The organism is Thermosynechococcus sp. (assembly GCF_025999095.1).
Classification (GTDB): Bacteria; Cyanobacteriota; Cyanobacteriia; order Thermosynechococcales; family Thermosynechococcaceae; genus Thermosynechococcus.
Map to the genome: position 1 here is coordinate 1,935,119 of NZ_AP024678.1, position 54,515 is coordinate 1,989,633.

Here is a 54,515-nt window from a genome sequence, read left to right on the forward strand (position 1 = left end):
GGGGAATTGCAACAACTGGTTGAGGTGGCTTTAGCTTCATAATTTTTTCTCCCATTCACTGACGCTCAAAAAAAATCCCCCAGCAATGGGGGATCCTCATCATTTGTTCAAGAACCTTGACTGTTCGGCCTAAAAGTGGCGGATTAGGCAAGGCTCACTTTGACGACGCGGTTTTTCTCTTCTTCCGCTTTCGGCAGGGTCAGGTGCAGGATGCCATCTTTGTATTCGGCTTTGACATCGGTGTTTTGAATCCGAACTGGCAGAGGAATGACCCGTTGGAATTTGCCATAGCGGAATTCTGTGCGTTTCATGCCCTCTGTTTCAGTTTTGGTTTCAGATTTGCGTTCGCCACTAATGGAAACCGCTTCAGCTGTAACTTGAACGTCAATGTCTTTGGGATCCATCCCCGGAAGCTCTACTTTCAAGAGAAGGGCTTCAGGGGTTTCTTCCAGTTCTGCGGCCGGCAGAAAACTAAGATCACTGCGCCGCTCCGTCAAGGGAATCAATTCATCGAATAAACGGTTCATTTGGCGTTGAATTGCATCGATTTCGCGGAACGGTTCCCAACGAACGAGTGCCATACGCTTATCCTCCTGTACTCCTTAAGGTTTTAGATTGCCCACGGGATGGTTTACAGAGAGAACAACACCAACAACTAAATTTGGTTGTACTGCTTTTGCTGGTGACTTGGGCTGATTCCCTCTGTCTACCTTCACTATAGAGGATAGAACTCTTGATACAAGTGGGGTTTAACGATCTCGCCAAGTTCCTATTTCCGAACCCGTGGTGCTGAAAATTACTCTGGAGGGGAAATTAAGAAAACATTAAAATTTGTTAGAGAGAAGGTTATCAACTGAGAGTCCTTGCAGGACGGCTTGGGCGTTGGCGATCGCCACCCTCCCCCGTAGAAAGCCAATATTTGCCCCCGGACACAGATAACTCAAGGACTTCTGCCGACAGAAGGCTTTTAGTGTCTCCACGCTGCGCAGTTGCCGAGGCCAGTGGAAGGTGGTCGCTGTTTTAATCGGTGCGAGTTCTCCCGTCGGCGTAGGGAGTAGGTGACGACCTGTAAAGAGAACGCCCCCTTGGCCAGACCAATACACACAGGCGCTGCCGGGGGAGTGACCGGGGGTCCAGAGAATTTCGAGGGTTTCACCGATGGCTAGATGATGGTTAAAGGGGGTTACCGTCACTTGGGGCAGCAGATACGCCTCCTGATGCTGGACAATCACTTGGCAGTTAAAGGTGTGCTGAATCTCCCTGATGCGGGCGATCGCCCCCCGGTGGGTAAGGATGAGGCGCTGAACGCCCCCCTGTGCCCTGAGCCAATCCTGAGTTGTGTCTGTCCAAAAGGGCACATCAATAAGGGTATTGCCATCATTTTCTACAATGAGATAAGCAGTACCTCCCATTGTCTCGCGGTTGGGTGGAAACCCATAGACCCTCGGTAATACAAGGCGGGGCGGTTTCTGTTGTTGAGCCACAGGTAGCGAATCGAAATTATGACATGGATTTCCCTTATTGTATTGGGTTTAATCTTGGTCTTTATCGTCCGCCAGAGTGCTGCCCGTGTCAGTCAAACCCCTTGGTGGCTCCTGTGGCTAGTGCTGATGTTGCCGGCCTTTTTTATTGCCGGTTGGCTGCTGCTGTGGGGGAATACACCTGTACCTTCCGGATGGCTGATCTTAATCTTTGTCACCAGTTCGGTGCTCTACCTTGTGCTCTTGCGCCGAGGCCAGCCCTCCTTACCGGCTGTGCCACCCACACCCCCGCCACCCACACTGACGGAGAATGGCAAGCTCCTCAATCAGGAGGAAGAAACGCAATTGCAGAGCTGTTTCCCTTGGGGAATGTACTATCTGCAGCAAATTGAGTATCGTCCACAGGCGGTGATCTGCCGCGGGCAAATGCGCGGTGATGCCAGCCAAGTCTACCAAACAGTGGAGCGCAATATTGCCCAACGCTTTGGCGATCGCTTTCTGGTCATGTTTCAAATGGGGTTGAGTAATAAGCCTTTTTTTGCCCTGATTCCCCGCGATCGCCTGCCCCAGCCCCAACAGCTTTTTCGTCCCGGTCTTAGCCTTGGCCTTCTGGCCTTAACCTTTCTCACCACCACCGTTGCTGGCTTGGCAGTTGTGGCGCCTGATCTGACAGCGGCGGAGCTGCGGCTCAATCCCAGTTTGCTCTGGCAGGGGTTGCCCTACAGCCTCAGTCTGCTGTTAATTTTGGGCATCCATGAACTGGGACACTTTGCCACTGCATGGTATTACGGTGTGAAGGCGACGCTGCCCTACTTTATTCCCCTGCCCTTTGCCATGGGCACACTGGGGGCCTTTATCCAGATGAGATCACCCGTTCCCCATCGCCGTGCCCTCTTTGACATTAGTATTGCGGGTCCTATTGCTGGGTTGATCGTGACGCTACCAATTCTAGTTTGGGGGTTACAGCAGTCCGAGGTGGTGCAACTGCCTGCCAACGCCTCGGAGCAGCCCCTGAATCCCCAAGTGTTTAGTCCACGTATTTCAATTCTCTTTACCCTGATTGCTAAAGCCATTTTTGGCGCCGCCCTCAAGAGTAACAGTGCGCTACACCTCCATCCGATGGCAGTGGCAGGGGTGCTGGGCTTAGTAGTGACGGCTTTGAACCTGATGCCTGTGGGTCAACTGGATGGTGGTCACATTGTTCATGCAATGTACGGCCATCGGATGGGGGCAGTGATTGGCCAAGTGAGCCGCTTATTGGTGCTGATTCTGTCGTTTATTCAACCGTGGCTCTTTGTTTGGGCACTGATCCTGTTCTTGATGCCCGCTTTTGATGAACCTGCCCTCAATGATGTCAGTGAATTGGATAACTGGCGTGATGCCCTTGGCCTAATGGCACTGGTGTTGCTATTGCTAATTATTTTCCCAGTGCCAGCGCCCCTTGCAGCGCTGCTACTGCCGACACACCCAATGCCATAGGGGATGACGTTGCCCCTGCTGACGAATGCGCAGGACTTGTCTTTCTAGACGTTGCTGCCACCGCGGCGATCTGCCCCAGACAATGTTGCGGGTCTGCCAGTACAAAACGCTCAGGGTCATGGCAATACACAACGCCAAACCGATCGCCGGCAGCCGATTGAAAAGAATGCCATAGCGCAGGGCTGCCCACGTAAAATGCTCACGCATGAGGCTAATTTCATAACGGAAGCTCCAAAGGCTCCATGTGCCGACAGTCAGCCAAAGCAAGAGCACCACACCCCAGCGCATGACAACGGTAAAGCGATGCAGGCGATCCACCTGCTGCCGAAATTCTGACTCAAGGCCTTGGGGCATTCGCGATCGCTCCCTGTGGGGCATCTATTCTCCTTATCGTATTTTTTGGCTATTTTTTCATTTTCGCCTGTGGATTGAGGTGGGTCAGGGGGGTGGCTACAGGATGTCTCTCTATGATGCTTTGTGGCACACTGTGGGGAAAGACTGCCAAGCCATGAGGAACCTCTAATGCCAAGTGTGAGCCTACTGCGAGCAACCTCCTATGATCTTGACCATCTCAGTGCCTCCCTTGAGGCACTCCTAGCACCCCTGGGGGGAATAGCGGCAATTGTTAAACCGGGCGATCGCGTGCTCCTCAAGCCCAATTTACTCACAGGGGCGCGGCCAAAGCAGGAATGTGTTACCCGTCCTGAACTGGTCTATTGCGTCGCCAAAATGGTGCAAGCCGCCGGTGGCAAGCCTTTTCTAGGGGATGGACCCGCCTTTGGCTCCGCATTGGGGGTCGCCCGCAGCAATGGCTACCTGCCCTATATTCAGGAGTTAAATTTGCCCGTTGTTGAATTCCATGGCGATCGCTACGCCACCGACAATCCCGAATTTGCCCACCTGCGCCTGAGTAAAGAAGCGATGGCCGCCGATGTCGTCATTAACCTCCCCAAGGTCAAATCCCACGTGCAACTGACCCTCACCCTCGGGGTGAAGAATCTCTTTGGCTGTGTCCCCGGCAAAATGAAGGCATGGTGGCACATGGAAGCGGGTAAGGATGCCGATCGCTTTGGCCGTATGCTCGTGGAAACGGCGCGGGCGATCGCCCCCGACCTCACAATTATGGATGGCATTATTGGCCATGAAGGCAATGGCCCCAGTGGTGGAACGCCACGACCGCTGCATGTTTTGGGCGCCAGTCGCGATGTTTTTGCCCTCGATCGCGCCTTTGTGGCTATCCTGAATGTTGACCCTGCATACATTCCCACCCAACGCGCTGCCACTGCCCTCGGCTACAACTATGAGCTTAGTGAGATTGAGTTTCCCTTGGCACAGCCCCATGAATTAACAATTCGCGACTGGCAACTGCCGCAGCAAATGATGCCCATTGACTTTGGCGCTCCCCGCGTCCTCAAATCCACATTCAAACATCTCTATATTCGCTGGATCAAAGAACCCCTAACTGCCTATAGTCAAAAGGCCTAAGTTCTCAGGAGGGACGCCCTTTGATAAGCTAAGGGAATGCAGTTGGGGAGAAGCGTCCTTGAGCTTTGACTACGATCTCGTCATTATTGGTGCTGGTGTCGGGGGGCATGGGGCTGCTCTCCATGCCGTCAGTGTTGGCCTAAAAACAGCGATAGTGGAAGCGGCAGACATGGGGGGCACCTGCGTCAATCGCGGCTGCATTCCCTCAAAGGCACTCCTGGCGGCAGCTGGACGGGTACGGGAACTACGCCAAGCCAGCCACTGGCAAGCCTTGGGGATTCAACTGGGGCAGGTGAATGTGGATCGCGCCGGCATCGCTGCCCATGCCGCCAACTTAGTTCAAAAGATCCGCAGTGATCTCACCAACAGTCTCAAGCGTCTCGGTGTGGATACGCTCATTGGCCGCGGGAAAGTAGCGGGTTCCCAAAAAGTGAGCATCACCACCCCCACAGGGGAAAAAATCGTAACCGCCAAGGACATTATCATTGCTACGGGGTCAGTGCCTTGGGTGCCCCCTGGTGTTGAAGTAGATAGCAAGACGGTTTATACCAGTGATGAGGCCATTAAGCTGGATTGGTTGCCGCCGTGGGTGGCCATTATTGGCAGCGGCTATATTGGTCTAGAATTTGCCGATATTTACACGGCCCTCGGCAGCGAAGTGACAATGATTGAGGCCCTGGATCAACTGATGCCCACCTTTGATCCCGATATTGCCAAACAGGCACAGCGGATTTTGATTGCTGCGCGCGATATTGAAACCTACAGCGGCACCCTAGCCAAGCGCGTCATCCCCGGTAGCCCGGTGGTCATTGAACTGGCAGATGCGAAAACCCAAGAAGTCGTTGATGTCCTCGAAGTGGATGCCTGCCTTGTGGCCACCGGTCGCATTCCCGCCACCCAAGACATTGGCCTAGAGAGTGTGGGTGTGAGCACCGATAAGCGTGGCTTTATCCCCGTCAATGAGTATTTAGCAGTCACGAAAAAAGGAAAACCCGTTCCCCATTTGTGGGCGATCGGTGATGCCACGGGGAAAATGATGCTTGCCCACGCCGCGGCGGCACAGGGGATTGCCGTTGTTGAAACCATTGTCGGACGGCCTCGCCAAGTGGACTATCGCAGTATTCCGGCGGCGGCCTTTACCCACCCAGAAATGAGCTTTGTCGGCTTGACGGAACCCCAGGCCCGTGAGCTAGGGGAAAAAGAAGGTTTTGAGGTGCAGGTGGCGCGCACCTACTTCAAGGGCAACTCCAAGGCACTGGCGGAAACCGAAACCGATGGCCTAGCCAAGGTGATCTTCCGCGCTGATACCGGCGAGCTACTGGGGGCGCATATCTTTGGTCTCCATGCCTCGGACTTAATTCAAGAGGCGGCTAATGCCATTCGCGATCGCCAGACGGTGAGCCACTTGGCCTTCAATGTCCACACGCATCCCACCCTCTCGGAGGTACTTGACGAAGCCTTTAAGCGGGCCCACGAGATGGTGACCCACCGCTGAACTTGCTACGATAAAGTTTGGAGTCTTTTAGGAGTGGGTGATGACACAGGCGACACAACCCGCCAAGGGAATCATGATGACCGAAGCTGCCCTCAAGCATGTACTCGAGCTCCGCGATAAGCACGGTAAAGACCTGTGTTTGCGGGTGGGCGTCAAGGGGGGTGGCTGCTCAGGGATGTCCTACACGATGGACTTTGAAGACCCCGCCAATATTCGTCCCGATGATGAAGTCTTTGACTATGATGGCTTTAAGGTGGTCTCCGATCCCAAGAGTATGCTCTACATCTATGGCTTGGTTTTGGACTACAGCAACGCCCTTATTGGTGGTGGCTTTAAGTTTATGAATCCCAATGCCACCCAAACCTGTGGCTGTGGTACCTCATTTTCTGCCTAAGGAGTCCTGCCCTTGCCCCCATCTCAGTCTGTGAGTGACGTTGAACGTCAATTTGAGGCGGCGATCGCCCGCTACAAAGAAGGAGCGCCTGCCTCAGAGTTAATTCCTACTTTCAAAGAGATTTGCCAGCGTGCTCAAAAAAGTAGCGCCGCTTGGACGTGCTTGGCGTGGCTCTACCTTCTGGATGAGAAGCCCCAATCTGCCCTAAAGGCTGCCCAAAAAGCAGTCAAGCTCAACCCCGAAGACCCCCAAGCGCGCATTAACCTTGCGGTGGCAATGCTAGAAACCGGACAAAAGGGCGTTCGTCCCCACATTGAATTGGCGCAAACCGTTATTGCTGCGGTGGCTGAGCTGCGCCAAGAGGTCCTCGATAACTTTGCCGACGGCCTGAGGCGTAAACCCGATTGGGAGAGCCTTGCCCGCGTCAAACAATGGGTACTGGGGGGGTAATCATGGCACGGCTGCGGGAAGTGATCAATTGGCTCTTGGTAGCAGATAGCTTTTTTGTCCTTGCCAGTTTTGGCTGGTTTGTGGTTGCCCTTGTTGGGCGCTCCTTGGCTGTACCCCTTGGCTTTGATCTCTGGATCCGGCTCTGGGAACCCCTCTTTATGCCTGCTATTGGTCTTTTGATGGCGGCCACACTGATTAGCGGTGTCCTCAGCTATGTGCAAAACCGCTGGCTGCTGCGCTCTGTCGGCAGTGATTTGCGATCGCGGGATTAATCCTTAAACTTGTTCTGCTTCCACATCTACGGTCGTGGTGATGTGGGGCGATCGCCGGCTTTTAATGCGCTCCACCAGCAATTGCGTTAACTCACTGGCAAGGATGACCACAACTGTGACATCATCGAGCTGGCCAACAATCGGCACCAGATCTGGGGAAATATCCAAAGGACTGAGCAAATAGATCAAGCTGGCAGCAATAATTAGCCAGCGATACTTAGGATGCCGCAACAAGTTCCGATACCAGTTGTAGAAGCCGCTCATAGAGTGCCAACCTTCAATCCTGCCCCTATTCTGGCAGAGGAACTCAATTGCCCGAGGTGGGGAAAACCGTCCTCGGCTAATCAAAGTAAAAGAGCGTAACTACCTTGTGCTGCTCTTCCGCAAGTTCACAGGCTTCCAGAAGGGTGTGGCTATCGTGGAAAGCAAAGCAAATCAGTTGCTGGCAGCGGGAAATAATCTCCTGATTGCAGAGGGAGCTGGCTTCTGCAAGGGGGAGGTGATCATTTTCAGGTTTCTCCACCAAGTGCATCACCTTATCCAGCTGTTGGCGAGACTCCCGCGGCTGGCGTTCTAGACTCTGGGGCAAGATCACCGTCAACAAATTGGGGTCTGCCCGCATTGCCCCCCGAATCGCCGCCGCATTGGTTCCAACCGCACCTGAGGTCATCAGGCGGTTCCCAGCCAGCACAAGGGCATAGCTCATCATTTCAATAAGGTGCTGATGGGTAATGGGGACATGACGCGAGCCAAGGAGCGCAATCCGTTTAGGGCCAGAGTCTTGGATTGTCGCTAATTCCTGCAAAAACTCATCAATTTGGGGGGAATCAATGCCCGGAAGATTTGTCGCCTGCGTCAAGAGTGTCTCTCACGTGTTACGGAACGACGTTATTTTAGCATTTTGGCCTTCAATTCTAATAGAGATCAATCAGTTTACCAGCTGCCCGAGGCACCGCCGCCACAGGAGTCCCCTCTATCATCGCTACTACTAGAGAAACTATCACTATTGCTTAGAGTAGAGAAACTGTCACTATCGCTGGTGTAAGTGTGGTAGCGATCATCATCACTACTAGAGGAGGAGCCCGAGCGATACCCTGATTGCGGACGGTTTGAAAGGCGTTGGGACCAAAAACGCACGGAGAAGGCAATGCTTGCACAAATCCAACAAATGAAGAGGAGAGGAATCAAAAGAAACTTACCAACACTCAAGAATTCCGACAGGGCCTCCCGAAAACTCGTCTTGTTCGTCGAGGGGACAGCACCAGCTTGGCTTGTTAACTGATCAGTTTTCAGTGTATTGAGTAAGGCGCGTATACCGTTGATGATGCCCTGCCCCAATTGGCCACGACGAAAATCTGGCAGCATGTGGTTATCAATCACAGCTTGCATAGCGGGACTCCAACCGCTGCCATAAGCGCTGCCCAATTGAATGCGCACCTTGCGATCGCCTGGGGCCACCAGCATCATCACACCATCGTTGCGCCAACGGCTACCCACCCCTCGATGATTAAACAAATCCATCGCAAAGGCCTCAAAATTAGTGTGCTCGTTGCTGTACTCCCGATAGGAGCCAATCGTTACTAGAAGTACCTGTTGAAAAGAAGGGGCTTTTGCCGGTGTAGAGTTCTCATCTTTTTGAGAGGAATGCTTCTTGGCTAAGAGTGTAACTTTTCTCCTCAAGAAATATTCACAGAAATTGCCAAAATGAGTATATTGATAAGTAAATTAATAATTAACTTTAGTTTAAGAATAAGTTAATTGTTTTTGTATAGATACCTAAGGCAGGCACTTGTCCTAAAACATTAGAGAAATTGACAGGGTTTACGAATGGCCTGGGCCAATAACTGGCGATACTCAGGATCGCTGACAACATAGGCCCCAAAGCGTTGCAGATGGGGATTTTGCAGTTGGGCATCAAACAGTAAAAAGCCCCGCCGCCGCAGGTGCTCCACCAACTGGACCATTGCCACTTTCGAACCGTTGGGGATGCGATAGAACATGGACTCGCCAATGAAGGCCCCGCCAATCACAATGCCGAGAATACCCCCTGCGAGTTCATCCCCCTGCCACGTTTCAAAACTCACCGCCCAACCCGTGGCGTAAAGCAGATGGTACACGTCCTTGAGACGGGGCGTAATCCATGTATTGGGTCGATTGGCGCACCCTTCAACAACAGCAGCAAAATCGCGGTTAATCGCCACTTGAAAGCGATGTTGATTGAGCACCCGCTGCAAAGATTTCGGGTAGTGAAACCGCTCATCCAGGGGAATCAGGGCTCGCTGACGGCTGGTGTACCACCCTAGGCAATCGCCTTCGCCCATGAGGAAGTATCCTTGGGCGTAGCCCCCCGCAATAATCGTTTCGCGGACCCACGCTGCCTCAGGGATCGGCATACTGCTACTCTGGACAATAGAAGCTTGATGTGTCATTTAATGTTGCCTATGCTACTCCCATTTTCCACTGTGACGACAATGATGAGCCGTTACTGGCGCTGGTGTGTAGCACTGCTATTGGCCATCCTGTGGATGTTGCTCACACCAACAGGGGCGATCGCCGAGGATTATACTAAAGAGGCACTCATCAATATGGACTTTTCTGGGCGAGATCTGCGGGGGTCCGAATTTACCAAGGCCAATCTTTTCCACAGTAACCTGAGCCACAGCAATCTTCAGGGGGTGAGCTTCTTTGGCGCCAATATGGAAACGGCCAACCTCGAAGGTGCGGATCTGCGCTACGCCACACTGGACACTGCGCGGCTGACCAAGGCCAACCTCACCAATGCCATTCTTGAGGGCGCCTTTGCCTTTAATACCAACTTTGACGACGCCATTATCACCGGTGCTGACTTTACCGATGTGGAACTGCGGGAAGACGCCCAACGCAAACTCTGCCAGGTTGCCAGTGGCACCAATCCCGTAACAGGGCGCAAAACATGGGAAACGCTCCACTGTGAAGACTTTGCCCCTTAATCCCTCTTCATTTGCTTAAGGGAGAATGATCCCCAAGGGCGATCGCCTCTGTCGGGAATTCTGATAAAGTATTACAAAAGTTAAGATTTATGACTAGAGTTTTTCATGAACGTTTTTATTGTTGGCGGTACCGGTACCCTAGGGCGGCAAATTGTGCGCCGTGCCTTAGATGAAGGACATCACGTCTACTGTTTTGTTCGCAGTCCAGCCAAAGCAACGTTTCTGCGGGAGTGGGGCGCCACGATTCTTCAGGGAAACCTCTGTGCTGCCGACAGTATTCTCGAGGCACTGAAGTATGCCAAAGCCTCGGTGGTTATTGATGCCTCGGCTACGCGTCCCACCGATACGCTAACTATCGCAGCAGTGGACTGGCAAGGCAAAGTCAACCTGATTCAGGCTGCCCAAGCCGCTGATATTGAACACTTGATCTTTTTCTCAATTATGAGGGCGCAGGATTATCCCCAGGTGCCGCTGATGCAAATCAAACACTGTACCGAAGACTTCTTGCGCGAATCGGGGCTAAACTACACGATTCTGCGTCCCTGCGGCTTCTTTCAGGGCTTAATTGGCCAATATGCGATCCCGATTCTGGAAAATCAATCCATTTGGGTTTTGGGAGAGTCCACCGCCATTGCCTACATGGATACTCAGGACGTGGCCAAATTTGCCGTGCGGGCCATTGATCGACCAGCCACCTACGGCAAAGTCTTTGACTTGGCGGGCACCCGCCCTTGGACAGCGGATGAAATTATTAAGCTGTGTGAAAACCTCTCAGGACAGCAGGCAAAAATTACCCGCTTGCCCATTGGCGTCTTACGGACAGCACGGCAGGTCACCCAGTGGTTTCAGTGGACCTGGAACATTAGCGATCGCCTAGCCTTTACAGAAGTGATTGCCAGTGGTCAAATTTTCAATGCCCCGATGGAGGACGTCTATCGCACCTTTGACCTCGATCCCAACGAAACCCTGACCCTTGAGGCCTATTTGCAGGACTATTTCACCCGAATCCTGCGTAAACTCAAAGAATTGGATTACGAAAAAGCCAAACAGAAAAAATCGGGACGCAAAAAACGCAGTCCCTTTAAGTCCACCCCCTAGGAGTTGCTGTGAAGGCGGGGATCATCTACAACGAAGGCAAACCCCTTGCAGTCGAGTTAGCTGCCCATGTCCGCCGAATTTTAGAACTTCAGGGCTGGGAAGTACACATGGCCACGGGAATTGGTGGCATTCTTGGCTATTCCCGTCCCGATAGTCCCGTCTGCCATACCCCTATTGATCAACTGGTGCCCCCTGGCTTTGATGCTTCCATGGCCTTTGCGGTTGTTCTTGGCGGCGACGGCACTGTGCTTTCTGCCTTTCGGCAGTTGGCTCCCTGCGAGATTCCCCTGCTCACCATCAACACTGGACACTTGGGCTTTCTCACCGAGGGCTACGTGGCGGATCTAGAACCTGCCCTTGATCAAGTGCTGCGGGGAGATTACACGATTGAAGATCGCACGATGCTCACGGTTCAAGTCCTGCGGGATCAAACCGTCATTTGGGAAGCTCTCTCCCTCAATGAAATGGTGATCCACAAAGAACCCCTGACGGGAATGTGCCACTTTGAAGTGGATGTGGGTGCCCATGCCCGTGTTGATATTGCTGCCGATGGTCTGATCCTCTCTACCCCCACCGGTTCTACGGCCTATGCCCTCTCGGCAGGGGGTCCCGTGATTACCCCCGGCGTGGCAGCTTTGCAATTAGTGCCCATTTGTCCGCACTCTTTAGCCTCCCGTGCCCTTGTCTTTTCCAACAGGGAACCGGTGTGGATCTATCCAGCGAACCCCTTCAAGCATCTGATTCTTGTGGTGGATGGCAATGCAGGTTGCTACATTCAGCCAGAGGATCAGGTTTTTGTGCAACGTGCCCCCTACCGTGCCCGCTTTATTCGCCTGCGGGCACCAGAATTCTTCCATGTGCTGCAACAAAAACTGGGCTGGGGACTGCCCCATGTGGCCAAGCCACGCGCCAGGAATAGTACAGATTCATAGGGCAAATGGTCTTGAAGGAACCCCCAGCTGAACGGATTCAACAACTGCGGCGCCTGCTTCAGCGTGCGAGCTACGCCTACTACGCCCTCGATCAGCCAATCATGGAAGATGAGGTCTATGACCAACTCTATCGGGAGCTTCAGGAACTAGAGGCCGCTCATCCCGAGTACATCACTCCCGACAGTCCTACCCAACGGATCGGTGAAGCGCCTGTCAGTCAATTCGAGAGTGTCAGCCATCGCATTCCCCTCTATAGCCTTGAAAATGCCTTTACCTTTGCCGATATGGTGGCGTGGCAGGAACGCTGGCAGCGCTATTGGCGCACTCTACGGCAAGAGGAACCACTCCCCCCAGCCGAATATGTCTGCGAACTCAAAATGGATGGTGTGGCTCTTGCCTTAAGCTATGAAAACGGTTTACTTGTGCGGGGAGCAACGCGGGGCGATGGCCAACGCGGTGAGGATATTACCAGCAATGTGCGCACAATTCGCACCATTCCCCTGCGATTAGCCCTTGAAAATCCACCCCCTGTCGTTGAAGTTCGTGGGGAAGCCTTTTTGCCTTTGGAGCGATTCCATCAACTCAACCAAGAACGCCAAGCCCAGGGGGAGCCCCCCTTTGCCAATCCCCGCAATGCCGCAGCCGGTACCCTGCGTCAGCTGGATCCCCGCATTGTTGCCCAACGCCAATTAGACTTCTTTGCCTATGCTCTGCATTTGCCTGAAGGGGGTAGCGTTCCCTTAGGGGAGAACCAAGCAGGGGAACCCCAATCGCAGCGGCAAGTGCTCCATGCGCTGCAACACCTTGGCTTTCGGGTCAATCCCCACAATGCCGACTGCCCTGACCTAGAGGCCGTGAAAGCCTACTATGATTACTGGCAAACCGCACGCCATCAACTGCCCTATCTGACCGATGGCATTGTGGTCAAGCTCAATGACTTAAAGCTGCAACAGACCCTTGGGTTTACGCAAAAGTTTCCCCGAGGTTCTATTGCTTGGAAGTACGAACCGGAGCAGGCCATTACGGATGTGCTGGGAATTACGGTTCAGGTGGGACGCACAGGGGCCCTTACTCCTGTGGCTGAACTGGTGCCGGTGCAATTAGCAGGCACCACTGTATCACGGGCAACGTTGCACAATGCAGACTACATTACTAAATTGGATTTGCACATTGGCGATAAGGTCGTGATCCACAAAGCAGGGGAAATCATTCCAGAGATTGTGCGGGTGTTTCCTGAATTGCGACCGCCAACGGCTCAACCCTTTACAATGCCCACTGCTTGTCCGGAATGCCACCAGCCAGTTGTGCGTCCTGCCAATGAGGCGGTGAGTCGCTGTGTCAATCCTCGGTGTCCAGCGATCGTGCGGGGCCAGATCCTGCACTGGGCAAGTCGGGATGCCCTGGATATTCCAGGCTTAGGGGAAAAGCTGGTACAGCAATTGGTGACGAAGGAATTGGTGCGCACCCCTGCGGATCTCTATCGTCTGACGGCAGCACAACTGTTGAGCCTCGAGCGCATGGGTCAAAAGTCCGCTGATAAATTGTTGCAGGCGATCGCCGACTCGAAACAACAACCGTGGCCACGGGTGCTCTACGGCTTAGGCATTCGCCATGTGGGGAGTGTCAATGCCCAAATGCTGGCCGATCAATTCAAGTCTGTTGAGGAACTAGCGACGGCCACTGTCGCTGATCTGTCTGGGGTCTATGGCATTGGTGAGGAAATTGCCCAAGCGATTCAGGAGTGGTTCCAAGACCCTGATCACCAGGCTCTAATTGCTGATCTGAAGGCGTTGGGACTGCAACTGTCTGAAGCGCTGCTGCCTGCGCCAACTACCCCGACTACAAAGACATCCCTCGATGGCAAACGCTTTGTGATTACCGGCACCCTAGCCACCCTCACCCGTGAGCAAGCAAAAGCCCTGATCCAAAAGCACGGCGGCCAAGTGAGTGAGAGTGTGAGTCGGCAAACGGATTATCTGGTGGTGGGCGAAAAAGCAGGGAGTAAATTGCGACGTGCTCAAGAATTGGGCATCCCCTGCATCAATGAAACAGAACTTATAGAAATGTGTCGTTAGACAAAAAATCAGTGGGAGTACGGAGTCACGATTCTGAAAAATCTTTTAGCCTAAAAATGTGGCTGCTTAGTACCTAACGTTGAAGGACAATAGGGGGCAATTCGCTGATCTATGGTTTCTGTCACGCCGTCTCGAGCTGCTGGAAGTGCCAATGCTATGATGACTGGTCAGGGCTATCAGCATCAGTTACACCAAATCCATCCAAGCCGCACCAATCACTATAGTCTGCGGGACTATCTCCAATTTGATAGCCAACGGGGCAGCATTACCGACTGGTATGATCAGCGGATTACCTTAGTGACAGAAGACTTCGTTATTGGTCTAGTGGAAGGTCTCGAAGAGGAAGTTGGACCTGCCTCTACCCTCGTCATGTACAGAATTGGCGAAGAATGGGGTAAGCGCGATGCAGCTGTTTTTAAGCAACACTTTGAGCAGGAGTACCAGCGGGAACTACGGAAGTCTAGTTTAACATTTATTCTAGAGGCTTGGTGGTGGCCCTTTACAACCCTAGGCTGGGGGAACTGGGAAGTGGATCTCACGGAGCAAAAGAATGGTTTTATGTTCATCAATATCTTTGACTCCGTGGTAGCACGCACCCTGGGGGATGTGGGCAAACCGGTCTGCTATATCTATGCTGGTCTATTTGCCGGCTTCTTTTCGGGATTGATTCAAAAGCCCCTGGGTTGCATTGAGTTGCAGTGCTACGCCATGGGGGAAACCTACTGTAAGTTCCTTGTCGGTAAACAGGATCGCATTGATGCTGCTGCCTTCTGGCAAAACGAAGGAGCTACGGCACGGGATATTGAAAAACGCCTGCGCCAAGGGGAGCTGGTGAAACGATAAGCGATAGGAGAGTGTGTTCATTTATTTTCTAGCGATATTTTCTAGCGAGGGTTGCCCTATGTTCCGTCAATTGAATCACCTAACCATTGCTGCCGATGGTCGCTATGCCCGTCCTGAGGAGTTAAACTTTCTGCGGGATTATCTGGCCTCGGTGGAGACTCGCATCAGTGCCTACGAAAAAATCCGTGCTGAGGCGGAGATGATGGCGGATAAAATTCAATCTATGCAAAAGGCAGAAAATCCCCGCTGTTTCCATTTCGTCAATGGCGATCGCTCAGAAATCTGCCGTCGTGACTTGGTGGATACAATTCGCCTGTGCGCTGTGGCAATGCTCTTTTCCGAGTTGGATTTGCTACGGGATAACTTCCTGCTCTGGTACCGCACCATTGTCAAATCCTTTAACTACGAACAGAGCGCCTCCTCCACCTACGGCAAGTACTTGCCAAATTTGATGAAACAACTACTCACGCCGCAAGAACAACAGGTCATGGAGCCTGTCCTTGCTCTCAGCAGTTCGATTTTGGCAGAATAATTAGCAATATTAAATTTAGAACTGGGTGCCCAAACATGCTGCGTCAACTGGAAAGGCTTAGCCTTGAGACGGATGGTCGCTATGCCAGTGCCCAGGAGCTGGAGTTTCTGAAAAATTATCTAGCGACAGCAGAGCAGCGCATTAGTGCCTATGAAAAAATCCGGGATGCTGAGGAGAAAATCCTTGATGAAGTGGAGCGGCAACTGCGAGCTAGAAATCCCTACATTTTCCGTAAGGGCAATCAAGACTATTCAGCCGTGTGTCGGCGCGATCGCCGGCATGTACTTCGCCTAGGGGCAGCCGCGATGTTATTTGCGGATTTGAATGCCCTGCGGGAGGGTTTTTTGCTGTGGTACCGCACGATTATTAAAGCCTTCAGGGATGAGAAGGCAGCGCAGCTAACGTACCAAGTCCTGCCTGAGGTGGTCAATCAAGCTCTCTCTAGTGAGGAAGCACCTTTAATGCAACCGGTGATGAGCCTGACCCAGTCTATTCTTGGGGAATAGGCTAGCTCAACTGAGCCGTGGGGCAAAAATGCGCTAGCCTAGAAGCACCGATTGTACTGGGGAACTTATTACTCCTGCAATCGCCTTTGGCGTACCATTGGTATTCACCGCTATAGTATTACTAAGATTCATTGGGATACACAAAGGCATGACCATATCGGCGCAGTTGCTGCAACGGGCAGATTTGATCGGTACACAGGTAATTACCCGTGATACTGGTCGGAAGTTAGGCGTCATTAATCAAGTTTGGGTCGATATTGACCAGCGGCAAGTGGTGGCCTTGGGGGTACGCAATACCCTCTTTACCGGGGAGCAACGCTACATCCTTCTCGACAGTATTCGCCAAATCGGTGATGTCATTCTCGTTGAGCACGATGATGATGTCACGGAGGCTCTTAATACCTACAACTACAGCACACTGATTGATAGTGAGATTGTGACGGAAACCGGCGAAGTGCTGGGTAAGGTACGGGGCTTTAAGTTTGATCCAGAAACGGGTGACATTACGGATTTGATTTTGGCTTCCATTGGCTTCCCTTGGATTCCGGCCCAACTGATCAGCACCTACGAGTTGCCCATTGAGGAAATTGTCAGCACTGGGCCTGATCGCATTATTGTCTTTGAAGGGGCAGAAACCCGCCTGCGGCAATTGACCGTGGGACTCTTAGAACGGGTTGGCTTGGGGGCACCCCCTTGGGAAAGCGACGAGGACGAGTACTATCAACCTGTGACGCCGAGCAGTAATCAATTGCCTTCAGGGGCGCGATCGCCCGTCTATCCCCCCCAACGCAGCCGCAGCGATTACGACGAAGTCGATTGGGAAACCGCTCGCCGGCGGCGCCGTCGCGAACCCGAGTATGTGGAGTACGAGGAGGAGTATGAGTACGAAGAGCGCCCTCGGCAAGTCAAGCCGCCTGCTAAGGCCATGCCGGTAGAACTGCCGGAATCGGAACCCACTGTCGATCCTTGGGAAGAACAGCAACCGATTCGCCTTGAGCAGCGGCAAAAGCAAGAGGAATACGATCACGAATAGTCGGGAATAGTCCGCAATGGCCTATACCCTACTAGCCACAGTACTTCAGCAATGGCAGCAGGCTCCTGAATGGCAGCAGCCACACCATTTCTTGCGTATCTTGGAGCATTGGCCAGAGCTTGTGGGGGCGATTGTGGCTGAGCACACTGTACCGCTGGAACTCACCGCTGAAGGGGTTTTGTTCGTGGCAGTTGCCAGTAGTACTTGGGCCCATCATTTGACGTTCTCGCGATCGCCCCTGAGGGCTAAAATTCAGCAGACCCTAGGCATTAGCCTCAGCGATATTCGCTTCTCTCATCGAGACTGGCACCCCCCACGCCCGGCGATCGCCCGCCCTGAGGCCTTGCCGCAAGTAGGGAATCTTCCCAAGGTGGCACCGGCGGCCACTCCCCAAGAGGCCTTTCAACGGTGGCAAGCCCAACTGCGCCAGCGATCGCAAAACTATCCTTTGTGCCCCCGCTGTCACTGCCCTACACCACTCAACGAACTACAGCGCTGGGGAGTCTGTGGGCCGTGTTATGTACGGTTAGCCTAAATACCAGCGCCGTTGAGAAACTCTTCAATGGGGCGATCGCTGAGGCGACAGGCTTGCCCTTGGGATGCTTGCAAATGTCCTTGAGCAAGGACAGGCACCTTTTTCTGCTGTTGCAGGGCCTGCACCTGTTGCTCCAGAAGTTCAATGCGATCCAACAGATAGCGAATCGCTTCGGCTTCGGAATCGGGAAGCTGGCCATGTTCCAAAGGAGCAACTTTGGCACCGGCACGATAGACAATCCGCCCAGGAATGCCCACCACCGTACAATCCGAGGGCACATCCCGCAGTACCACAGACCCTGCGCCAATGCGCACATTGTCCCCAATTGTGAGGTTGCCCAACACTTTTGCCCCAGCACCAACAACCACATTTTCACCGAGGGTGGGGTGCCGCTTGCCTGTTTCTTTACCCGTTCCCCCCAGGGTGACCCCCTGATAAATCAAGCAATAGTCACCTACAACCGCTGTCTCACCAATGACCACCCCCATGCCATGATCAATGAAAACGCCCTTGCCAATCGTGGCGCCCGGGTGAATTTCAATCCCCGTGAGGGAGCGGGCAATGTGGGAAATAAACCGCGGGATAAAGGGAATACCCCGCCGCCAAAGCCAGTGGCTCAACCGATGGAGAACAATGGCCTGAAGTCCGGGATAGCAAAAAACGACCTCTAACCAATTGCGGGCCGCAGGATCCCGCTCAAAGATAATTTGAAAATCTGCTTTGAGGGTGCTGAGCACACGGGGCTCCTTGGCAGTGATGCAACCTAAACACCAGTTTTGATTTTAGCGGATTTTGCCAAGCTAAGCTCTAGAAGGCTTTAGGAGGGCACTAAAGGGCAAGGTTGCGATCGCCGAGTGCGCTGTAGGCCATATTCGAGGGCTTCGGCAACCGCTTGGTAAGAGGCTTCAATGATGTTGGCAGAGACCCCCACCGTAGCCCAGCGATCGCGCCCATTACTGGATTCCACCAATACCCGAGTTTTGGCCGCCGTGCCCGCATGACCATCTAAAATCCGCACCTTGTAGTCCGTTAGGTGAAACTCAGCAATCTCTGGATAAAAGGACATCAAGGCTTTGCGCAGGGCCTGATCCAATGCCGAGACAGGACCATTGCCCTCCGCCGCCGTGAGCATCTCCTCACCATTGACTTCAACTTTAACCGTGGCCAACGACTGGCTGCGAATCGTGGCCTCCAGTTGGCGTGCATCAGTGCGGCAAAAGACATCAAAGCCCTTAAGGGTAAAGGGTCGCTGGCGTTGCCCTAGTACCTCCTGAATCAGAAGTTCAAAGCTAGCCTCCGCCGCTTCAAATTGATAGCCTTCGCTTTCTAGGTGCTTAATGCGCTCCAAAATCGTCCGACTCAGGGGATGCTGCCGATCCAACTCAAAGCCGAGTTCACTGGTTTTCGCCAAAATATTGCTGATGCCTGCCTGCTCAGAAATAATAATGCGCCGTTGATTGCCCACCAAATGCGGCTCAATATGCTCGTAGGTGCGGGGGTTGCGCTGCACAGCACTGACATGGACTCCCCCCTTGTGGGCAAAGGCCGACAGCCCCACATAGGGCGCATGATCATCGGGGGCAAGGTTGACAATTTCACTCACATGGCGGCTTACTTCCGTCAGCGTTGCCAACTGCTCTGGGGTGACACAGTCATAGCCGAGTTTCAGTTGCAAATTGGGAATCAAGGTACACAGATTGGCATTGCCACAGCGTTCGCCATAGCCGTTGAGGGTTCCCTGCACCATCCGCACACCGCTTTGTACTGCCGCCAGAGCATTGGCCACTGCCGTCCCCGCATCATTGTGGGTATGAATCCCCAGACAATCAACACCACCCAAGTGCGCCCTCACCTCTGCCACCACCGCCTGAATTTGATGGGGGAGGCAACCACCATTGGTATCGCACAAAACAAGCCACTCTGCCCCGGCGGCCAAAGCAGTTTCTAGGGTTTGGAGAGCATAGTCAGGATTGGCAAGATAGCCATCAAACCAATGCTCGGCATCATAAATCACCCGTCGTCCCTGGGATCTGAGGAACTGGATTGAATCGGCAATCATGGCGCAGTTTTCCGCCAATGTGGTCTTGAGGCCGTCGGTGACATGGAGATCCCAAGACTTGCCAAAGAGGGTCACCCAGCGGGTACCGGCGGCTAGGATTGGCTCAAACATTGGCTCTTCTGCCGCCTTGCGGCCGGGGCGACGAGTGGCACAAAAAGCAACAATTTCTGCCTGTTGTAGGGGGGTTTCCTGCAACTGCCAAAAAAACTGTACGTCCTTGGGATTGGCTCCCGGCCATCCCCCCTCAATAAAGGGAATCCCAAGGCGATCCAGTTGGCGGGCAATCCGCAGTTTATCTTCCAGAGAGAGGGAGAGACCTTCCCGCTGGGCGCCATCGCGCAGGGTGGTATCGTACAGCCAAATTTTCACTGTGCCGCCTCTCCCTTGGGATGCTCATAGTCATTGGCGTAGGCCTGTAGCAGCGAACTGACTTGGCTAAAGACCTCTTTACCGGAGGTTTTGCCAAGGGCCGATCGCTCCGGATGAAATTGGGGCCGCGCCATGTTGTGGTTAATGGCCTCCTGAACTTGGGTGCGAATTAAGTCCATCAGTTCTTCTTGGGCCCGCTGGCGCTGGTACTGCGCTCCCTCTTCGGTGGTGGCATAAAGGGGCGGCAGACGGTTGAGGGCATAGGCGGCAATATCCCCCAAATCAAGGGCGCACTTTTGCTCTGCTTCAATGGCGGCGATGCGGGTCATGGCCTCCGTGAGCACCAGTTCTTCCATGACATTGATAAATTGCTTGCGGGGGACAGCAACCACTTGACCCGTCAATAGGGCACCCATGAGGCGATCTAACGCCATGTAATCTTCCACGGAAAGTTCTGTGGCTTTATCGCAAATGCGTCCCACTTCCGCTTCCTGCGTTGGTGTCAAATAGCCGTTGCGCAGTGCTTGCTCGACAATCTCTTGAATGCCCATAGGTGTTTCCAATGTAATTTCTCTGGGAACAGTTGCCCCACTCAAATTTAGTATAGGTGGTTAGTATATGTGGTATATCCTGAAAAACTATCAAGGTCAGATCACAAGATCACAACCTAAAATTATATAGATAAGTAGCACCCTTCCATTTTAGGGCTTGCCGTGGTGGCCTATGGTTGTTTGGTTAGTCTCTTTTTTACAGGCAGTAGGGCCAGTTCTCGTGCCAATTTGTTTTTGTTTTGCTTGGTTACTGCTGGCAATTTTGGCTTGGAATCTGTGGCAGCTGACACAGGAGGGGCTGGCGATCGCTCGCCGCCTGCATCAAATTCCCTGTGCCCGCTGCCGCTTCTTTTCAGGAGACTATCGGTTAAAGTGTTCACTGCATCCCGATTGGGCGGCCACGGAAGCCGCTATTCAATGTCCTGACTATCATTTTGAATAAAGCACTAAGGAACCTAATTTATTCCTAAAGGGAGTTGGAAGAGGGATCACCTTGCTACGACAGTATCCACAATTGGTCATCTCCACAGAGGCAAGCACCTATATCGTCCCTCTTATTGAAGGAAATTCATGGGTGATTGGCCGGGGCAAAGACTGCACGATTGTTTTGGCAGATCGCTGGGCTTCCCGTCGCCATGCGATGATTCAGCGTCTGGATAATGATGATTACTACCTGATTGATTTGGGGAGTCGCAATGGCTCTATTCTCAATGGCCAAACAATTCAGGTGCCAACGCTTCTCAAAACGGGCGATCGCTTCATTATCGGCAAAACAACCCTTGAATTTCGCACCGATGAAGCTGTCTCCACCACACCGCCAGATGCCCCTGTTACCCTTCAACCCACCATTCTCATCATTCAACCCCCCGGCATTCAGGTACAAATTTGGCAAGAACTCCTGCGCAGTCAGGGTCTAGAAGTTCTCGTTGAATCAGGGCAAATCAACAGCCGCCGCATCATTAGTGATTTTGTGACCGTGATGCAGCGCAACCCCGACCTGTTGCTCCTTGATTCGCAACTGGAAAAACCGGATATTGGTAACCTCTTGAATTGGATCAAGGCAACGTATCCCCAGCTGCGCAGTTTCATCATTGATCGTTACGACAACCATATTTCCCCCGTACAGCGACAATGGGCAGTAGAACATGGGGCAATGGATTGGTTGCCGGCACTGCCCGATGAAAATCTCACAATGTTTGGGGCGGAAATTGCGGCTCAATTGCGGCGCATTCTCAAGGCCTTGGGGCGCAATACATTAGAGCAAGACAAGCTCGCAGTTACTCTTTTGAATCTGCAATTGGCGACAAATGACGATTTGCCCTCCCAGTTGCTCAGTGAGTATGTGAATCGTCCGCCCTTTCCGCCGCAATAGTTGGCAGTTGATCCACCTGAAAATACTGGTGAAAGCGCTCAGTTACTTGGAGGATATAGGAGCGACTTCGGTTATCCCGCCGCCGCTGAATAAACCCCAGGGTAAGGAGTTCTTGAATGTGTTGGTAGGCGCTAGAACCCCGCAGTGCAATCACCTCTGGTTGGGGAATGGGTCCACGAAGGGCAATTAGGGCTAATGTACGTTGGGCCCCAACCCCCAATTCAAGGGGGACAAGGGACTGAACCAATGCTTGAAAGGCGGACTTGAGTTGCAGGCTATATTTATCGTCAATTTGAACAACCTCAAGGGCCGTCTGGCGATGGGCATAGTCGTTGAGTAGCTCAATCAGCGCCAGTTCAATGACCTCAGGGTCAGTGCCGGCGAGGGTTGCCAGTTCCTTCAGTGTAAGGGGCTGTGCCTTGAGGTATAAAATTGCCTCTACCCGCATCGCTAATGTCCGCAGGTCAGTGTCCCCTTGCATAGGCTATTGCCAGCGAAACAGGGCAGCTCCCCAAGTTAAACCGGCACCAAAGCCAGCAGTGGCAATTAAATCTCCAGGTTGAATATGCCCCTGTTGAATCGGCTTGCTAAGGGCAAGGGGAATCGAGGCGGCGGAGGTATTACCACACTGACCCACATTGCTAATCACTTTCTCCTGAGGGATGCCTAAACGTTCAGCCACCGCGTCAAGGATGCGTTGGTTTGCCTGATGCAACACCAGCCAGTCAATTTCCTCAACCGTACAGCCAGCGCGGTGAAGAGCTTTCTCAATCACTTCGGGAACTTGGGTGACGGCAAAGCGATAAACTTCGCGGCCATTCATAGTAATGGGAGCAAATCCGCCTTGGGCGATCGCCAGATTTTCCCCTAAAGTCTGGGGAGTACCCGCAAAGGCAAGGGTAAGGTGCTCATTGAGGCGGCCATCACTACGCAGTTCAAAGCTCAAGAGCTGATCGACATCGCTGGCTTGCAAGACCATCGCGCCGGCGCCATCGCCAAAGAGAATGCAGGTACGGCGATCGCCCCAATCTACCCAACGGGAGAGAATATCCCCCCCAACGACAAGGGCACTGCAGTAGGCACCGGTGCGCAAATACTGAGCGGCCGTGACCAAGGCAAAGAGAAAGCCAGAACAGGCCGCTGTCAAGTCGAAGGCCACGGCATTCACTGCCCCAATGCGAGTTTGCACCAAGCAGGCCGTACCAAAGAGATCATCGGGCGTCGAGGTGGCCAAGATGATCAAATCTACCGCTGTGGGTTCTAGTCCCGCCATCTGTAGGGCCGCGCCTGCTGCTTCGCTGGCCAGATCCACAAGGCGCTGATCAGGAGCGGCCACGTGCCGTTCCTGAATACCGGTACGGGACTGAATCCACTCATCGGAGGTGTCTACAAGGGCACTGAGGTGGGCATTGGTCAAACATTGACGGGGGGTTGCCGCACCCACGCCACTAAATTTAACGCCCTGCACAGTCACTAAGCCCGATCCTCAACGGCAACGGCATGCTGGCAACAGGCCTGAATCCGCTCTGAAACACGATGATCCACTGCTTCCTTGGCAAGGCGAATGGCATTAAAAATCGAGGGCGCTTGGGAACTGCCGTGGCTAATGATACAGATGCCATCCACCCCCAAAAGGAGGCCACCCCCATGTTCTGCATGATCAATGCGCTGCTTAATTTTGCGGAGATTGGGACGCAGCAGCGCCGTACCCAGTTGACCCCGCCAGCCCCGAGGTAACTCTTCGCGCAGAATTTGTATGAGGACACTCCCCAAGGATTCAGCAAATTTGAGCAGGACGTTGCCAACAAACCCATCGCAGACCACCACATCAAATTGTCCCGACAGGACATCGCGGCCTTCGGCATTGCCCAAGAAGGCGATCTGGCGATTTTGCCGTAGGAGTTGATGCGCCTTTAGGGCTAGATCGTTGCCTTTGCAGTCCTCTTCGCCAATGTTGAGCAAGCCCACCTTGGGATTTTCAACCTCCAGGACGTATTGGCTGTAAATGGAGCCCATGACCGCAAATTGCTCAAGGTATTTGGGGCGGCAGTCCACGTTGGCACCGACATCGAGAACAAGAACGAATTTGCCGGGGATCAGGGTGGGTAAGACTGCACCAATGGCGGGGCGATCAATCCCAGGGAGTCGGCCTAAGCGCAATAGTGCCGCCGCCATCGCTGCCCCTGAGTGACCCGCAGAAACTACGGCATCGGCAGCGCCCGTCTTGACGAGATCCATCGCCACGTTAATCGAGGCCTTGGGCTTGCGTTTGAGGGCGCTCAGGGGTTCTTCCCCCATGTCAACAACATCACTGGCTTCAATAATTTGGGGCTTGGCTGTGGGGGCATGTTCATCAAGGTAGCGCTGAATGGGCACCGGATCACCCACAAGGAGAATATCGGCATCTAATTCTTCACTGGCCCTGAGGGCCCCAGCAACAATCTCATCGGGAGCATAGTCACCTCCCATGGCATCCACAGCAATCCGTGCACGAGTCATTGGCTGAACTCTTACGACAAAATCCTTCAGAATTTTAGCAGATGGCAGCCCTTTTCCTATGGATGGCCCATCCCCAAGGGCGGCCAGGGGCGGAGGGTCTTCGCTCCCCCAATCCCTAGCCCAATTTGCAAAAAAGGGGCTGAAGTCCTCCTGAACCTTTCACTTTCAAAGCGGGAAGCCTATCTAGGCAGAGAAACCTAAATTGTGGCCTGTACCATTGTGGACGTGGGCAAGTTGTTCGTACTTGCGGGCATGCTGACGTAGATCGGCGGCCTCAGTGTCACTCACTTCACGCACGACTTTGGCGGGAATGCCCAGGACCAAAGAGCGGGGGGGAACATCTTTGCTGACCACTGCCCCAGCACCGACAATACTGCCAGCCCCCACCCGAACGCCATTGAGAACCACCGCGCCAATGCCAATTAGGCAGCCGTCTTCCACCGTTGCCCCATGAATGACCGCGCGATGCCCAACAGTGACCTCTGCACCGAGAATCGTAGGCTGCCCCGGATCGCCATGGAGGATGGCACCATCTTGAACATTGGTGTGGGCACCAATCTCGATGTAGGCTACGTCACCCCGTAAAACAGCGCCGTACCAAATGCTACAGCCTTCACCCAAGCGAACATCGCCAACAAGGGTGGCATTGGGAGCAATGAAGGCAGCGCGATCGCTGACAACGGGTGGCCAAAAAGCACTAGGGGCAGTGATTACCATGGTTTATCCCAACAAAAACCTAAACGACTGTTTGCAAACTCAACCTAAGGATTCGGAACTGCTGGTGTTGTGGGTGCCGGTGAGGGCGTGACGGCTTCGGGGGTAGGAGGGGGGGCCTCCTCTCGAGAGGGACGGCGTTCAGGCACGGGTAGGTGGAAAAAGATCGCAGCCATGACGGCTACGCTAGCGGCGCCAATACCCAAGGGCATGAGTTGTTTGCGCAAGGGCACAGCAGGGGCGATCGCCCGCCGAGGGAGGGAATGGAATGTTGGTCTTAAGGTAGGCAGTGTCTGGCTATCACTACAGAGTTGATCCAGAGCCTCCACCAGATCGGCCAGTTGCAGCCAAGTGAGCTGCACTTCTAGGGGGTCAGGGGATGGCTCTACATTCTCTTGGGGAGACGTTTGCAGCAACTTGCGCGGAATGTGGAGGGACACTTGATTAAAGCCCTGAATGTTGACCTGAATCGGGTACTGGGGCGATCGCCGCAACTTGACACCACTCAACCAGGTTTGGGCAGCGGCTGGCACGCTATTGAGCAAGGCCACAAGGAATTCTTTGCCCCCCTTGAGCCGCTGATTCTGGCCAACAATTTCCCACTCACAGAGAGTGACAATATCCAACTGTTCTGCGCCCGCTTGACCGCTGAGCCCTTCAATTCGCAGTGTGCAGTTGGGCAATGAATACTGGCGTTGCAGCAGCATTAACTCACTTCCCCGTCAAATAAACTCAACCAAAGGCGTTCCATCCCCTTTGTGCCTGCGCAGAGCAGAAGTTGTGCCAAAAGCTTTAGACCCAACTCATTGAGGGCTTGGTTATTTTTGTAGAGAAACAGACCCGATCGCTGGAGGTTCATGCGTTTGCGGAAGTGACGGCGGAAGCGATCTAAATATTCCGCCAAGGGGGCATAGGTTTCCGGGGGCAAATTTTGCGCCTGCAACTGATCCAACACCAACAGTAAATGCCGCAGGATTGCCGTCTGCCGCCGCGCCACTTGCACAACTACGGCGGTGAGGGCCTTGGTTTCCGCCAAGGGTAAGGGGGTACGCTGGGTAATTTGGCGAAAGGGATTGGTACAGCGAATTTGCCAAAATACAACCCGATTGGGGATCATCACTTGCAGTTGCAGATCCCGCAGCACTTGAAACATCAACTCAGGGGCATTCAAATCAACGCACTCTAGGGCAAGCAACAATAAGTCTAATTGCCAACGGGCCCGCCGAGGACACACACTCACCCCTTGGGGGTCGGGCAGGGCCGCCAACATCGGGGGTAGTAGCTCCACCTCAGGGGATTCGATTGTTTCTGGCATTGAGTTTGCCGTTTCCATACTCTCTAGAGTGCTCACTATACAGCAATGATGACAGGACGCATGGTGAAGTAGGTCTAAATGATCTTACCCGTTTCACCGATGACGACTGCCGCCTCGTCCTTAATGTTGCTCACGAGGCTGATTCTTCGAAAAATCAGGCTAGACTTGAGGGGAACCAGATGATTGTGAGGTTGCAATGAGTCAAGAAATTCCTCCCCCAGAAGCCTATGTGGTGCTTGGACTGGCTCATTGTTTTGTGCAAGTAGAGGGAAAACTCCAGCCCGTAGAGATTATTGAGCCAATTCCCTCAGCGGCCTTGGAAGCCTTGCTCCATGGCTTGCCCACTTCTTACAGTGAAGCCCATGCCCTCACCTATGGTACTGCCCAAGACCCGCAGCAGGTGCGACAGCAGTTTCCCGCCAATGCCCATCTGTGTGATGACTATGGCGATCGCTTGGCAGCGGCCGCCCGCACCTACATTGCCCGTCCCCAAAGTACCCGTCATATTCCCCTTGGCGAAACCTACCGCAACTTTAATACTTCCACAGAACGCAAACGGGTGCTCAACTCCGAGCGCATCGTGACCGCTGCCGACAATGTCAAACAACACGCCTATACCCACCAAGTGCTTTAACCTAATTCTTGGATTCATTAGAGGGAAATGACCATGGTCAGTGAAGTACAGCCGGCGGACTCAACCTCCCTTGATCCTGCTCCTGAAAATTGGATTGAGACGATTGAAACTGTCATTTCCGGTCTTCACCAAGGGGACGCTCCCCGCGTTGGCCAAACGGACAGTGGCAAAATTTGGATGTTTCGCTACGGCAGTGCGGATATTTTCGTACAGTTGAGTGGCCACACGGAGGAGGACTTTCTCACGATTTGGTCACCGGTGCTGCCCTTGCCTGTAACCGATGAATTTGGACTGTATCGTAAGCTGCTGACGTTGAACTGGCTGACTACCCTGGAAGCGCATTTTGCCATTGCCGAGGAACAAGTACAGGTGGTGGCTACCCGTACCCTAGGCGGCATTACTGCGGGTGAAATTGCTCGCTTAATTACGATTGTGGCCACCCTCGCCGATGAGTATGATGACGCCCTTAGGGCTGAGTTTAAGGGCTAATGAGGGCTTTCATATCCCGCACTGCTTGTACCATGCCCACCAAAACAGCGCGGCTGATGATGGTGTGGCCAATATTTAACTCTTCAATTCCCTCAAGGCGAGCGATCGCCCCGACATTGGTGTAGGTCAATCCATGGCCCGCATTCACCCGCAGGCCTAGGGATTTTGCCTGTTGGACACCGTGGGCTAAAATCGCTAGTTCCTGCTGTTGCGCCGCTTCCCCCTTGGCCTCGGCGTAGCGGCCGGTATGCAGCTCGACGAATTGAGCGGTGGTTTTGGCTGCTGCCTGCAGTTGAGCTGGATCGGCATCAATAAACAGGCTCACGGGAATTCCTGCTCCTTGCAGGGTTTGCACCACTTGGGTCAAGGGTTCCTGCTGACTCACCACATCTAGACCCCCTTCGGTGGTGACTTCTTCGCGCCGCTCAGGCACCAATGTCACGTAGTCGGGGCGAATCTCCAGGGCGATCGCCACCATTTCGGGGGTGGCAGCCATCTCTAGGTTCAAATGGGTGCGTACCGTCTGCCGCAGGAGGCGCACATCCCGTTCTTGAATATGGCGCCGATCTTCGCGCAGATGGACAGTAATGCCATCAGCGCCCCCCAGCTCTGCCAAAACGGCTGCCGCTAGTGGGTCTGGTTCAACGGTGCGCCGGGCTTGGCGAATCGTTGCCACATGATCAATATTCACCCCTAGGGTTGCCACTGAATCGCTCCTTCGCTGGCATAGAAGCTCAACTTTTCGGATAATACACCAACGGCATCCCCGATCGCGGGCACCCCAGCCGCCGCTAGCGTCCCAACTTATTGGGAACTCCCTCGCAGCCACCGGGAATCGTTTCGCGGGAACGGCTGCCACTCCAAGCACAGCAATAGTAGCGTTGTTCTTCGGAGAGGTTCTTGACATTGGTAAAGTTGGCATCCTCGATCACTGCACCGGTTTGTGCCCCCGTGCGAAAGTTGGGGGGATTCAAGCGATCGCGGGGACTGGCCTGCTCAACCGTACCGTAAAATAGGCGCACACGACTGAGATCGGCATTCGTGAAATCCGCCCCCTGTAAAATCGCCCCCGCGAGATTGGCTCGTGTCAGATTACAGTTGCGAAAGAGTGTGCCCGTTAGATTGGCATCACTCAATTCGGTCCAGCGCAAGTCGGTACCACTCAGATCAGCACCCGCTAGCATACTGCCAAGATTAATCACCCGCACACCGTACTCAATGTCTTCCTCGTAGCCACCCAACCCATCAAAAATCGCCCGTCCCAGCCGGCGATCGCGCTTCAGCGGCGATAGTAACTTTGCGCCTGACAAAAAGCGAATAATCTTGGCCTTGCCTTCGGCATCTAGTCCCGCCAGGATGGCAGCAGTGCGTCCTTCGGCGATCGCCCGCTCCGGCGGCCAATCCTCCAATAGGCCCTCATCGTCAAGGATGAGGTCGGCAATCCCTTGGAAATAACTGTCAATCGTTTGCTGTTGGGTAATGCGGTTCTGTTGAATTGTCAAATCCCGAGAGATGATGTACTGTCGCCAAGCCACATAGGCCGCTAAGAGGGCCACCAAAATTTGCCCCAAGGCACCGAAGCCTTCAGCCAATGCCCCTACTGCATCCCAATTTGTACCTTGAAACCGTGCCCGAATCCAGTCCATCGCCCCAGTCATGGCAATGAGTGCCACCACTGTTAAACTCAGACCCAATGCGGCCAAAATGAACTGCCGTTGCTGTTCCGTCAAATCCTCTGTAAACCAGTGGTAGGTCGAAGTCCAGACCAAGGGGAAACTGAGTCCCCCCAGCACTAGAGCAGCCACCACACCCACCCCATCCCAATCCAGTCCCCAAGCCACCAAAACAGTGACCATGGCGATTGGCATCAATACCGAACGCAGCGACTGCCAACCCGTGCGCCAACGATGGCGAGCTGCCAACACTTTACTGAGACGCAAAGCAGCCGCTGTTTGGTTTTCACGGAGCGTCATTTTATCTTCGCCCATCAAGATTTGTCCTTAAAGGAATCAACCCAATCAAATCATACAGACCCTTTCCCCAGGACAAAATATGCTTCAACAGTGGGAAACTGAGGATTAGAGAAAGGGTAGCCTGTCGATGGTTTGGCAAAGGTCTGTGGGAGAATTTTTCCTTTGTGACATGGCGTTCCCCCTTTCTCTCCTGAGAGAAGGTTGTACAATAATTCATAAAGTTTTCAGAAAACATTTTGGGAGGTTATGGGTATGGATTGGCGTGTCCTGATTGTCCTGTTACCTGTGCTACTGGCTGCGGGCTGGGCAGTTCGCAATATTCTGCCCTATGCAGTGAAGCAAGTTCAAAAGCTCCTGCAAAAAGCAAAAGCAGCCTAGGACTCGCATTTGCGACGGTTGTTGGGCAAGTTCTCCCCAAAACAGCGGCAGGCGTCCTTCCCCTGGTTTTACTTTGGGGAGACTTTTTTATAATGGGAAGTGTATTGTTAATTTTTGTAAATTAGTTTTCAGGTTACTGCCATGCCTTCCCTCGAACAGCTTGCCCAGCAACTGGAGAGTCCCAATTCCCGCGATCGCCTGCTGGCGCTAGCGGCACTACGGGATGTCCCTTCTGCAGATGCCGTACCCCTGATTAAAAAAGTCCTTTGGGACGAAAATCTCCAAATTCGCTCAATGGCTGTCTTTGCCCTTGGCGTCAAATCCACACCGGAGTGCTTTGAAATTCTGGTGCAGTTGCTTGAGAGTGAGCCTGACTATGGCATTCGTGCCGATGCGGCGGGGGCCTTGGGCTATCTCGAAGATGGGCGGGCCTTTGAACCCCTAGTGCGCGCCTTTTATGAGGACACCGATTGGTTAGTGCGCTTTAGTGCAGCTGTGGCCCTGGGCAATCTCAAGGATCCGCGGGCAGTAGATGTGTTGCGATCGGCGCTGAAAAGCCAGGAAGTGGTGATGCTTCAAGGAGCGATCGCCGCCCTAGGGGAAATTGGCGACCCCAGTGTTGTGGAAGATATTTTGCCCTTTGTCACCGCCGAGGATTGGTTGCTACGGCAACGGCTCGCTGAAGCTCTGGGCAACCTGCCTAGCCCAAAGACCCAAGCTGCTTTGGAATACCTCGCCAAAGACGAGCATCCCCATGTGGCATTAGCAGCTCAGATTTCTTTGCAACGCTTGCAGGAGCGGCTTTCCTCTGAAGTTCAGGGCACCGGCAATTGAGATCGCAAACTTTTTGGCTACTGCGGCTTCTGCCGCAACTCTCTAAACTGGAAAGAAAGGCGCGGCATCCGCAGTAACCTATCTCTATGTCTATCCGCATTAAATTTCTTCCTTACCTCGTGGCAGTGCTGATCGGGGTGATTGGTGCGATTATTCTTTCCCAACGGCACTTTACACTGTGGTGGGAGCCAGACCTACTGACGCAACCGCCACCCATTGTGGAGGCAGAATCAGAAACCACTGCTGTTGAACCCTTACCGACTCCCCAGGTGCCAGCCAACCCGCAACCGAATGGTCTGCGCGTCAGTAATCAGACGGCCTTTCCGGTGCGCGTGGTCTTGCTCGCTGCCCGCGATCGCGCCCATCCCAACACCGGCGCAGTTCATTGGGATTTTGCGCCTATGGAAGGTAACGTTAAGGGATTACTGTTAACCCTGCCCGAAGGTAAGCTCACCCTCCAGTCGGGGGATATTGTCTTGGCCTTTACCCTCGATGGTTCTAAACGCTATTGGGGCCCCTATGTGATTGGTGAAAATGCGGAGCTAGCGCGCGATCGCCAGAGCCAAGAGTGGCAGTTGGTCCTCCGCCCCTAGGTCAGCGGCGGGAAGCTCAGGCCACTGAGCCTATCTTAGTGGCTAGCTTTGGCCGGGGCTTTAGCAGCGGCATCAGCAGTATCGTGATGGTGGTTATTGGAAGTAGGACGGGGTTGAATCACACCATAGCCGCCATGATTACGTTCATAGACCACGTTGATTTCTCCCGTATCGCGATTGCGGAAGACATAGAAGTCGTGATCCACCATTTCTAGGTGCTCAAGGGCTTCTTGGATTGTCATCGGCGGCATGGCAAAGTATTTCATCCGCACCACTTGTTCGGGCAGTTGTGGTGTGCGATCGCCCACTAAATCGGTCACCACTTCGGGTTCAACAACACTATTGGTGTCCTTAGCACGGGACTTGTCCTGCCGTTTTTCTTTGAGTTTGCGAAGTTTGCGGGCAATTTTGTCCGCAACGAGATCAATACTGGCGTAGAGGTTCTCACTGCTTTCTTCGGCGCGAATCACTGAGCCATTAACAAATAGGGTCACTTCCGCGGTTTGTTTGGGGGCTGTGCTGCGGTTACGAGCCACGGAAAGATGCACATCAACTTCGTTAATCACATTCTGGAAATGACTGGTGGCTCGCTCAATTTTTTGGTTCACATAGCTGCGAATGCCATCCGTAATGTCAATGTTTTTACCGTGAATCACTAGCCTCATAGGGTTGCCTCCCCTGAGCAAAACAGGCTGATCTACTTCCACCCTAACATCTTCGTATCGGGGATTACAGGGCATCCTGAGGCTCTTCACCTTTATTCGTGTTCTGTGATAATTCTTATCATCTAGCTCTTGACAATTTGGCACCCCTATGAAAAATGCCCTCGGTTGGCATTGTGCCTTGGGAACCATCCCCTACCGCGATGCTTGGCGCTGGCAACAGCAACTGGTGGCTGAGCGCCGTCAAAATCCTGCAGCCCCAGATGTTCTCCTCACCCTTGAGCATCCCGCCATCTACACCCTTGGCCAGGGGGCAACCACCACCCACATTCACTTTGATCCCGTGGCTACGGGCATTGAGGTATTGCGTATTGAGCGGGGAGGGGATGTCACCTACCACTGCCCCGGCCAATTGGTGGCCTACCCGATTTTGAATTTACGCCGCCACTGCTGCGATTTGCATTGGTATCTCCACCAGTTGGAGGAAGTTGTAATTCAAACCCTAGGACACTATGGCATTAAAGGGGAGCGCGTTGCTGGCCTGACGGGTGTTTGGGTAGAGGGATACAAGGTGGCCGCCATTGGGATCAAGGTGACCCGTTGGATTAGCTTCCACGGCATTGCCCTCAATGTGGTGAACGATCTAAAGGGGTTTGGTCGCATTGTCCCCTGTGGCATTGGCGATCGCCCGGTGGGCAACCTGCGGCAATTTTGTGCCGACATTCAACTGGAGGATGTCCGGCAGCAGTTTGTTGCTGCCTTCAGCCGTGTTTTTGGGCTCGAATTTGCCCCCAAAGCCCTTGCTGATCTCCTAATCCCCCTCTCTGGTTGACAAGGTTTAATCTTTATTTCAGGAATCGACTGTTATGAATTGGCAACTTTCAGGGCACAATTTAAGTCTAAGTAGATTAGGATACAGGTCAACTCCGTCTCCTTTGCTAGGCTAACCCTATACAAACCTCAGCTTTATAGTACGAGTCGTCATCTTCATCTCGATAAATCTTTTATCTACATTCTTCCTTGCCAAATAGTGTTTAGAACCTGTGCTGCTATGATGAACTCCGCTTCTAAAACGCCATCCCCTACCCCCACCGTTAGCACCGACATGGTGCGCACCTACCTCCAGGAAATTGGGCGCGTGCCGCTGCTGACCCATGAGCAGGAAATTATTCTGGGTAAACAGGTGCAGCAAATGATGGCACTGCGGGAAAAACGCGATGCCTTGACCAAAGAACTCGGACGCGAAGCCACTTTTGAAGAATGGGCGGCGGCCTGTAATCTGACGCCTACGGAATTGCGCCATATCCTCAAGCGCGGCGAACGCGCCAAGCAAAAAATGATTGAAGCCAACCTACGGCTGGTGGTTTCGGTGGCCAAGAAGTATCAAAAACGTAATCTTGAATTGTTGGACTTGGTGCAAGAGGGTACCCTGGGTCTTGAGCGCGGGGTGGAAAAGTTTGATCCCACGCGGGGCTACAAGTTCTCGACCTATGCCTACTGGTGGATTCGTCAGGCAATTACACGGGCGATCGCCCAACAGGCGCGGACAATTCGGCTGCCCATCCATATCACTGAGAAGCTCAACAAGATCAAACGCACCCAACGGGAACTGGCGCAAAAACTGGGACGGAGTGCGACGCCTGCGGAGGTGGCCGAGGCTCTAGAACTCGAACCCGAGCAAATTCGGGAATACCTGACCCTCGCTCGCCAACCCGTTTCCCTTGATCTACGTGTGGGGGACAATCAGGACACTGAACTTGGTGAACTGCTCGAGGATGACAGTCTTTCGCCAGAGCAGTTTACCACGGTGGAGTCCCTGCGGGATGATGTCAACCTGTGGCTGGCGGAACTCACCCCCCAACAACGGCAAGTCCTCACCCTGCGCTACGGGTTGGGGGATGGCCAAGAACGGTCTCTTGCCAAGGTGGGTGAGCAACTCAACCTCAGCCGTGAACGGGTGCGGCAACTGGAGCGGCAAGCCCTTGATCACCTGCGGCGGCGGCGCCAGCAAATGTATGAATACTTGGCCAGCTAAGGCGTGGATTGAGGCACTTGACCTGCAACCCCATCCGGAGGGGGGCTATTTCCGCGAGGTTTATCGCTCAGCAGAGAGCATTCCCAGAGCGGTTTTGCCCTCACGCTTTCAGGGGGGCGATCGCGCCTACTGTACGAGCATCTATTTCTTGCTCCCCTCCACGGCCTGCTCGCGACTACACCGCATTGCCAGTGATGAACTGTGGCACTTTTACACAGGCAGTAGCCTAACGATCCATGTAATTCTACCCACGGGTGAGTACCAGCTCCTACGGTTGGGGATCAATTTGGATCAGGGGGAGCAATTGCAACAGGTGGTACCGGCGGGGGCATGGTTTGGAGCAACGGTGGAGATGCCAGATAGTTTTAGCCTTGTGGGCTGTACGGTGGCACCGGGATTTGACTTTCGTGATTTTGAATTGGGCGATCGCCAGCAGTTGCAGCAGCAGTTTCCCCAACACCAGAGATTAATTGAACGCTTGACGCTCTAAACATTAAACATTTTTAAACATTAAACATTAAAGAGGGTTTGCAAACGCTGACGAATCCACTGCAAGGGGGGCAGGCTTTTGATGTCTTGGGAGTTCACTAGGCCAAGTTCTTGAAGCACCTGCTGTCGTGCCGCCAGTTCATGGGCAATTTCCTCTGCCAATTGGGGGTGAGCTTGCAGCAGTCGCTGTACGGCTGAGCGCGGGACAACGAATAATGAAGTTGCTTCTAGTGCCCGCACGGTGGCGGATCGCGGCATTCCCGTGAGCACTGAAATTTCCCCAAAGAAACTCCCCCCATAGAGGGTGGCTAGGATTTGATCCAACTGCTCAGAGTACACTTCCACTGATCCCTCAAGGACAATGTAAAAGGCATCTCCCGGGCTCCCCTCGCGACAAATCGCTTCCCCCTTACCATAAAACTGATGAGTACCCAACTCAATCAGCACTTGCAACTGGGCATTGGAACAGTGGGAAAAATAACTGATATTGCGCAGCATATCCGCCAAGGAGAGTTTAGCCTTAGTGGTTTTGCCAACAGTGGGTTCAGCAGCCGTCGGGGGCTCGGAGTCCCTTGCCCCTGCATGCTGGTAATACTGGGTCAAAGAACGCAGTTCCCCCAAATCTCGCAACCGTAGATCCAACTGGGGAAAGGGAACCTCAATATGCCGCTGCCGTAGCTCCTGCTCAATGAGGAAATTGAGAGCACTTTTAATGGGTTCAGAATCTTGGGGGCGGTTAATCCAGACCAGCAATTCAAAGAGATAGGCACTCTCTCCAAAGCCGCGAAACCAAACGCTAGGGGGTGGGGTTAGTAGGACGCGCGGATCCTGACGGGCAGCACTCAGGAGCGCTTCGGTGACCAGAACCGTATCACTGCCGTAGGCGACACTTACGGGGATATGGATGCGGCTATCGGGGCTACCGTAACTCCAGTTGACGACGTTCTTTTCAATAAAGCGGTTGTTGGGGACAATGACGTACTGGCTGTCGTTGGTGCGGATAATCGTAGCCCGAATAGAGATTTTCTCAACGGTACCCAACAGACCATCTACTTCGATAAAGTCACCCACTTTAATGGGGCGCTCCAGTAGAAGCGCTAGGCCACTAATGAAGTTACTGGCGAGGGTTTGTAACCCAAAGCCAAAACCAATCCCCAAAACCCCCGCCAACACTGTGAGGGAACTGAGATCAATGCCTGCTGTTTGCAGGACAACAATAAAACCAATAAAACTGAGGCTATAGCTGAGAACACGGGTAATGGTTTCTTGACTGCCCCGATCCACCCGCAACTGCGCGAGAATTCGGTCTTTGAGCCATTCACTGACCCAGCGGGAGGTAAAAATCACCAGAACAGAAAGAAAGACAATTAAAAAGAGAAAGTTCAGTGTGATTTTTGTTCGCCCCAACTCTATAAGGGGGGTATTAAAGACGACCCCGACTCGCTGCAGGAGGAACTGAATTGCATGTTCAATGCGCCCCTGCCAAGGGGCTAAACTTTCAACCGATTGCAGCACCCAAGACAAAATTAATGCCCAAAGTAAAACCCGCAACGTCAGGCGCAATAGACTGACCACTAGTGAAAACCAAGGTTGGGAGTGTTGACTAACTTGCCTATGGAGCCGCTGTTGCAGTTGATCAATGCCCTTGAGCAGTAGCCAGTCGGTGACAACGGCGATCGCCACAAGGGCAACGATTTGCCCCGCCTCAATCAATGCCACCCGCAGACGTTGGAGGGGTGCGAGTTGGGCAATGAGCAGACTGGCAGGCACTGCCGCTAAAAATAGATTCAAGTACTTCATCATGGGGTTAAAGACTGGGCACGGGCGGCTTTAATGACTGCCACCACATCAGCATGTTTCCCATCCAGTGCCCACACCAGAGCGGTCCAAGAATTTTGATCCTTGGCGTTGAGATCTGCACCGGCAGCAATCAGTTGTTTAACGGTAGCCGTTTGTCCCTTCGCTGCTGCGGCCATTAAGGGGGTCAGACCAAAGACGGTTTGAGCATTGACATTGGCACCGGCTGCTAGGAGTTTCTCAACAATGGCGGTATGTCCTCCACCGGCTGCAGCCATCAATGGTGTCCAACCCTCACTGTCCCCTTGGTTGACCTCTGCCCCTGCGGCAATCAACGCCTCTACAATTTCTGTGTGACCCAGTTCTGCCGCTAGTGCCAAGGCCTCCGCTGGGATTTCAGTACCGCGGGCGATCGCTTCCTGAATAGCGGCCAAGTCTCCTTGCTCAATGGCGGTTTCAATGGCTGTCATTCGCTGCATCATTGCCTGTAGCCTGCCTCTAATAAGGAAAAGATAATCTATCTGAGTTAAAATGAGGTCTGCATTGAGTTCAGGATCGCATGCCATGGATATTATCACGCTCGGTTGGGTGGGTGTTCTCAGTGTCTTTACGCTCTCGATCGCCTTTGTGGTCTGGGGTCGCCACGGCATGTAACCCATAGGGCTGGGGGTATGACCACTTCATTGGCGGATCTTTTGGTTCTGGTGGCTCTGCTGCTGCTGATTGTCGTGACTGGCGGCATTGGCTATCTGACCTTTGCGGAGTGGCGCGATCGCCGGCGTCTGCAAGCGGAGCAAAAAGCACAACGACGGGGGCGCAAGCGTTAATGGTTGCTCCTCTACAGATTTTGGGCGATCGCCTCCGCAGTGCTCTGCAAGCTGCCCTGCCCCTAGATACCTATCCCCAGCCCCTGTTAGTACCAGCCAGTCAAGCCAAGTTTGGCGACTATCAATCCAATGTTTGCCTCAGCCTCGCCAAGCAACTGGGCAAAGCGCCCCGTGAGCTCGCCCAAGAGGTGGTGGCCCATCTTAAGGTTGAGGATGTCTGTCAAGCCGTTGAGATTGCGGGGGCTGGCTTCCTGAACTTTCGCCTGAAACCAGCGTTTTTGGCCTCTACTCTGCAAGCTGCTCTCGGGAGCGATCGTTTGGGCATTCCAGCAGCAGGAGAGCCAAAACGGGTGGTGGTTGATTTTTCCAGCCCCAACATTGCCAAGGAAATGCACGTGGGTCATCTGCGCTCCACAATCATTGGGGACTGTATTGCCCGCATTCTTGAATTTCAGGGACACAATGTCCTGCGACTCAACCATGTGGGGGACTGGGGTACCCAATTTGGCATGCTGATTGCCTACTTGGATGAGGTTTATCCTGACGCCCTGACTACCGCCAATGCCCTTGACTTGGGGGACTTAGTAACATTTTACAAAAAGGCCAAGCAACGCTTTGACAGCGATCCTGAGTTTCAACAGAAAGCACGGGCAAAGGTGGTCGCACTTCAGCAAGGGGAAGAGCAGAGTCGCCGTGCTTGGCAGCTCCTGTGTGAGCAATCCCGCCGCGAGTTTCAAAAGATCTACGATCTGCTGGATATTCAACTCACAGAGCGAGGGGAGTCCTTCTACAATCCCTTTTTACCGGCGGTGATTGAGGACTTGGCTGCTTGCGGCCTCCTGGTGGAAGATCAGGGGGCAAAGGTGGTCTTCCTCGAGGGCTTCACCAATAAAGAGGGGCAACCCCAACCCTTGATTATTCAAAAGTCCGATGGGGGCTACAACTACGCAACCACGGATTTAGCTGCCCTCCGCTATCGCATTGACAAAGACCAAGCGGATTGGATTATTTACGTCACTGATGTTGGGCAGTCCACCCACTTTGCCCAGGTATTTCAGGTGGCGCAGCGCGCCGGTTGGGTGCCGCCCCATGTAAGGTTAACCCATGTCCCCTTTGGTTTGGTGCTGGGGGAGGATGGCAAACGCTTGAAAACCCGCTCAGGGGAAACAATTCGCCTCATCGATTTACTGACGGAGGCGATCGCCCGCAGTCGAGCGGATTTAGAGCAGCGTCTTGCTGCCGAAGGTCGCACCGAGTCCCCTGAATTCATTGATACCGTGGCACGGGCGATCGGCATCGGTGCTGTCAAGTATGCCGATCTCAGTCAAAACCGCAACAGCAACTACGTCTTTAGCTACGACAAGATGCTCTCTTTACAAGGCAACACTGCGCCCTACCTCCTCTATGCCTATGTGCGTGTCCAAGGCCTAACACGGCGCGGCGACATTGATTGGTCTACCCTCTCACCAGATACCCCCCTATTTCTAGAGGATGAGACCGAGCAAAACCTTGCCAAGCACCTTGTGCAACTCGAGGAAACCCTTGACTTTGTTAGCACGGAGCTATTGCCCAACCGCCTCTGCCAATACCTCTTTGAACTAAGCCAGCTTTTCAATCAGTTCTACGATCGCTGCCCCATCCTCGCGGCTACTGAGCCAACGAAGCAATCCCGTCTAACTCTGGCCTATCTCACTGCTCAAACGCTGAAACTAGGGCTATCCCTCCTGGGGATTCCAGTTTTGGATCGGATTTAGGGCCTACTGGTTATACTGGGGCACAACACGACTCACGCCATTTCCGGGAAGGAATTTTCTAAAGGATGGGCGGCCTCTTCTCTAGTCTGTTGCTGGCGGTTATCGTCCTGCTGAGTTGGCCCCATCTCTACCTCATCCAGTTTTATTTTTGGCTATTTCGCCGCCAGTTGCCCAACAGCCTAGGACTGGGTGGCTTGTTCATCATGCTGGTGATCGCAGGGGGTACGGGTCTTGGCTTCCTAGTTAGTCTCGCCCTTGGGTTGGTTCTATTGCCGTGGCTTTGGCCAGAGGTAAATCAGAGAGGGCAATGGTTCACTGTGGCTGCGATCTACTTTGTCAATTCCCTAATTTGGTTTGAATTGGGCTATCGCTGGGGTCAGTGGCAAGCAAAGCGTTCCCAGGGTTGAGGGCGTTTTTTTGATGCGAAAAGGGCTGTAATATACATGGGTGGTTTGTGCGGTTGCGGCAGCGCAATGATTAAAAATGACATTTGGATTCGGGCCATGGCTGCCCAAGGCATGATTCAGCCCTTTGAGCCAACATTAGTGCGGCGGGTGGCTGAGCAGCCCGTGATTAGTTTTGGTCTTTCTTCCTACGGTTACGATATTCGCCTCAGCCCCAAGGAGTTTCGTATCTTTCGCCATGTGCCGGGGACAGTGGTGGATCCAAAGAATTTTAACCCTGCCAATTTAGAATTTGCCCCCCTCCATGAGGATGCCAATGGCATGTTTTTTATTTTGCCTGCCCATTCCTACGGCCTTGGGGTTGCCCTAGAACGGCTACAGGTACCCGAAAATGTTACGGTTCTGTGTATTGGTAAAAGTTCCTATGCACGGGCGGGGATTATCGCCAACTTGACACCGGCAGAAGCAGGCTGGCGAGGCCATCTGACCTTGGAATTCTCGAATTCCTCCAGTGCCGACTGCCGTATCTATGCCAATGAGGGAGTTGTGCAGTTGCTCTTTTTTGAGGGTGAACCCTGTGATGTGAGTTATGAAACACGGCGGGGCAAATACCAAGATCAGCCGGAGGCTGTTACTTTGGCGCGGGTTTGAGTGAGTTGCTGCAACAGTCGTTGGGGTCCATGGTGTCCCCACTGATACCCCTGCTGAAGATAGGGGTCGAGCCGGCGGCGAATCTGTTGGTAACCCCAGAGGATCACTCCCCCCTGTAGAACAACATTGGTATTTACTCCCCAGAGTTCAGTGCCGAAGGTTAAGCCTGGCCAACTGGCGAGATAAATCGCCGCATACCAGAGCAAGACAAACTGACTTAGACTCCCAAACGCCGGCAGGGGAAAAGGCACGCCGTAGGCTTGGCACGCGTTGCGGATATAAGCAAGGGTACTGATCATGGCCAGCACCACATCGAAAAATCCCCCCGGCAGCAGCAGACTAGCCACCATCTGTGTGGTTAACCAAGACCATGCCGACGTGTCTTGAGGGCCAAGAGCTGCCCCGAGGCTCTGTTCAACTTGACTGGCTTGGTGGAGAATTCGTAGAGCACGGGCTTGAGGAGCCTCCCGTTGTAGCCACTGTTGCAGCAGCTGTCGCAGTTCTGGAATTCCCTGACCCGTTGTGCTGCTCACGGCAATACCTTCAGCCATGGGTGGGTAGAGATCCGCCTTGGCGAGAATGAGCTTGTGGGGAATCCTAAGGGTGCGCAGGCGATCGCGGGCTTGGCATTCGACGGGGGTGAAGCTGTCTTGGGTCACAAAAAGGACAAGATCGGCAGTTTCCACTGCTGCCCACGTCATGGCTGCCCGTTCGCTCCCCGCCACTTCATCCAGCCCGGGAGTATCTGTGAGATCAACGATTTGATCTTGACAGTGCCAGCGAACGGTGCGCGGCCATTGGGTGGTGCCATGAATAGCGCCCACGGGAAAAATGGCTTCGCCATAGAGGGCATTCAAAAGCGCAGACTTGCCCCGGCCCACTTGGCCAAGGACAACAATGTGCCATGCCTTCTGGTGCAGCCGATCGCGCAACCCATAGAGAGTCTGCCAGTGGGTGGCCAGATGCGGGTGATGCACCTGATGCCAGGCGAGGAGTTCCTCTAGACATTTGGCCGTTGCGTCTAGGCTGGGGAGGCTACTCACGGCGAAAGAGCGACCAATTGGAGGCCACCACTAAACCCACAGCAGCAATTAAGAGGACAGGTAAGGGAATCAGCCACTGCCGTAGGTACAATACGACTTCGCTGAGCAGAAACAAAATAATAAAGCTGGCGATCGCAATCTCCATAGGCTAGGGACGGCGGGTGGAGTCTTCTAAAAAGAAGGCTTTTTCGCCATTGGGCAATGTGGCATCCCGGAATGTTTTCACCTGTGCCAAGCGATCGCGCCCCCCTAGAATCGCATCTACCAAGTGTGCCCCCACAAGAATTGCTCCATCCAAGCGCGTGATGAGAACACTGGCGCCCGTGAGTTTGGCATTTGTGAGATTGGCTTTCGTTAAATCAGCATTGTTAAGGATAGCGCCACTTAGGTCAGCACCCATCAGGTTGGCACCGCGCAGATTGGCAGCGTTGAGGTTAGCTCCCCGCAGATCGGCTCCCTGGAGATTCCATCCCCGCAAATGGGCATAGCTCAGATCGCACTTGGGGCAGCTACCCGTGCGCCGCAGTTGTTCTAAATCAGCGGGATTGGTAGCCCAAGCCGGAGCAACTAAAAGGAGCAATAAAAAGACCAAAGCACCCTTAGCGGCCATTACAACTTCCCAAGAGCATCTAATCTATAGGTTACAAGTCAGATAGACTTCACAATACTTCTCTACAGTCTTCTTGCCCACTTATTTTACAGGATGAAGCAAGAGAGCACTAGTTACTGGTGCAACCCTCCTCACTAGCTTTCCAACTATATCTACCCACACCCCGGCATCGTCCGGCCCGCGGTGGGTGAGCGTATCCGCTATGCGGCGGGCGGTATCGCCAAGTGACTCGCCGATTGGGGCGGGCGCCCAAAATCCACTCAGGCCGCACATGACCTCGCCCTCTTCAAACCCGCCTGTGCCGCCAACGGCGAGCCCACCGGAGCACCCTGCTAGGCACCAACGAGAGCGGCCACAGTGATGCTGCCACCATGTAGCGCTTCGCCGTCCAAGCTAACTGCCGTATGGCCGCGACGCCAACGTAATCAGCGTTCATCGCGAAACCGGCTGCCGTAAAGAATGCAATACGCTCAAATAAGAGAGCCACGCCCTTGCGCTGCCTATCCGGCAACCCAGGTTTCACCAGCAACGAGGCAAGAAACCGCAGTGACCCTGGTGGCTCGGACTCACGCAAACGGTCGGTTCTGTTGACCGCCTCCTGGTTATAGACGGCCGTAACGATCTCCGCATGAGCCACGGGGTGATCCAGTGCCAACATACACCAAGCGACGATGTCTTCGCCGCGACGAATGCCAACCGGGAATCCACCTTTTTCTAGCAGCCACTTACGCTTTGCGCAGGCCGTAATGGAATTGACAAGCGCAAGCCCCCGTGCATAGCGAGAAAAAATCATCCACCAGCCCAACCCAGCCATCTGCATAACTGGATCGTGGCCTCACATAGATTTGATCGCGATATATCAGGTGAGCCGTGCTGTACAGCCCCGCCTGGGGATATTGTTGTATTAAGCGTGCCAGCGTCTCGATGTGATTCGGCATCCACCAATCGTCAGCATCCAAAAAAGCGACATGCTCACACGCAGCTTCTTCAACTCCTCGATTGCGTGCCACACTGACACCATCATTGGCCTGCTGAATCAACCGCACCCCGCGATCGAGGTAGCGGCGAACAACCTCGGGTCCGTCATCGGTCGAGCCGTCATCGACCACGATGATCTCGGCTGGCGGCACCGTTTGAGCCAGCACGCTATCCAGCGTTTTGGCAATATGCGGACCTTTGTTGTAGAGCGGGATAACGACAGAGATCATAATGGCGACGCTCAGAACCTGGTAAACGACGTCAGCCTATTTCGCAGCCTTCTAAGAGCGTGATAACCCTGACTGCCACTTCGCAAATGCAATACAGAAATTCCTGCAATCACGCTAGCGCGCATCCAACTGCGCAAGGCACTGGATTCGTAGCGGCAAGATGAGGTCAATCGTACCCAATTCCATGCCGAAGAACGATCGCCCCCCGCCAACCTGCGAAATATCCAGTAAATGTCAGACAGCAATATCTCCCGCGCTTCCCCGGAATAGTGGGCGAGCAGCCGCTCGAAGACAGGTACAAAAAGATCTGTCTTACCTTGCTCACAGTCCATCACCTGGACTAAGTTGGCGACTTCCTCCTCCCCAAGATCAGGTAGCAAAGCTTGCCAGTGCCGAATGCGTACCGCCTTAGACGTTTCTTTTTGTTCTTTTTTCTTCCGAGACGAAACCTGCCCCGCGTGAATCCGGTAACGCAAAACAATCTCCGGTACGTTCACGAAGCGATAGCCTGCAGCCCAGGCCCGTTGCCAAAGGTCATAGTCCTCAGCGTAAGGAAATTCAGGCTGGTACCGTAACTGAGCAAAGGCTTCGCGCCGACCTATCACCGTCGGATGCGCAACGGGCACCGCGAACAGCAAGTGTACTTCACACGCCTCATGGGTCGCAGGATAACGCCACACAGTGCGCCAGCCGCCGAAACACTCCACCGACCCGCCGCAAAAGTCCGCGTGAGTTGCCTCCAGATGCTTCACCTGCAAAGCCAGGCGCTGGGGCAAAGCAACGTCGTCGGCATCCATGCGAGCAATCCATTGCCCGCGGGCAAGCCCGATGCCTTCATTGAGCGTTGCCACCAGCCCGCGGTTTTCGCGGCTGACCAGCCGAATGCGAGAATCCCTTGCCGCATACCGTTTGAGGATGTCCAACGTCCCGTCGGTCGAGCCGTCGTCGATGATGATGAACTCGAAATCCTGGAATGATTGCCTCAGGATGGACTCGATCGCCTCCGCAACATAGCGTTCGGCGTTGAATACAGGCATCAGCACCGAAACGAGCGGTGAGGTTTTCACGGTCATGACACTCACAGCACAGTCCACCCCGGGCAATACAGATTACGTGTGTCGAAGTCATCGACGTTGAACCAGCGCTTGGGCGCCACCACGAGCTTGTGCGGCTGCGGATTCAGCCACGCGCCCCACCAACTGAAGCTGCTGTTGGCCAGGATATGGTGACGACAAGCGCTCATGAGCTGCATGTCGCGGAAGCTGTGTTCACCACGGTTGTGGTCGATCACGATCATAGGCGCAGGGAGCTTCAAATTGGCCCGCACCCAATCGGGGTCGTCGGAAAAAACATAAAAGCGGGGTTCGCGCGTGCGCTCCATCAGCAGCGCGACGGCGCGCGGGTAATAGGCCGATAAATCCACGCCATGCACACGGCGAACGACCGGATCCTGGACGAAGTCTCCCCTCCTCACGTGCAGGGAGACGCTTTCGCATGCCGCCATCTCCGCGACGATCTGCCGGTTCCTCTCCTCCAAAGGCAGCGCAAAGCGAAAGGCTGCGCGCACGGCGTCCTGATATTCCGAAAAGTACCGTTCAGACTGCCAGTAGCCGTCGAGATACGCCTTCGGACCCAGCGCCTCAAACCCAGGCCAATAGTGAAAATGCGGCTCCAGGGCATAGCCTTGCGGCAGCAGCCAGCGCAGACGTCTGCGAGCGAGCAAGCGCCGCACGAGCGGATGGGAAAAACTTCCAAGCACCTGCCGCATCTCCGAAGGGGCCACCCGTGGCAGCTCGATGTCGAACACCCGGTGTAGTTCCAATCCCTGGTGCAAACGCACACCATCGAACCAATCGAGATCAAAGCGCAGCGGCACACCATGCCGAAGCGATAGCGCCAGTCCCGCCGCGTATTGGAACATCTGGTTGCCCAAGCCGCCGCACAAACGAACGATGACCATGGATTGTCATCTTAACTATTTCAAAGATCGTTATTATCTTAACTTGACATTCAGCATACAAACCCTGCCGACGTCCGCAGATTCAGGTAGCTAGTCATTACGCCGGTCACTCCCCTTACAAACAACACAACCGCTGTAAGCTACCCACCGTGTCATCATTCTGCCCTGCTCAGGTCTGGGCTGCTGCTGCCACGACTAGGATAAGCAACGCAAACTCCAGGCGCTCTATCGGCATGACTGCTAGGCAGTGCTCTAGGACTAAATCAGCACCCCATACCACACAGTTGCCGCTGCTCCAAGGGTTAGCGCTCCCCCATGACCAGTAACTCCGGTTCTCCTGCAGCTGCCACTTCAGTTCTATGGCATCCTGCATTCATCGAGATGCCGTTGCAGCGACTGCCCACGTGGGATTGACGAGAAGCAATCCTGCAAAAGCCAGGAACGTGTTAAGCAATGCAACGAGTGCGTACTCAGCTGATGGCAAAAGTGCGTCACCACAGCGAACCGACCAAGCGCGGTGACTATCTTCAGCATGCGTCCAACAGTCATGAACACAGCTTTGGTTCTGCTCATGGGGCATAACGCTTGAGCACCGATATGATTCCACCGGCCACAGTCCCGGCAAACTGCTCGACCGAAAAACGCTGCGCGGCTTCAGATTGGAGAAAATCGGCGATCGCGCGCTGATAGGCCAAGTAACGGTCCTCCGGCATCGTCCGCAGGTGGTCGTAGAGGTCGGCGTAGGAGGCGAAACGCCGCCGGTCGATGAAGCAGTCCTCGGGAATGTAGTCCGTGACATCCTCTGCGCCCCAATAGACCGGGACATTGCCAGCGCAGAATGCATCGAAGATTTTCTCGGTGATATAGCCGCGCAGCCCCGCGACGTTTTCATAGACGAGCGAAAAGCGCGCCCGTTCGAGCACCGGCGCCTTGGCGGGTATGGCGCCCCGCCATGAGGGAAACCAACGCACAAGTCTGGGCAACCTCCTTTCGATCCGATGAATGACTCCACCTAACCGAGTCGGGAGTCGTGGTGACAAATCCCACCCTGGGCCATAGAGCGCAAAATCCTCTGGCGCATGGCGTTCGAACCAGCGAATCGCCCGCACCCGCTCCCGATAGAGATCCTTGGCGGGTCGCCAGACGGGCAACGCTTTGTTGGCGGCGATCATGACGAGAAGTTGGGGCCGCTCTCCGTAACCATCCACGATGCCTTTACCCAAGGGGTGCGCCAACTGAATTTTGATTGCCAGCCCCTTTTCCACCAGCTCCGGCATCCACGTGAACACCCCCTGGTAGCGGCGCAACCGGTGCTCATCGACATTGGGCGGATGCACCAGCCCGCATTCCGTCAGGATCGCAAAGGTGGGAACGGCATGCTGGGTCGCATGGACGTTGACGTGAATGACGAAATCCGGCTTACGGCCGTGGAGATCATCCGCGGCCAGCAGCTCCCAACCCGCTGCCCGAAGTGCATCACGCAGCGCCAGCCAAGGGCGGCTTAACCCGTCACGCGTGCTCGCGTCGAGAAATGCTGCCGCGGAACCGCCACTATAGGAGAGAGCACCGAGCAGCGCTGCCGAAGGGAAACCAGAAACAGCGCTCATCACTCACTCCGCCGCGACATGGGGGAGATGAGGTTTTTTTTCGCCACCCAACTCTCCCAAACGAATTCGTAGTTCCACATCTCGACATGAGTTGCGGATAACTTTTCCCGAATCGCTCGCCTGCGTTCATTTGCATTCGGAACGAAGTGATGAAACTGGATCTGGAGGAAACGCACATGATTGACCCATCCCGTAGTGATCAGGGTATCCAGAAGATCGTATTCCCCCCCCTCAATGTTGATTTTCATCAGATCGACATTGTGCACCCCGAGCGCCTCCAGGGCCTTATCGACCCGTCTCAATTGCGCAAGCCTTTGCGGTTGCGGAGTCGATAACTCTCCGATGAAAGAGGAGCCGTCACCTTTGATCTCAATGGGCCGGTTTGCATCCTGGGCGCCCAAACCATAGTTATGAATTTCAATCTTTGGGTTGGCAGCGAAGCGTTCAAGGCATTGGCGGTAGTATTCCTCCACAGGCTCGAAGACCAAAACCCGACAGCCGTATCGGCTGTGGATCGCATCGGCGAAATCGCCCAAATAGCCTCCGATGTCCACCACTGTGCTATGAGCGGTCAATGGATAATTGAGTCGCAACGTCTCATCGCCCTTATCCTTGAACCAGCGTCTTACCTCAAGGAGGAAGGGGTCGCGTCGGATATATAGACCATAAAGCCAGCGAAGCCGCGCCTTTATCGCACGCACGGTTTCCCTCATTTCACAGGTTTCTCACACTCGACATTCAGGCTGATCAGAATCCCGTTTTCCTTGTCCATGTGGGGAATATAAGCCTGCGAAAAATCGTCCACATGGGCATGCTCGGTCTCCCGCCAGTCGTAATGGCGGACGTTGACAAATCCCGCCTCGGTGAGGTTGCGGGAAAGCGAGTCGAAATCGAAGACGTTGTAGTGGATGTTGTAGAGATAGTCCTGCCGTCCGAACAAGGGGCCGATTACGAGATCGAGCTTGCCGAAGCGCCGATAGACTTTGCAAATCTGGGCGAAATCGGGGACGGAGATGCGCAGCACACCGCCCGGTTTGAGCACCCGATGCCATTCCTTGAGAACGCGGGGTACGTCGCGCCGCTTGAAGTGTTCCAGCACATGGCAGTTGTAGATCAGATCGACCGAATCGTCCGCGATGAACGACAGGTTGTCGATCGTGGCGACGTGATCCACATGGGGATAGTCGATGGCGTCGATGTGCACGAAGCCGGGGATATGGCGCTTGCCGCAGCCGAGGTGGAGTTTCATGAGCGTGTCCTCTTTGCATTCAAGGCTCGGCGACCGTTTTCCTGCCGAATCTCAGCAGGGAGCAAGGTTTTCACGATCCGGGCGGGTACACCAGCGACCAAGACGTCCTCTGGCACATCCTTCGTTACAACCGCTCCCGCCGCAACGATGCTGCGGCTGCCGATTCTAACCCCCGGAAGAATGATCGCACCTGTGCCAATCCAGACATCGTCGCCGATTTCTACGGACCGGTTGATGCGGACCGCTGCAATGGGCAGTGCAGCAGGATCGTGCGTGGGAGTAACGATGCGGATGTAAGCCGCGATGGCGCAGTGTTCGCCGATGTTGATGTGGCCTTGTGACGAAGCCCACAGGTAAACGCCGGGACCTATCGAGGTGTCGGCACCGATGCGGACATGCCGCGGCCATTCAACCCCTACCCCCTTAGAGAGTAGTGCACGCGGCCCCAAGTATCCCAGCCGCAGACGGAAATAGGCCATACGGATGCCCATGAAAGCTTCCCTCGCAAAGGCAAAGGCGTACGCGATTGATTTCGCAAAGGTCATCTTATCAACTTTGTAAGCTTTATAGCACAGTGTATCATCATAGTGTCTGCTCCCAACCCGCTAAGGGGGGCGAGCGTCTAGGGATTAGATACTCAGAGATTGCAGCCCCACTCTCAAAGTGTCTTAGGCAGAGTTCTGTGCTATCTATGTTGACTTATTGACTGACCAGAAAGATCGATGTTGTCCTGAGGAAGGGGGCCCGTCTCTTAGTGTTTTGGTCAATGTCGTCAGGATCCAGTACACTGACTGGCATCAAGCTTCTTTGGCACCAAGGTCATGACTCAAACAGCGTGGTTAGAACTGGTCAAATCAGTGAGTGAGCAGGGCGTCCAGTTACCCACCGGCGGACTGAAAATTGGCCGTGCCCCTGATAACGACATTGTTCTCAACGATCCTTCTGTTTCCCGCCACCATGCTTACTTTGGATGGCAAGAAGGGAGAGTACATTTAACTGATCTTGGCAGTAAGGCAGGTACCCATCTCAATGGCCAGCCAGTCGTGCCCAACACTCCTATTCCTCTAGAAAATGGTGACTTAATCACGCTTGGCAACTCAGCAGTGCGGTTTCGCCTGGTTTGGCAGTATCAGGAATATCAGCCCGGCACTCTCGAGGTGGGTAGGCCTACTGAAGTTCCTGTGGTTGAAGTTCGCACAAAAACGTGGCGACAACGTTGGGGATTAAGGGAGCAAACTAGTCTTTTGGGAACGCATCCTGGCTGCGATGTCGTGGTGGATACTCCTGAACTGCTGCCCTGCCATTTGAAATTGCGCTTTGTCGATCAGCATCTTCAGGTCACGGATCTCAGTGATCCACAGCTAGCGACGCACCCGTATTTGGGAATCGGGGAAAGCTATGCTCTGACAGAGTTTGTCACTCTCACCTATGTAGGACGGGAGTTGCCTGATTGCATTGATACCCAGCGCCATGCCGTTGCCTTTAGCCCAGCAACGGAGTTGCGTTTGATGGGGACAGCAACCCTGTTGGCGACTCCTGAGTCAGGTCAGCCAGATACAAGCTCCACTGTTCCTGTGAAGACAATTTCTTTAGTGGGCTACAACACGTTCACGATTGGCCGCGATCCTAGTAATGATTTAGTCATTGAGCATCCGACAGTCTCGCGTCACCACGCCAAAATTGAGCGCCGCAATGGCGATTTAATTCTCACGGACTTGGCATCCAGCAATGGCACGTTTGTCAATGGGCATGAGGTAGAAACATCCACACTGCTGCGGGTGGGGGATAGCATCCGCATTGGCAGCGATCGCCTGGTCCTCAATGCCGATGAGACTCTCACGCAGTATGCTGAATCCGGTCACCTGCGCCTGGATGCCATCAACCTCACTAAGGTGGTGGGTAAGGGGACGCGAATTCTCCACGATATTTCGCTGTCAATTATGCCCAAAGAGTTTGTGGCCATTCTGGGTCCCAGTGGCAGCGGTAAGTCAACGCTCCTCGATGCCCTGAGTGGATTGCGGCCAGCAACGACGGGTACAGTACTGGTAAATGGCACAAGTTTTTACCGCAATTATCGGCTCTTTCAAGGGCAAGTGGGCTATGTGCCTCAGAAAAATATCCTCCACGAGGAGCTGACAATCGCTCAAGCACTGACATACGCTGCCAGGTTACGAATGCCCCCAGATACGACACCGGCGGAACGCCAACAGCGGGTGACTGAAGTGTTGACTGAACTGGGGCTGACCCATCGTCGGGATGTTGCGATCGCCCGTCTCAGTGGGGGTCAACAGCGGCGGGTATGTATTGGCGCAGAATTGCTGACCCAACCGAGTCTGTTCTTCCTCGATGAGGCCACCTCTGGCTTAGATCCAGGAACTGAAGCTGACATGATGTTCCTGCTGCGACAGTTGGCAGATGGGGGGCACACCATTCTCATCATCACCCATGCCACCCAAAACATCCGGGAGTGTGATCTAGTGATCTATTTGGCGGAGGGCGGACGGCTGGCCTACTTTGGACCACCGGATCAAATGTTGCCCTATTTCCGCGCCACCTTCGGCGATCGCTTCAGTGACATGAAGTTAGAGGATTTTTCAGGCATTTACCGCGCCCTGGATAAGGAAAAGAATCCCAATGCCCCCACCCCAGAAGAGCTAGAGCTAGCCTACCGGCGATCGCGCCTCTATCAGGAATATGTTGTGGGACGCCAACAGGCGCTGGCTTACATGCCCGATGAAAGTCAGCGGTCCCCCAAGGACAAATCCCGCCGCAGCAGTGAACCCAAAGCCAAGATCTCCCCCTGGCAACAATTTCTGATTCTGAGCCACCGCAATCTCACCATCCTCAGTCAAGATCGCATCCACCTGTTGCTGACCCTTTTGATTGCTCCCTTGCTCGGCAGCCTGAGTTTTGTCTCTTGGCGGCGGGATCTGTTTAATCCCGAAACGGGGAATGGGGGTCAAGCCCTGACGATGATTTTTGTCACCAGTCTCATTGCGGTAATGATCGGTGCGATGACAACAATGCGCGAGTTGGTCAAGGAGGTAGAAGTTTATCGGCGGGAGCGGTTGGTTGGCCTGCGGCTGTTGCCCTACCTTGGCTCCAAGGTGGCGATCGCCCTTGGTCTGGCCCTTTATCAAGCGGCCACCTATCTGGCGGTAACAAAACTAGCAGTGGATTTACCGGGAGATTGGGGTGTCACCTTTGCTATGTACCTCACCCTCGCCCTTGCCATTTTTGGCGGTATGGCGATGGGCCTTTTGGTGTCTGCCCTTGCCCCTAGCCAAAACATTGTGCCCCTGCTGGTGCTGATGTTTTTAGTGCCACAAATTATCTTTAGTGGTGGTATTCAGCCCGCCTCCACCTTTGGATTACCGGGGCAGATCATCAGCCATCTGACAGTAATTAAATGGCCCTTTGAGGCGATGGTAAAGCTCACGGGTATGGGGGATGACATTGCCAATGACCCCTGTTGGCGGGAGCCAGAGGAAGAGCGGCAAAAAATGACCGAACAGATGCAGCGGCAGTTTTGTCTTTGCTATGGCCCGGGCCTCTTTCAAACCTGCAACTTCCCCGGAATTCGCTCCAAATACGTACCCGCCGTGGATGCACCCGCACCGCCGCAGCCAGAGCCTCCCGGCGATCCCCCCAATGATCCGGCGGCGCTCCAGGACTACCTCCGACGGCTGCAAGCCTATCGGGCGGCAATGGACGAGTGGGAAGTAAAATACGCCGAGTGGAATCGCCAGCGCAGTCGCGCCATCAATGAAGCGCAGGGCACTATCAGTCGCTTCCAGCGGGATCAAGGGTATATGTTTACTGTGGATGTGCAACGCCATTGGCGGAATCAAAGCCTTCTCATCTTGGCAATGCTAGTGGCTTTACCCTTCTGCCAAAAACGCCGTGACTTTGGCCGTTGAAATACTGCAAGCTTTTAGGCCAAATTTTTTAGTGATTTTTTAATCAATAATGGATAAAGTCATCCGCCGCCGTTTTGTCTTTACAATCCTATGTCCGCCCCCAATCTGCTGCTGATTGATGGCCATTCCTTGGCCTTTCGTGCCTACTACGCCTTTAGCAAGGGGCGAGACGGGGGCTTGCACACCTCTACGGGGATTCCTACCAGTGTGTGTTTTGGCTTTCTCAAGAGCCTCCTAGAGATTCTGGAGCAGCAGCAATCCCACCATGTAGCCATTGCCTTTGACTTGGGGGGACCAACATTTCGCCACGCCGCCGATGAAAACTACAAAGCAGGTCGCGCCGAAACCCCGGAGGACTTTATTACCGATATTGCCAATTTGCAGGCCCTGCTGCGGGCCCTGCGTTTGCCCCTATTGAGTCAGCCGGGCTATGAAGCGGATGATGTAATTGGTACGGTGGCTCACCGCCTGCGATCCCAAGGGTGGCAAGTGTCCATTGTCAGTGGCGATCGCGACCTCTTTCAATTGATTGATCGCGAGGGTCAAGTCCAGGTCTTGTATCTAGGGAATACCCTTGGCCAGCGCAAACAGGGTCTGGAGGCCTTTGATGCCCTCAAGGTTAGGGAAAAAATGGGGGTTTGGCCAGAACAAATTGTGGACTATAAAGCCCTCTGTGGCGATGCCAGCGATCGCATTCCCGGTATTAAGGGCATTGGCCCCAAAACCGCTGTGCAATTGCTGAGTCAATACCCCACCCTGGAGGACATTTACGCCCACATCCATGAGATCACGCCCCCCAGCCTAAGAACCAAGCTGATCAATGGGGAGGCGGCTGCTCGCCATTCCCGTACCTTGGCCCAAATTGTCCACGATGTCCCCTTGGAACTCCCCCTGGAGGACCTGCATCTGAGTCCCTTTGACTGGCCAGCGCTGGAGCACCTGTTAGATCAGTTGGAGTTTCGCGCCCTGCGAATGCAACTTCAGGACTGGCACCGACGCTTGGGGGGTATACTCCCCGATTTAGAGACTGACTCAGAGGAAACGTGGTTTTTTGCGGCCACGGATACCCCCCCTCCCTTGAATGTGCAACTCATTGAAACGCCCGAGCAGCTGCAATGGCTGATTAGCCAGTTAGAAACCTGTACAGAGGCGAATCATCCGGTGGCTTGGGACACAGAAACAACGGCCTTGAACCCCCGCGATGCTGCCCTGGTGGGCCTGGGTTGCTGTTGGGGAGCCGCTCCTGATCAGGTGGCCTATCTGCCCTTGGGGCACAAAGCGGGCCAGAACCTCCCCCTGCAAGAGACCCTGAGCGCTTTGCGACCGATTCTTGAGGGCGATCGCTACCCCAAAGTCTTGCAAAATGCTAAATTTGACCGCTTGGTGTTGCGCTTTCAGGGGATTCAGCTGCGGGGCGTAGTCTTCGACACAATGCTGGCGAGCTATGTCATTAATCCTGAAGCCAGCCACAACCTTAAGGATCTGTGTCACCGCTATCTGCCCCTCCAAGCCCAAAGCTACCGCAGTCTTGTCGGCAAAGACCAAACCCTTGCGGATCTATCACCAGCCACGGTAGCCCAATACTGTGGCCTCGATGTCCATACCACCTATCTTCTCAAGGAGAAACTAGAGGCAGACCTGACCCCCCGCTTGCGGCAACTGCTCCTAGAGGTGGAATTGCCCCTCGAACCCATTCTGGCGGAAATGGAAGCTACGGGCATTCGCATTGACAGTGACTATTTGCGGCAACTCTCCCAAGAACTCGAACAGCAACTGGCAGCCCTGCAACAACAGGCTTGGGATGCCGTAGGACAACCCTTTAACTTGGCCTCCCCCAAGCAACTGAGTGAACTGCTCTTTGGCACGTTGGGGCTAGATACGAAAAAGACCCATAAAACGAAATTGGGCTATTCCACCGATGCCGCAACCCTTGAAAAACTCCGGGGAGATCATCCCGTGATTGACCTCATTTTGAGCCATCGCACCCTTGCCAAGCTCAAATCCACCTATGTTGACGTGTTGCCCACGCTGGTGCGTCCAGACACAGGCCGTGTTCATACGGAATTTAACCAAGCGGTGACTGCGACCGGTCGCCTCTCGTCCTCCAACCCCAATCTGCAAAATATCCCCATTCGCACCGAGTTTAGTCGGCAAATTCGACGCGCCTTTATTCCAGAGCCGGGCTGGCTACTGGTGGCAGCCGACTATTCCCAAATTGAGTTGCGCATCCTCGCTCATCTGAGTCAAGAGCCTGCCCTGCTGGCGGCCTACCAAGCGGGGGCGGATGTCCATCGCCTCACGGCGCAGTTTCTCTTCGAAAAAACCGATATTAGTTCCAGTGAGCGTCGCCTGGGCAAAATTATTAACTTTGGTGTCATTTACGGGATGGGCCCCCAGCGGTTTGCCCGCGAGGCCGGCGTGAGTGTCGCCGATGCCAAAGTGTTTATTCAGCGGTTTTACGATCGCTATCCACGGGTCTTTGACTATCTGCGGCAAATGGAACGGCTTGCCCTCAGCCAAGGCTATGTGGAAACGATTTTGGGACGGCGGCGCTACTTTGCATTTGAGAGTCGCGAATTACAATCCCTGCGGGGCAAGCCCTTGGAAGTCTTAGCCGATGTCGATCCCAGTAAACTAAAGATGAGCAATTATGAGCGGGGACTCTTGCGGGCGGCAGCCAATGCCCCCATTCAAGGTTCCAGTGCCGATATTATCAAGTGTGCAATGGTGAAGCTGGCACCCTTGTTGCCGTCAGAAAAGGCTCGCCTGCTGCTGCAAGTTCACGACGAATTGGTGTTGGAGATGACCCCTGAGGCGTGGGAACACCTGCAAACCACGATTCCTGAAGTGATGAGTACGGCGGTGCCCCTGAGTGTGCCCCTGGCGGTGGATATTTACGCAGCGGCCAACTGGCTGGAGGCCAACTAGGTTTGTTGAGGC

The 54,515-nt window shown here is 54.0% G+C and carries 64 protein-coding genes (1 of these 64 cut by a window edge); 33 read left to right on the plus strand and 31 right to left on the minus strand.

All coding sequences use genetic code 11. The features are described from left to right. Positions 1–42, plus strand: the end of a protein-coding gene (gene grxD, locus Q0W94_RS09460) for a Grx4 family monothiol glutaredoxin (protein WP_297758281.1). 282 nt of this gene lie to the left of the window's left edge; 42 of the gene's 324 nt are visible here — the last part of the coding sequence; the start codon falls outside the window, past its left edge; the stop codon is at positions 40–42. A gap of 101 nt (positions 43–143) precedes the next feature. Here grxD and Q0W94_RS09465 read toward each other — a convergent pair whose 3' ends face one another. Together Q0W94_RS09465 and Q0W94_RS09470 are read right to left on the minus strand one after the other, a co-directional pair. Next, positions 144–581: an Hsp20/alpha crystallin family protein gene (locus Q0W94_RS09465; protein WP_297758284.1), complete on the minus strand. Its 438-nt coding sequence runs from the start codon at positions 579–581 to the stop codon at positions 144–146. 243 nt (positions 582–824) lie between these two features. Then, positions 825–1,484, minus strand: coding sequence for an MBL fold metallo-hydrolase (locus tag Q0W94_RS09470; protein ID WP_297758286.1), 660 nt, complete (start codon positions 1,482–1,484; stop codon positions 825–827). Positions 1,485–1,502: 18 nt separating this feature from the next. Between Q0W94_RS09470 and Q0W94_RS09475 the strand changes: the two genes are divergently transcribed. Beyond that, positions 1,503–2,960 (plus strand): site-2 protease family protein, encoded by a 1,458-nt coding sequence (locus tag Q0W94_RS09475; RefSeq protein ID WP_297758289.1) that lies wholly within the window; start codon positions 1,503–1,505, stop codon positions 2,958–2,960. On the opposite strand, the gene Q0W94_RS09480 is transcribed toward Q0W94_RS09475, so the two are convergent. Then, positions 2,934–3,338 (minus strand): hypothetical protein, encoded by a 405-nt coding sequence (locus tag Q0W94_RS09480; protein WP_297758292.1) that lies wholly within the window; start codon positions 3,336–3,338, stop codon positions 2,934–2,936. The two genes, Q0W94_RS09475 and Q0W94_RS09480, sit on opposite strands and share 27 nt — an antisense overlap. Positions 3,339–3,482: 144 nt before the next feature. Between Q0W94_RS09480 and Q0W94_RS09485 the strand changes: the two genes are divergently transcribed. Genes Q0W94_RS09485 through Q0W94_RS09505 form a run of 5 tightly spaced genes read left to right on the plus strand, consistent with a single transcriptional unit; the run spans position 3,483 to position 7,056 of the window. Next, positions 3,483–4,445 (plus strand): DUF362 domain-containing protein, encoded by a 963-nt coding sequence (locus tag Q0W94_RS09485; RefSeq protein ID WP_297758294.1) that lies wholly within the window; start codon positions 3,483–3,485, stop codon positions 4,443–4,445. Positions 4,446–4,503: 58 nt separating this feature from the next. After that, positions 4,504–5,940 carry a dihydrolipoyl dehydrogenase gene (lpdA, locus tag Q0W94_RS09490; RefSeq protein WP_297758297.1) on the plus strand — a complete coding sequence of 479 codons (1,437 nt, stop codon included), beginning with the start codon at positions 4,504–4,506 and terminating at the stop codon, positions 5,938–5,940. A gap of 40 nt (positions 5,941–5,980) precedes the next feature. Next, positions 5,981–6,334 carry an iron-sulfur cluster assembly accessory protein gene (locus tag Q0W94_RS09495; protein WP_297758299.1) on the plus strand — a complete coding sequence of 118 codons (354 nt, stop codon included), beginning with the start codon at positions 5,981–5,983 and terminating at the stop codon, positions 6,332–6,334. A 30-nt stretch (positions 6,335–6,364) separates the two neighbouring features. Beyond that, on the plus strand, positions 6,365–6,784 hold the full coding sequence (locus tag Q0W94_RS09500; protein WP_297758302.1) for a tetratricopeptide repeat protein: 420 nt from the start codon (positions 6,365–6,367) through the stop codon (positions 6,782–6,784). Between the two features lie 2 nt (positions 6,785–6,786). Next, a complete protein-coding gene (locus Q0W94_RS09505; RefSeq protein WP_297758305.1) occupies positions 6,787–7,056 on the plus strand; it encodes a hypothetical protein in 270 nt (89 codons plus the stop codon). Positions 7,057–7,059: 3 nt separating this feature from the next. On the opposite strand, the gene Q0W94_RS09510 is transcribed toward Q0W94_RS09505, so the two are convergent. The 4 genes from Q0W94_RS09510 to aat form a co-directional block, all read right to left on the minus strand. After that, complete coding sequence (locus Q0W94_RS09510; RefSeq protein WP_297758307.1) at positions 7,060–7,320, minus strand: YkvA family protein; 261 nt, start codon at positions 7,318–7,320, stop codon at positions 7,060–7,062. A 76-nt stretch (positions 7,321–7,396) separates the two neighbouring features. Continuing rightward, positions 7,397–7,915, minus strand: coding sequence for a DNA recombination-mediator protein A (locus Q0W94_RS09515; RefSeq protein WP_297758309.1), 519 nt, complete (start codon positions 7,913–7,915; stop codon positions 7,397–7,399). A 74-nt stretch (positions 7,916–7,989) separates the two neighbouring features. Further along, positions 7,990–8,736 (minus strand): YgcG family protein, encoded by a 747-nt coding sequence (locus Q0W94_RS09520; RefSeq protein ID WP_297758311.1) that lies wholly within the window; start codon positions 8,734–8,736, stop codon positions 7,990–7,992. A gap of 122 nt (positions 8,737–8,858) precedes the next feature. Beyond that, on the minus strand, positions 8,859–9,449 hold the full coding sequence (gene aat / locus Q0W94_RS09525; protein ID WP_297762406.1) for a leucyl/phenylalanyl-tRNA--protein transferase: 591 nt from the start codon (positions 9,447–9,449) through the stop codon (positions 8,859–8,861). A 39-nt stretch (positions 9,450–9,488) separates the two neighbouring features. On the opposite strand from aat, the gene Q0W94_RS09530 reads away from it, so the two are divergent. The 9 genes from Q0W94_RS09530 (at position 9,489) to Q0W94_RS09570 (ending at position 17,579) form a co-directional block, all read left to right on the plus strand. Continuing rightward, positions 9,489–10,025: a pentapeptide repeat-containing protein gene (locus tag Q0W94_RS09530; protein WP_315863063.1), complete on the plus strand. Its 537-nt coding sequence runs from the start codon at positions 9,489–9,491 to the stop codon at positions 10,023–10,025. A 105-nt stretch (positions 10,026–10,130) separates the two neighbouring features. Further along, positions 10,131–11,123, plus strand: a complete 993-nt coding sequence (locus tag Q0W94_RS09535) for an NAD(P)H-binding protein (RefSeq protein ID WP_297758317.1) — start codon at positions 10,131–10,133, stop codon at positions 11,121–11,123. Between the two features lie 8 nt (positions 11,124–11,131). Beyond that, a complete protein-coding gene (locus tag Q0W94_RS09540) occupies positions 11,132–12,055 on the plus strand; it encodes an NAD(+) kinase (protein ID WP_297758319.1) in 924 nt (307 codons plus the stop codon). Between the two features lie 5 nt (positions 12,056–12,060). Then, positions 12,061–14,130 (plus strand): NAD-dependent DNA ligase LigA, encoded by a 2,070-nt coding sequence (ligA, locus tag Q0W94_RS09545; RefSeq protein WP_297758322.1) that lies wholly within the window; start codon positions 12,061–12,063, stop codon positions 14,128–14,130. Between the two features lie 111 nt (positions 14,131–14,241). Next, complete coding sequence (locus Q0W94_RS09550) at positions 14,242–14,973, plus strand: V4R domain-containing protein (protein ID WP_315863064.1); 732 nt, start codon at positions 14,242–14,244, stop codon at positions 14,971–14,973. 58 nt (positions 14,974–15,031) lie between these two features. Further along, positions 15,032–15,505, plus strand: a complete 474-nt coding sequence (locus Q0W94_RS09555; RefSeq protein ID WP_297758325.1) for an allophycocyanin — start codon at positions 15,032–15,034, stop codon at positions 15,503–15,505. Between the two features lie 35 nt (positions 15,506–15,540). After that, the gene (locus tag Q0W94_RS09560) at positions 15,541–16,011 is read left to right on the plus strand and encodes an allophycocyanin (protein WP_297758328.1); all 471 of its coding nucleotides are present in this window, start codon (positions 15,541–15,543) and stop codon (positions 16,009–16,011) included. A gap of 148 nt (positions 16,012–16,159) precedes the next feature. Further along, a complete protein-coding gene (locus Q0W94_RS09565) occupies positions 16,160–17,044 on the plus strand; it encodes a PRC-barrel domain-containing protein (protein WP_297758331.1) in 885 nt (294 codons plus the stop codon). 16 nt (positions 17,045–17,060) lie between these two features. Then, on the plus strand, positions 17,061–17,579 hold the full coding sequence (locus tag Q0W94_RS09570) for a DUF721 domain-containing protein (RefSeq protein ID WP_297758334.1): 519 nt from the start codon (positions 17,061–17,063) through the stop codon (positions 17,577–17,579). On the opposite strand, the gene cysE is transcribed toward Q0W94_RS09570, so the two are convergent. The 3 genes from cysE to Q0W94_RS09585 form a co-directional block, all read right to left on the minus strand. After that, positions 17,576–18,316 (minus strand): serine O-acetyltransferase, encoded by a 741-nt coding sequence (gene cysE, locus Q0W94_RS09575; RefSeq protein WP_297758337.1) that lies wholly within the window; start codon positions 18,314–18,316, stop codon positions 17,576–17,578. The two genes, Q0W94_RS09570 and cysE, sit on opposite strands and share 4 nt — an antisense overlap. 80 nt (positions 18,317–18,396) lie before the next feature. Next, complete coding sequence (gene cimA / locus Q0W94_RS09580) at positions 18,397–20,007, minus strand: citramalate synthase (protein WP_297758340.1); 1,611 nt, start codon at positions 20,005–20,007, stop codon at positions 18,397–18,399. Continuing rightward, complete coding sequence (locus Q0W94_RS09585; protein ID WP_297758343.1) at positions 20,004–20,558, minus strand: late competence development ComFB family protein; 555 nt, start codon at positions 20,556–20,558, stop codon at positions 20,004–20,006. The genes cimA and Q0W94_RS09585 overlap by 4 nt, the downstream gene beginning before the upstream one ends. A gap of 172 nt (positions 20,559–20,730) precedes the next feature. Here Q0W94_RS09585 and Q0W94_RS09590 point away from each other — a divergent pair, with 172 nt between their 5' ends. Both Q0W94_RS09590 and Q0W94_RS09595 read left to right on the plus strand, forming a co-directional pair. Then, complete coding sequence (locus Q0W94_RS09590; protein WP_297758346.1) at positions 20,731–21,000, plus strand: hypothetical protein; 270 nt, start codon at positions 20,731–20,733, stop codon at positions 20,998–21,000. Between the two features lie 132 nt (positions 21,001–21,132). Then, on the plus strand, positions 21,133–21,930 hold the full coding sequence (locus Q0W94_RS09595; protein WP_297758350.1) for an FHA domain-containing protein: 798 nt from the start codon (positions 21,133–21,135) through the stop codon (positions 21,928–21,930). Here the strand turns inward: Q0W94_RS09595 and scpB are convergent. The 6 genes from scpB to Q0W94_RS09625 all read right to left on the minus strand — a co-directional run bounded on the left by scpB (position 21,890) and on the right by Q0W94_RS09625 (position 26,458). Then, complete coding sequence (gene scpB / locus Q0W94_RS09600) at positions 21,890–22,411, minus strand: SMC-Scp complex subunit ScpB (RefSeq protein WP_297758352.1); 522 nt, start codon at positions 22,409–22,411, stop codon at positions 21,890–21,892. The genes Q0W94_RS09595 and scpB overlap by 41 nt on opposite strands. Before the next feature lie 3 nt (positions 22,412–22,414). Further along, complete coding sequence (locus tag Q0W94_RS09605) at positions 22,415–23,404, minus strand: beta-ketoacyl-ACP synthase III (RefSeq protein ID WP_297758355.1); 990 nt, start codon at positions 23,402–23,404, stop codon at positions 22,415–22,417. After that, on the minus strand, positions 23,404–24,429 hold the full coding sequence (gene plsX, locus Q0W94_RS09610; RefSeq protein ID WP_297758358.1) for a phosphate acyltransferase PlsX: 1,026 nt from the start codon (positions 24,427–24,429) through the stop codon (positions 23,404–23,406). Before plsX ends, Q0W94_RS09605 begins: the two co-directional genes overlap by 1 nt. Before the next feature lie 183 nt (positions 24,430–24,612). Next, entirely contained in the window at positions 24,613–25,146 is a 534-nt protein-coding gene (locus Q0W94_RS09615) for a gamma carbonic anhydrase family protein (RefSeq protein ID WP_297758361.1), read from the minus strand. 44 nt (positions 25,147–25,190) lie between these two features. Beyond that, positions 25,191–25,850 (minus strand): DUF4335 domain-containing protein, encoded by a 660-nt coding sequence (locus tag Q0W94_RS09620; protein ID WP_297758364.1) that lies wholly within the window; start codon positions 25,848–25,850, stop codon positions 25,191–25,193. Further along, on the minus strand, positions 25,850–26,458 hold the full coding sequence (locus tag Q0W94_RS09625; protein WP_297758367.1) for a DUF3038 domain-containing protein: 609 nt from the start codon (positions 26,456–26,458) through the stop codon (positions 25,850–25,852). The genes Q0W94_RS09620 and Q0W94_RS09625 overlap by 1 nt, the downstream gene beginning before the upstream one ends. Before the next feature lie 196 nt (positions 26,459–26,654). Here Q0W94_RS09625 and Q0W94_RS09630 point away from each other — a divergent pair, with 196 nt between their 5' ends. Together Q0W94_RS09630 and Q0W94_RS09635 are read left to right on the plus strand one after the other, a co-directional pair. Further along, the gene (locus tag Q0W94_RS09630; protein WP_297758370.1) at positions 26,655–27,092 is read left to right on the plus strand and encodes a hypothetical protein; all 438 of its coding nucleotides are present in this window, start codon (positions 26,655–26,657) and stop codon (positions 27,090–27,092) included. A gap of 33 nt (positions 27,093–27,125) precedes the next feature. After that, the gene (locus Q0W94_RS09635) at positions 27,126–27,581 is read left to right on the plus strand and encodes a YbjN domain-containing protein (RefSeq protein ID WP_297758372.1); all 456 of its coding nucleotides are present in this window, start codon (positions 27,126–27,128) and stop codon (positions 27,579–27,581) included. On the opposite strand, the gene Q0W94_RS09640 is transcribed toward Q0W94_RS09635, so the two are convergent. Together Q0W94_RS09640 and Q0W94_RS09645 are read right to left on the minus strand one after the other, a co-directional pair. Then, complete coding sequence (locus Q0W94_RS09640; RefSeq protein ID WP_297758374.1) at positions 27,571–28,287, minus strand: pyridoxine 5'-phosphate synthase; 717 nt, start codon at positions 28,285–28,287, stop codon at positions 27,571–27,573. The two genes, Q0W94_RS09635 and Q0W94_RS09640, sit on opposite strands and share 11 nt — an antisense overlap. Before the next feature lie 85 nt (positions 28,288–28,372). Then, entirely contained in the window at positions 28,373–29,569 is a 1,197-nt protein-coding gene (locus Q0W94_RS09645) for a pentapeptide repeat-containing protein (RefSeq protein WP_297758377.1), read from the minus strand. Between the two features lie 231 nt (positions 29,570–29,800). Here Q0W94_RS09645 and Q0W94_RS09650 point away from each other — a divergent pair, with 231 nt between their 5' ends. The 3 genes from Q0W94_RS09650 to Q0W94_RS09660 all read left to right on the plus strand — a co-directional run bounded on the left by Q0W94_RS09650 (position 29,801) and on the right by Q0W94_RS09660 (position 31,359). Beyond that, entirely contained in the window at positions 29,801–29,932 is a 132-nt protein-coding gene (locus Q0W94_RS09650; protein ID WP_181496330.1) for a photosystem II protein Y, read from the plus strand. Positions 29,933–30,073: 141 nt separating this feature from the next. Beyond that, positions 30,074–30,766 (plus strand): HEAT repeat domain-containing protein, encoded by a 693-nt coding sequence (locus Q0W94_RS09655; RefSeq protein WP_297758383.1) that lies wholly within the window; start codon positions 30,074–30,076, stop codon positions 30,764–30,766. A gap of 86 nt (positions 30,767–30,852) precedes the next feature. Beyond that, complete coding sequence (locus Q0W94_RS09660) at positions 30,853–31,359, plus strand: hypothetical protein (RefSeq protein ID WP_297758386.1); 507 nt, start codon at positions 30,853–30,855, stop codon at positions 31,357–31,359. A gap of 35 nt (positions 31,360–31,394) precedes the next feature. Here Q0W94_RS09660 and hpf read toward each other — a convergent pair whose 3' ends face one another. Then, positions 31,395–32,024, minus strand: a complete 630-nt coding sequence (gene hpf / locus Q0W94_RS09665) for a ribosome hibernation-promoting factor, HPF/YfiA family (protein WP_297758389.1) — start codon at positions 32,022–32,024, stop codon at positions 31,395–31,397. A gap of 148 nt (positions 32,025–32,172) precedes the next feature. Between hpf and lipB the strand changes: the two genes are divergently transcribed. The 3 genes from lipB (at position 32,173) to Q0W94_RS09680 (ending at position 34,546) form a co-directional block, all read left to right on the plus strand. Continuing rightward, positions 32,173–32,853 carry a lipoyl(octanoyl) transferase LipB gene (lipB, locus tag Q0W94_RS09670; protein WP_297758393.1) on the plus strand — a complete coding sequence of 227 codons (681 nt, stop codon included), beginning with the start codon at positions 32,173–32,175 and terminating at the stop codon, positions 32,851–32,853. A 219-nt stretch (positions 32,854–33,072) separates the two neighbouring features. Then, positions 33,073–34,056 carry an RNA polymerase sigma factor, RpoD/SigA family gene (locus Q0W94_RS09675; RefSeq protein ID WP_315863065.1) on the plus strand — a complete coding sequence of 328 codons (984 nt, stop codon included), beginning with the start codon at positions 33,073–33,075 and terminating at the stop codon, positions 34,054–34,056. Beyond that, complete coding sequence (locus Q0W94_RS09680) at positions 34,037–34,546, plus strand: cupin domain-containing protein (RefSeq protein ID WP_297758395.1); 510 nt, start codon at positions 34,037–34,039, stop codon at positions 34,544–34,546. The genes Q0W94_RS09675 and Q0W94_RS09680 overlap by 20 nt, the downstream gene beginning before the upstream one ends. Before the next feature lie 20 nt (positions 34,547–34,566). Here the strand turns inward: Q0W94_RS09680 and Q0W94_RS09685 are convergent, their stop codons facing one another. Beyond that, a complete protein-coding gene (locus tag Q0W94_RS09685; protein ID WP_297758399.1) occupies positions 34,567–36,348 on the minus strand; it encodes a mechanosensitive ion channel domain-containing protein in 1,782 nt (593 codons plus the stop codon). Next, the gene (locus tag Q0W94_RS09690) at positions 36,345–36,812 is read right to left on the minus strand and encodes an ankyrin repeat domain-containing protein (protein ID WP_297758402.1); all 468 of its coding nucleotides are present in this window, start codon (positions 36,810–36,812) and stop codon (positions 36,345–36,347) included. The genes Q0W94_RS09685 and Q0W94_RS09690 overlap by 4 nt, the downstream gene beginning before the upstream one ends. 94 nt (positions 36,813–36,906) lie before the next feature. Between Q0W94_RS09690 and petN the strand changes: the two genes are divergently transcribed. From petN to dcd, 5 genes are all read left to right on the plus strand, one after another. Continuing rightward, positions 36,907–36,996 (plus strand): cytochrome b6-f complex subunit PetN, encoded by a 90-nt coding sequence (gene petN / locus Q0W94_RS09695; RefSeq protein WP_011056671.1) that lies wholly within the window; start codon positions 36,907–36,909, stop codon positions 36,994–36,996. A gap of 17 nt (positions 36,997–37,013) precedes the next feature. Beyond that, on the plus strand, positions 37,014–37,169 hold the full coding sequence (locus Q0W94_RS09700) for a hypothetical protein (RefSeq protein ID WP_297758406.1): 156 nt from the start codon (positions 37,014–37,016) through the stop codon (positions 37,167–37,169). Continuing rightward, entirely contained in the window at positions 37,169–38,923 is a 1,755-nt protein-coding gene (gene argS, locus Q0W94_RS09705; protein WP_297758409.1) for an arginine--tRNA ligase, read from the plus strand. Before Q0W94_RS09700 ends, argS begins: the two co-directional genes overlap by 1 nt. 65 nt (positions 38,924–38,988) lie before the next feature. Continuing rightward, positions 38,989–39,330: a hypothetical protein gene (locus Q0W94_RS09710; protein ID WP_297758412.1), complete on the plus strand. Its 342-nt coding sequence runs from the start codon at positions 38,989–38,991 to the stop codon at positions 39,328–39,330. Positions 39,331–39,396: 66 nt separating this feature from the next. Beyond that, positions 39,397–39,978, plus strand: coding sequence for a dCTP deaminase (dcd, locus tag Q0W94_RS09715; protein WP_011056667.1), 582 nt, complete (start codon positions 39,397–39,399; stop codon positions 39,976–39,978). On the opposite strand, the gene Q0W94_RS09720 is transcribed toward dcd, so the two are convergent. The 10 genes from Q0W94_RS09720 to Q0W94_RS09765 form a co-directional block, all read right to left on the minus strand. Then, positions 39,945–41,021 (minus strand): Era-like GTP-binding protein, encoded by a 1,077-nt coding sequence (locus Q0W94_RS09720; RefSeq protein WP_297758417.1) that lies wholly within the window; start codon positions 41,019–41,021, stop codon positions 39,945–39,947. The genes dcd and Q0W94_RS09720 overlap by 34 nt on opposite strands. Beyond that, positions 41,014–41,166: a hypothetical protein gene (locus tag Q0W94_RS09725; protein ID WP_297758420.1), complete on the minus strand. Its 153-nt coding sequence runs from the start codon at positions 41,164–41,166 to the stop codon at positions 41,014–41,016. The genes Q0W94_RS09720 and Q0W94_RS09725 overlap by 8 nt, the downstream gene beginning before the upstream one ends. Positions 41,167–41,169: 3 nt before the next feature. Next, positions 41,170–41,631, minus strand: coding sequence for a pentapeptide repeat-containing protein (locus tag Q0W94_RS09730; protein WP_297758423.1), 462 nt, complete (start codon positions 41,629–41,631; stop codon positions 41,170–41,172). A gap of 725 nt (positions 41,632–42,356) precedes the next feature. Then, the gene (locus Q0W94_RS09735; RefSeq protein WP_297758426.1) at positions 42,357–42,839 is read right to left on the minus strand and encodes a glycosyltransferase family A protein; all 483 of its coding nucleotides are present in this window, start codon (positions 42,837–42,839) and stop codon (positions 42,357–42,359) included. An 11-nt stretch (positions 42,840–42,850) separates the two neighbouring features. Further along, positions 42,851–43,912: a glycosyltransferase gene (locus Q0W94_RS09740; RefSeq protein ID WP_297758429.1), complete on the minus strand. Its 1,062-nt coding sequence runs from the start codon at positions 43,910–43,912 to the stop codon at positions 42,851–42,853. A gap of 5 nt (positions 43,913–43,917) precedes the next feature. Next, entirely contained in the window at positions 43,918–44,799 is an 882-nt protein-coding gene (locus tag Q0W94_RS09745; RefSeq protein ID WP_297758432.1) for an alpha-1,2-fucosyltransferase, read from the minus strand. A 569-nt stretch (positions 44,800–45,368) separates the two neighbouring features. Further along, on the minus strand, positions 45,369–46,406 hold the full coding sequence (locus Q0W94_RS09750; RefSeq protein WP_297758434.1) for a glycosyltransferase family 10 domain-containing protein: 1,038 nt from the start codon (positions 46,404–46,406) through the stop codon (positions 45,369–45,371). Further along, positions 46,406–47,119 (minus strand): FkbM family methyltransferase, encoded by a 714-nt coding sequence (locus tag Q0W94_RS09755; protein ID WP_297758437.1) that lies wholly within the window; start codon positions 47,117–47,119, stop codon positions 46,406–46,408. Before Q0W94_RS09755 ends, Q0W94_RS09750 begins: the two co-directional genes overlap by 1 nt. Then, positions 47,116–47,655 carry a methyltransferase domain-containing protein gene (locus tag Q0W94_RS09760; protein ID WP_297758441.1) on the minus strand — a complete coding sequence of 180 codons (540 nt, stop codon included), beginning with the start codon at positions 47,653–47,655 and terminating at the stop codon, positions 47,116–47,118. The genes Q0W94_RS09755 and Q0W94_RS09760 overlap by 4 nt, the downstream gene beginning before the upstream one ends. Further along, positions 47,652–48,200, minus strand: a complete 549-nt coding sequence (locus Q0W94_RS09765) for a DapH/DapD/GlmU-related protein (protein WP_297758444.1) — start codon at positions 48,198–48,200, stop codon at positions 47,652–47,654. Before Q0W94_RS09765 ends, Q0W94_RS09760 begins: the two co-directional genes overlap by 4 nt. Positions 48,201–48,476: 276 nt before the next feature. On the opposite strand from Q0W94_RS09765, the gene Q0W94_RS09770 reads away from it, so the two are divergent. Both Q0W94_RS09770 and polA read left to right on the plus strand, forming a co-directional pair. Then, the gene (locus Q0W94_RS09770) at positions 48,477–51,575 is read left to right on the plus strand and encodes an FHA domain-containing protein (RefSeq protein ID WP_297758448.1); all 3,099 of its coding nucleotides are present in this window, start codon (positions 48,477–48,479) and stop codon (positions 51,573–51,575) included. A gap of 90 nt (positions 51,576–51,665) precedes the next feature. After that, positions 51,666–54,503 carry a DNA polymerase I gene (gene polA / locus Q0W94_RS09775; RefSeq protein WP_297758450.1) on the plus strand — a complete coding sequence of 946 codons (2,838 nt, stop codon included), beginning with the start codon at positions 51,666–51,668 and terminating at the stop codon, positions 54,501–54,503. Positions 54,504–54,515: the final 12 nt, after the last annotated feature.

Excerpts from the sequence above, each read along its gene's own strand:
- Q0W94_RS09465 (WP_297758284.1), bottom strand. The coding sequence starts at position 581 with ATGGCACTCGTTCGTTGGGAACCGTTCCGCGAAATCGATGCAATTCAA.
- Q0W94_RS09475 (WP_297758289.1), top strand. The coding sequence starts at position 1,503 with ATGACATGGATTTCCCTTATTGTATTGGGTTTAATCTTGGTCTTTATC.
- Q0W94_RS09480 (WP_297758292.1), bottom strand. The coding sequence starts at position 3,338 with ATGCCCCACAGGGAGCGATCGCGAATGCCCCAAGGCCTTGAGTCAGAA.
- Q0W94_RS09485 (WP_297758294.1), top strand. The coding sequence starts at position 3,483 with ATGCCAAGTGTGAGCCTACTGCGAGCAACCTCCTATGATCTTGACCAT.
- Q0W94_RS09495 (WP_297758299.1), top strand. The coding sequence starts at position 5,981 with ATGACACAGGCGACACAACCCGCCAAGGGAATCATGATGACCGAAGCT.
- Q0W94_RS09505 (WP_297758305.1), top strand. The coding sequence starts at position 6,787 with ATGGCACGGCTGCGGGAAGTGATCAATTGGCTCTTGGTAGCAGATAGC.
- Q0W94_RS09510 (WP_297758307.1), bottom strand. The coding sequence starts at position 7,320 with ATGAGCGGCTTCTACAACTGGTATCGGAACTTGTTGCGGCATCCTAAG.
- aat (WP_297762406.1), bottom strand. The coding sequence starts at position 9,449 with ATGCCGATCCCTGAGGCAGCGTGGGTCCGCGAAACGATTATTGCGGGG.
- Q0W94_RS09530 (WP_315863063.1), top strand. The coding sequence starts at position 9,489 with ATGTTGCCTATGCTACTCCCATTTTCCACTGTGACGACAATGATGAGC.
- Q0W94_RS09535 (WP_297758317.1), top strand. The coding sequence starts at position 10,131 with ATGAACGTTTTTATTGTTGGCGGTACCGGTACCCTAGGGCGGCAAATT.
- ligA (WP_297758322.1), top strand. The coding sequence starts at position 12,061 with ATGGTCTTGAAGGAACCCCCAGCTGAACGGATTCAACAACTGCGGCGC.
- Q0W94_RS09550 (WP_315863064.1), top strand. The coding sequence starts at position 14,242 with ATGGTTTCTGTCACGCCGTCTCGAGCTGCTGGAAGTGCCAATGCTATG.
- Q0W94_RS09555 (WP_297758325.1), top strand. The coding sequence starts at position 15,032 with ATGTTCCGTCAATTGAATCACCTAACCATTGCTGCCGATGGTCGCTAT.
- Q0W94_RS09560 (WP_297758328.1), top strand. The coding sequence starts at position 15,541 with ATGCTGCGTCAACTGGAAAGGCTTAGCCTTGAGACGGATGGTCGCTAT.
- Q0W94_RS09565 (WP_297758331.1), top strand. The coding sequence starts at position 16,160 with ATGACCATATCGGCGCAGTTGCTGCAACGGGCAGATTTGATCGGTACA.
- Q0W94_RS09570 (WP_297758334.1), top strand. The coding sequence starts at position 17,061 with ATGGCCTATACCCTACTAGCCACAGTACTTCAGCAATGGCAGCAGGCT.
- Q0W94_RS09585 (WP_297758343.1), bottom strand. The coding sequence starts at position 20,558 with ATGGGCATTCAAGAGATTGTCGAGCAAGCACTGCGCAACGGCTATTTG.
- Q0W94_RS09590 (WP_297758346.1), top strand. The coding sequence starts at position 20,731 with ATGGTTGTTTGGTTAGTCTCTTTTTTACAGGCAGTAGGGCCAGTTCTC.
- scpB (WP_297758352.1), bottom strand. The coding sequence starts at position 22,411 with ATGCAAGGGGACACTGACCTGCGGACATTAGCGATGCGGGTAGAGGCA.
- plsX (WP_297758358.1), bottom strand. The coding sequence starts at position 24,429 with ATGACTCGTGCACGGATTGCTGTGGATGCCATGGGAGGTGACTATGCT.
- Q0W94_RS09615 (WP_297758361.1), bottom strand. The coding sequence starts at position 25,146 with ATGGTAATCACTGCCCCTAGTGCTTTTTGGCCACCCGTTGTCAGCGAT.
- Q0W94_RS09620 (WP_297758364.1), bottom strand. The coding sequence starts at position 25,850 with ATGCTGCTGCAACGCCAGTATTCATTGCCCAACTGCACACTGCGAATT.
- Q0W94_RS09625 (WP_297758367.1), bottom strand. The coding sequence starts at position 26,458 with ATGCCAGAAACAATCGAATCCCCTGAGGTGGAGCTACTACCCCCGATG.
- Q0W94_RS09630 (WP_297758370.1), top strand. The coding sequence starts at position 26,655 with ATGAGTCAAGAAATTCCTCCCCCAGAAGCCTATGTGGTGCTTGGACTG.
- Q0W94_RS09635 (WP_297758372.1), top strand. The coding sequence starts at position 27,126 with ATGGTCAGTGAAGTACAGCCGGCGGACTCAACCTCCCTTGATCCTGCT.
- Q0W94_RS09645 (WP_297758377.1), bottom strand. The coding sequence starts at position 29,569 with ATGGGCGAAGATAAAATGACGCTCCGTGAAAACCAAACAGCGGCTGCT.
- Q0W94_RS09650 (WP_181496330.1), top strand. The coding sequence starts at position 29,801 with ATGGGTATGGATTGGCGTGTCCTGATTGTCCTGTTACCTGTGCTACTG.
- Q0W94_RS09655 (WP_297758383.1), top strand. The coding sequence starts at position 30,074 with ATGCCTTCCCTCGAACAGCTTGCCCAGCAACTGGAGAGTCCCAATTCC.
- Q0W94_RS09660 (WP_297758386.1), top strand. The coding sequence starts at position 30,853 with ATGTCTATCCGCATTAAATTTCTTCCTTACCTCGTGGCAGTGCTGATC.
- hpf (WP_297758389.1), bottom strand. The coding sequence starts at position 32,024 with ATGAGGCTAGTGATTCACGGTAAAAACATTGACATTACGGATGGCATT.
- lipB (WP_297758393.1), top strand. The coding sequence starts at position 32,173 with ATGAAAAATGCCCTCGGTTGGCATTGTGCCTTGGGAACCATCCCCTAC.
- Q0W94_RS09675 (WP_315863065.1), top strand. The coding sequence starts at position 33,073 with ATGATGAACTCCGCTTCTAAAACGCCATCCCCTACCCCCACCGTTAGC.
- Q0W94_RS09680 (WP_297758395.1), top strand. The coding sequence starts at position 34,037 with ATGAATACTTGGCCAGCTAAGGCGTGGATTGAGGCACTTGACCTGCAA.
- Q0W94_RS09685 (WP_297758399.1), bottom strand. The coding sequence starts at position 36,348 with ATGATGAAGTACTTGAATCTATTTTTAGCGGCAGTGCCTGCCAGTCTG.
- Q0W94_RS09690 (WP_297758402.1), bottom strand. The coding sequence starts at position 36,812 with ATGACAGCCATTGAAACCGCCATTGAGCAAGGAGACTTGGCCGCTATT.
- petN (WP_011056671.1), top strand. The coding sequence starts at position 36,907 with ATGGATATTATCACGCTCGGTTGGGTGGGTGTTCTCAGTGTCTTTACG.
- Q0W94_RS09700 (WP_297758406.1), top strand. The coding sequence starts at position 37,014 with ATGACCACTTCATTGGCGGATCTTTTGGTTCTGGTGGCTCTGCTGCTG.
- argS (WP_297758409.1), top strand. The coding sequence starts at position 37,169 with ATGGTTGCTCCTCTACAGATTTTGGGCGATCGCCTCCGCAGTGCTCTG.
- Q0W94_RS09710 (WP_297758412.1), top strand. The coding sequence starts at position 38,989 with ATGGGCGGCCTCTTCTCTAGTCTGTTGCTGGCGGTTATCGTCCTGCTG.
- dcd (WP_011056667.1), top strand. The coding sequence starts at position 39,397 with ATGATTAAAAATGACATTTGGATTCGGGCCATGGCTGCCCAAGGCATG.
- Q0W94_RS09725 (WP_297758420.1), bottom strand. The coding sequence starts at position 41,166 with ATGGAGATTGCGATCGCCAGCTTTATTATTTTGTTTCTGCTCAGCGAA.
- Q0W94_RS09730 (WP_297758423.1), bottom strand. The coding sequence starts at position 41,631 with ATGGCCGCTAAGGGTGCTTTGGTCTTTTTATTGCTCCTTTTAGTTGCT.
- Q0W94_RS09735 (WP_297758426.1), bottom strand. The coding sequence starts at position 42,839 with ATGATCTCTGTCGTTATCCCGCTCTACAACAAAGGTCCGCATATTGCC.
- Q0W94_RS09740 (WP_297758429.1), bottom strand. The coding sequence starts at position 43,912 with ATGACCGTGAAAACCTCACCGCTCGTTTCGGTGCTGATGCCTGTATTC.
- Q0W94_RS09745 (WP_297758432.1), bottom strand. The coding sequence starts at position 44,799 with ATGGTCATCGTTCGTTTGTGCGGCGGCTTGGGCAACCAGATGTTCCAA.
- Q0W94_RS09750 (WP_297758434.1), bottom strand. The coding sequence starts at position 46,406 with ATGAGCGCTGTTTCTGGTTTCCCTTCGGCAGCGCTGCTCGGTGCTCTC.
- Q0W94_RS09755 (WP_297758437.1), bottom strand. The coding sequence starts at position 47,119 with ATGAGGGAAACCGTGCGTGCGATAAAGGCGCGGCTTCGCTGGCTTTAT.
- Q0W94_RS09760 (WP_297758441.1), bottom strand. The coding sequence starts at position 47,655 with ATGAAACTCCACCTCGGCTGCGGCAAGCGCCATATCCCCGGCTTCGTG.
- Q0W94_RS09765 (WP_297758444.1), bottom strand. The coding sequence starts at position 48,200 with ATGACCTTTGCGAAATCAATCGCGTACGCCTTTGCCTTTGCGAGGGAA.
- Q0W94_RS09770 (WP_297758448.1), top strand. The coding sequence starts at position 48,477 with ATGACTCAAACAGCGTGGTTAGAACTGGTCAAATCAGTGAGTGAGCAG.
- polA (WP_297758450.1), top strand. The coding sequence starts at position 51,666 with ATGTCCGCCCCCAATCTGCTGCTGATTGATGGCCATTCCTTGGCCTTT.